The sequence below is a fragment of the Neisseria sp. P0014.S009 genome, from assembly GCF_051958155.1.
Taxonomy (GTDB): domain Bacteria; phylum Pseudomonadota; class Gammaproteobacteria; order Burkholderiales; family Neisseriaceae; genus Neisseria; species Neisseria flavescens_C.
This window is the reverse complement of the sequence record NZ_JBQCVS010000007.1, coordinates 1-57,671: the sequence shown is the minus strand read 5'-3', so window position 1 is coordinate 57,671 and position 57,671 is coordinate 1. Positions and strand designations below refer to the sequence as shown.

Below are 57,671 nucleotides of genomic sequence, written 5' to 3'. Positions count from 1 at the left end.
TGAAACTGTCGCCCAATACGACTGCGTGGTTCTGACCACCGATCACGACAAATTCGACTATGACATGATCACCGAACATGCCAAGCTGATTGTCGATACACGTGGCAAATTCCCAGTGAAAAATCCTAAAGTCATCAAAGCATAATCTTGCTTCAGACGCATCCGGCTGCCTCCGGTTTCCCCAACCGGGACGGCGGCCGGTTTCCCAAGGCCATTTGTTTTTCAGACGGCCTTGGCAAACCAGCAACGGTAACAACACATACCTTACGAAAAACGCTCAGCTCGAACTTCTGGCCGTCTGAAAACAAATAATATGAACGCGAAAAAAATCCTCGGCTACGCATTGGGCCCGCTAGGAAGCGCCGCCTTTGGCCTGCTTTCCCTGCCACTCATCTCATGGTACTTCCCTGCGGAAGACATCGGCCGTATCGTACTCTTGCAGACCATTGCCGGACTGAGCATTCTGCTCTTGGGCTTGGGACTGGACCAATCCTATATTCGCGACTATTACGCCGTTAAAGACAAGGCCGCGCTGTTCAAATCCGTTTTTTTATCGCCATTGATTCTGACGGTGGCGGTTGTGGTTTTAGTGTTACTGATAAACGCATCATGGCCGTCTGAAATCATTTTTGACATCCCCAGTGCAAATTTGGGGATTCTCTTTCTGATTTTCTTGGCCACCACGCTGATTACCCGTTTTTTAGCTCTGATTTTGCGGATGAAAGAGCAGGCATTGGCTTTTTCCGTCAGCCAGCTTGCGCCGAAATTCTTGATTTTGGTGTTGGTTTTTGCCGTGATTGCTTCCGGCTTGCCTACCAATACTACTTCGCTGGTTTTTGCCTACACCGCCGCCCAAGTACTGACCGTTGTACTGTTGATATATCAGCTGCGCCAAGACTTGCAAGCCGTTTCCCATGCAAAATGGTCGTCCGAGCTGCATCGGGACGGCCTGCGCTACGGCCTGCCGCTGGCATTCGGCAACTTGGCCTATTGGGGCCTGACTTCGATTGACCGCTTTGTCCTCAAAAACATCTCTGGCTTGGACGAGTTGGGCATTTATTCGATGGCGGTCAGCTTTGGTGCCGTCGCCCTGATTTTCCAAAGCGTGTTTTCCACCATTTGGGCGCCTTTGGTGTTCAAATGGGTAGAAGAAAACACCAATCTGGACAAAATCGGCGACATCACGCTTTCCATGACCGTCCTCATCAGCGCAATGATTTGCCTCATCGGGATTTTCTCGCCGATGGCGACCTGGATACTGCCGGAAAAATACACGCAGGTTCAATTTATCCTGCTCTCGTGTATGCTTTTCCCCCTGTTTTATACGCTGACCGAAGTCAGCGGCATCGGTTTGAACGTCGTCCGATCGACTTGGCTGATTACCGTCATCAACATCGTTGCCTTTATCGCCAATACTGCCCTGCTCTATCTGCTGGTGCCTAAATTCGGTGCAAAAGGTGCGGCTATGGCCAGCGCAACGGCTTTTTGGCTGTTTTTTATCTTTAAAACCGAATTCTCTTCACGCCTGTGGCAGCCTTTGCCGCGCCTGAAGATTTATACCAACTCAACGCTCTGCCTGATAATCTGCCTTGCCTACACTTGGCTAGGTACGCGCGACAACTATATTTGGTTTGCGCTGGCATGGGCAGTCGGACTGGGTTTCCTGTTCCTAAAATACAAACACGCATTATTTGCCGCGACCGAAAAAATCAAAGCCAAATTAAACCGTTCGGCAAAATAGCCAACCTGAGATTCACGTCTCTACGATAACAACAGAACGACTATGAAAATAAAACGTCTGAACTTATACACTTACATTCTATACATCATGCTCGCAGCCTATATGCTGGGGCCCGCGCTGTCCTTTAAGGTCGGCGTGCCGCGTATCGACAACCCGTTGACCCTGATATTTGTACTGCTTGGTTTTGTCGTATTTTTTCTGGAAAGCAAGCATATTCCGCGCAAGATTTTTGCCATGCTCTGCGCCCTGACTGCCATGTGCATCTGGCCTGCCATCCACATGGGCATTACGTCGCTGACGCCGACTCAATACATGGACATCTTGTTTTTTATGGCGGTGCCGGTTTTTTTCTACTTGTTTTACCAAGTGCTTATGCGCGCTGAAGATCCATTGGGCGTTATTCAGAAGTTTTTATTGGTCTTTGCCCTTTATGTTGCCATTCCACCATTTGTGGAATTGATTACCGGCATTCAGTTTGTCAGTGCCAGTGATGAACTGGCCATTAAAGAAGGTTCGCTCAAAGGGCTGTTTTTCAATCCCAACAACCTTGCTGCCACTGCCGTTTGCCTCGCACCCGCCATCCTATTTTTCTTTCAACTGCAAGGACGCAAACACAAAGAGAAACTACTGGGCTGGGGATTATATTTACTACTAGGTATGGCCATTTTTGTTTGCGTATCACGCACAGCTATTGCCTGCTACCTTTTGATTTCACTAATTTATATAGCTTATCGTAAAAATGGTTTTATTACCGTTATTGCCACAGGACTGCTCGCGTTAACATTATCGATGATTCCATCCCGTGTCATCGCGGAATTTTTGCTGTCGCTTAACGGCAACCCTTTTCTTGAACGTTTTTCCAGCCGCGTGTACCTTTTTCTGTTCGATTTAGACAGCGACAACTCTGTGTCCTACCGTCAGGAGATTTACAACTACTTCTGGAACAATCCGCCCCTGCTGCTGACCGGCTACGGTCCTAAAAACTTCCGCGAATATTTCGGCGGCCATTTGAGCGACAGCTTGGGCTTTGAAAACCCGCACAGCTTCATCATCGAACTGTATCTGGGTTTCGGCATAATTTCCCTGCTCGGCTTTATTGCATTTGTAGCGTTTTATTTCCTCTACACTGCCTCAAGCCGTGCACTAACCAACAAATCACGCGTACTGGCTTGGGTTGCCTTGGGCATTTTCTTGTTAGCAGGTTTTATTCCGTCCACCATTTTGCGTATGCCCTTCATCTGGCTACCCTGCCTGCTGATTTACATTTACAGCACATTTGTCGCATCCAAATTACAAAATCAGGCCGCTTACACATATAGCTATACCCCATCTAAAACAAAGGGAATATCATGAAAATCACCCTGACTACCTCCATGTCTGGCCTCGGTGGCACTGAAAACGCCACTTTCCGCCTCGGTCGCCTGCTCAAACAACGCGGACACGATATCGTATTGGCCTCTTCAGACGGCCCTTTGATTCAGGAAGCGCAAGCATTGGGCATCCGTTGGCAGCCGATTGATTTTTACCAAGGTGGTCTTTTGGGTTACGTCAAAGGCATGTTTGCCTATATGAAACTGCTGAAAAAAGAGAAGCCCGATGTGATTCACTGCCAAATGGCGCGTATCGTTCCAGCCTGTGCCATTGCAGCCAAGCTCGCTTCGCCGAAAACCAAAGTGTTCTACCACGCGCGCGGCCTTGATCCGGAAACTTATCCGAAAATCGCCAAGCTTTTCGACAAGCTGGGCGTGTACATCATCGGCAACTGCAAACACGAACGTAAAAAACTCATCCGTTACGGTTTCCCTGCCAACCGCATCACCTACACCTACAATGCCCTGCACAAAGTAGATTTCGTTCCTGAAAAAACAGTCAAAGACTATGTCCAACTGGGCACGCTTTCCCGTTTGGACACCGTCCGCGCTGTGCATCTGATGTTGGATATTTTGAAGAAAATGGTTGACCGCGGTATGCCTGTACGCCTCAACGTTGCAGGTATCGGCGAAGAAATGGACAACCTCAAAGCCCAAGCCAAACGTTTAGGCATTGAAGACAAAGTCACCTTCCTCGGCGGCGTCCGCGACTTGACCGGCTACTTCAAAGAAGTCGATATTTTGGTGAACACGCCGCATTGCGTAGGCGACCACGGAGCAGGTGTCGGCAACAATATTTTGGAAGCCGGCCTTTACGACACGCCTGTCGTGACCTACAACATGGCGGGCATTTCGGAAATGGTCATTACCGGCCAAACCGGCTACTGCATTCCTTTCGGCGACGACGAAGCATTTATCGAAGCCGTCGATACACTCATCAAGCATCCAGAGTTGCGTGGTCAAATGGGTAAAGCCCTGCACAAACACGTCGAAACCTTATGCTCCGATGACGAAATCTACCGCACCACCATGGCTGCGTACAAAATGTAAGGCCGTCTGAAACATGAACATTACCATCGTCGCCCCTTATTGCTCATTGCCGTCCGAGCCGCATTTCAACCGCTTCTGGTATCTTGCCGAGCTGTTGTCGCAGTCGCATGACGTGTTGCTGATTACCAGCAACTTCAAGCACTACGACAAATCTTTCAGACGGCCCGAAGATGCCGAGGCCGCCTCACAAGGCCGTCTGAAAGTCATGCTGTTGGAAGAAAGCGGATACAGCAAAAACGTGTCTTTAGGACGCTTGGCCAGCCATCACCACTTCGTCAAACATTTTGAAAAATGGTTGGAAAACTGCCGTCCGGGCGAACAAGACGTCGTCTTTTCCGCCTATCCGCTGATTGCCACCAACCTACTGTTGGGCAAACACAAAGCCCGTTTGGGTTACAAACTGATTGTCGATGTGCAGGACGTATGGCCGGAGTCTTTTTCCTCGGTCGTACCTTTTTTGAAAAAAGTACCGCACAACCTGCTGCCCTTTGCTTCACGCGCCAACCAAGCCTACCGCTACGCAGACGCGCTGGTTGCCGTATCGCAGACTTATCTCGACCGTGCCAAAGAAGCCAATCCGACCGTACCCGGTGAAGTCGTCTATATCGGTGCTGACTTTCCGAAACTCGATGCCGCGCCTGCCAAAGATTTTGGTGACGACAAAACCCGCTTTTTCTACTTGGGCACGCTCAGTTACAGCTATGACATGGAAACCGTGTGCAAAGGCGTTCTCAAGCTGTTGGACGCCGGCGAAAACGTCGAGTTGCACATCATGGGTGGCGGCCCTGATTTGGACAGGCTCAAACAATACGCCTGCGACAACATCAAGTTTTACGGCTACATTCCCTATGCCGAAATGATGTCGGTTGCCAAGGGCTGCGACATTGCCATCAACGCCATCCAGTCCTATTCAATGGCATCGATTACCAACAAACTCTCCGACTATATGGCTTTGCAAAAACCGATTCTGAACAGCCAGGTCAACAACGAAGTTGCCGAAGTCCTTACCCTGCTGCCGCATGCGAACTACCGTTCCGGCGATGTGGACGGTTTCGTTCAAGCCGCCAAAGATATTTTGAAGCGCAAAAGCGATCCTGTTCAGTCCGAAGAAATCGTCCGCCGTTTCAAGCGCGACGTTGCCTATCAAAAAATCGTCAACCTGATTGAAAGATTAGCTCATGAATAAATTTTTCAAACGCCTGTTTGACATTGTTGCCTCCGCTTCAGGACTGATTATCCTGTCGCCTGTGTTTTTGATTTTGGTGTACCTCATCCGCAAAAACCTAGGCTCGCCCGTATTCTTCATCCAAGAGCGGCCGGGCAAAGATGGCAAGCCGTTTAAAATGATTAAATTCCGCTCCATGCGCGATGCACTCGATAAAGACGGCAACCCACTACCGGACAGCGAACGCCTGACCGATTTCGGCAAAAAATTACGTGCCACCAGTTTGGACGAACTTCCTGAATTATGGAATGTCTTAAAAGGTGAGATGAGTCTGGTTGGCCCTCGTCCGCTGCTGATGCACTACCTGCCGTTGTACAACGACTTTCAAAACCGCCGCCACGAAATGAAACCAGGCGTGACCGGTTGGGCTCAAGTCAATGGCCGCAATGCCATTTCATGGGATGAAAAATTCGCCCACGATGTTTGGTACATCGACAACTTTAGCTTTTGGCTGGATATAAAAATTTTGTTCCTGACAGTTAAAAAAGTCTTCGTCAAAGAAGGCATCTCAGCCGAAGGGGAAGCCACCATGCCTTATTTCACGGGTAACAAAACTGATGAAAAAAAATAATATACTGATTCTGTCGGCAGGTCGCCGTGTCGAATTGGTGCAGGACTTTCAAACCGAAGCCGCACGTTTTTCAGACGGTATCGGCGTTTTTGCCACTGACCTCAACCCCCACATGTCTTCTGCCTGCCATGTTGCCGACCGCGCTTTCAGCGTGCCGCGCATCGATGTAGCCGAATACATTGACAGCATTTTCGAGCTGGCCAAACAACACGACATCGGTCTGATTGTGCCAACCATCGATACCGAGCTGCTCAAACTGGCCGAAGTACGTGACCGTTTTGAAGCTGAAGGAATACATATTGTCATTTCCGATGCAAAGTTGATTACCCTATGCCGCGACAAGCGCCTGACCTCAGGCCTATTTGCACAATACAGCATCCGTTCCCCTGAAATTTACGAACGGGACCACCTGGTTTTCCCATGTTTTACCAAGCCTTATGACGGCAGCCGTGCCATCGGTGCGAAAAAAATCAACACACCGGCTGATTTGACTGTCGACATTACCGAAGACCCGAAAATGATGTTCACCCAATACATCGATATCGAGAATACTTTCTCCGAATTTACCGTCGATATGTATTACGACCGTCAAGGCCGTCTGAAATGCGCCATTCCTCGCGAACGTTTGGAAGTGCGCACCGGCGAAGTCAGCAAAGGCGCAACCCGACGCAATGCCCTGTATGAGGAGCTGATTGAAAAAATGGCCGTATTGGAAGGCGCACGCGGCTGCATTACCGCGCAATTCTTCGTCAGCAAAACCGACAGCACAACCTACGGTGTGGAAATTAACCCGCGCTTCGGCGGCGGTTTCCCACTGACTTACGCAGCAGGCGGCAACTATCCGGGCTGGCTGATTCAAGAATATATCGGCGGCCAAGACGTCCTGTTCTCCGACGACTGGGAAAACAATTTAATCATGCTTCGTTACGATGCTAAGGTTTTGGTAAGAGAACATGATTAAGCCGGAAGAATCCGTTATCGTCTTCGATCTTGACGATACGCTTTACTCTGAGTACGACTACAAATGCTCCGGAATACAGGCAGTTGTAGGGATAATTACGTCGCTTTACCCGCAATACGATGCTGACGTACTAAATGAAATTGCAGACAATAAAAGTAAAGACTGGCTCGACAATTTGTGTCATCATTGCAAATTAAACAAACTAGAGAAACAATCACTTTTGTGGCAATATCGACTACATAGGCCTGTTATCCGACCCTATGTCGAACCGTCTTTTTTACGGAAGCTGATGCGCCCCTTTGCCGCACGCGCCCTGATTACAGACGGCCGCAGTCTGACACAGCGTTTGAAAATACAGGCCTTGGGTTTGACCGATTTGTTTGACGACATTTTGATTTCAGAAGCCATGCAATCGGAAAAACCCGACGATAAGCGTTTTGTCTTCCTGCAAAACAAATATCCGGCTGCAAAACGTTTCATCTACATCGGCGACAACATCAAAAAAGATTTTGTCGCACCCAACAAACTGGGTTGGCTCTCCATAGGCATCATGCCTAAGCCGCACAATATTCATCAAGCCGAGCCCGAGCAATACGGTCGTGAATACCAGCCCACCCTTTGGATAAACACCCTGGAAGAACTGACTACACTGACAACTTCCGCCACCGAAAAAGCAAATGCATAAGGGACATTTCTCCATGAAAATCTTATTTATGGGTCGTAAACAGGTTTCCGCCAACCTGCTTCGTTTTTTGACCAAACAAGACCATATCGAAATCGTCGGCGTCTTGACCGACAGCCATCTGCAAGGCTCGCCGACCACGGCCGCCGCACAGGAATTGGGCTTGCCCCTGTACACCTTCGATACGGCTTTGGAAGCAATGCGAGAAGGCCGTCTGAAATACGATTTGGGCTTGTCCGTCCTTTACTGGCGCAAGCTGCGTGATGAATTCCTGAGCATTCCGACTTTAGGCACGATCAACTTCCACCCTGCACTGTTGCCCGAATACAAAGGCACAGGCGGCTACAACCTGGCCATCATGGACGAACTGAACGAATGGGGCAATACCGCCCACTACGTCGATGCTTCCATCGATACCGGCGAAATCATCGAAGTGGACCGCTTCCCCATCAATGCCGAAACAGAAACCGCCCAATCGCTTGAACGCAAAACCATGCAGGCCTTGGAAGATTTCGCACGACGCATCATCACCCGCGCCATCGAGTCGAAAACCAAATTGCCGACCACGCCAAACATCGGTGGCCGCTACGTCAGCCGTGACGAGATGGAAGCCATGAAACAAATCCGCGACGGCGACAATATCGAGAAAAAAATCCGCGCCTTCTGGTTCCCTCCTTACGACGGCGCATACGTCGAAATCAACGGTCAGAAATACACCCTGATCAACCGCCAACTGCTGGAAGAAATCGCCCCCAAAGGCTCAACCAGTCTTTTTGCAGGAAAAACAAATGCTTAATACATCACTCTCCCCATGGCCAAGCTTTACTCAAGAAGAAGCCGATGCCGTTTCCAAAGTCCTGCTGTCCAACAAAGTCAACTACTGGACAGGTACGGAATGTCGCGAATTTGAAAAAGAATTTGCTGCTTTTGTCGGCACACAATACGCCGTCGCCCTTTCCAACGGTACGTTGGCTTTGGACGTAGCCCTCAAAGCAATGGGCATAGGCCAAGGCGATGATGTGATTGTCACTTCGCGCACTTTCTTGGCTTCCGCATCCTGCATCGTGACTGCCGGCGCAAATCCGGTGTTCGCCGATGTCGATTTGAACAGCCAAAATATCAGCGCCGAAACCATCAAAGCCGCTTTGACGCCAAACACTAAAGCCATCATCGTGGTTCACCTTGCCGGCATGCCTGCCGAAATGGACGACATCATGGCTTTGGCCAAAGAACATAACTTGTGGGTTATCGAAGACTGCGCCCAAGCGCACGGTGCGAAATACAAAGGCAAATCCGTCGGCTCTATCGGCCACGTCGGTGCTTGGTCGTTCTGCCAAGACAAAATCATGACCACCGGCGGCGAAGGCGGCATGGTAACCACCAACGACAAAGAGCTGTGGAGCAAAATGTGGTCGTACAAAGACCACGGCAAAAGCTACGATGCCGTGTACCACCGCGAACACGCACCCGGCTTCCGCTGGTTGCACGAAAGCTTCGGCACCAACTGGCGCATGATGGAAATGCAGGCTGTCATCGGCCGCATCCAGCTCAAACGTATGCCCGAATGGACTGCCCGCCGTCAAGCGCACGCCGCCAAACTGGCTGAAAGCTTGGGCAAATTTGCCAGCATCCGTTTGGTCGAAGTGGCCGACTACATCGAACACGCGCAATACAAGTTCTACGTTTTCGTCAAACCTGAACACCTGAAAGACGGCTGGACACGCGACCGCATCGTCAACGAACTGACCGCGCGCAAAGTCCCATGCTATCAAGGCAGCTGCTCAGAGGTGTATTTAGAAAAAGCCTTCGATGACACGCCTTGGCGTCCGAAAGAGCGTTTGAAAAACGCTGTCGAGTTGGGCGACACCAGCCTGATGTTCTTGGTGCACCCAACCCTGACCGATGAAGAAATTGCGTTCTGCAAAGAAAACATCGAAGCCGTATTGACTGAAGCCACGGCATAATCATTTTCAGACGGCCTGCAACTTTAGGCCGTCTGAAAAAATAAAACAGCCTGCTTCAAACAATCCGTACCAAGCCACATTACAACACTCAGACACAAGAAATATAAAATGAACTTGGAAACCCTGCTGGCTCTGCCGCGCAACCTTAAAAAAGCCTTCTTCGTCATCCACGATATCTTGATGATATTCGTGGCGTTTTGGTTTGCCCAAAGCCTCAAAGTGCAATATTCCGACGAATGGTTGAGTATCGCCAACTGGCTGGCTTTTGGTAGCACCGCTGTGCTGACCATCATCCTTTTCATCCGTATCGGCCTCTATCGCGCCGTCACGCGCTTCGTCAGCATCCGCGTCCTGACTGCCGCCGCATTCGGCAGTATTATTTCAGCGGTCTTGTTCTGCCTGACCACCCTGATTTTTGAACAAAAACTACACCTTGCCCTGCCCATCGTCTATTTCTTAGTTTTGGTGGTCGGCGTAACCAGCTCGCGCATGATCCTGCGTGCGATTCTGACCGACCATCACCGCAAACAGATGACCCCTGTCATCATCTACGGCGCAGGCCAATCCGGCCGCCAATTACTGGAAGCCATCAAACAGGTTAACGAATACTCGGCCATCGCCTTTGTCGATGACAACCCGAAAATCCAACGCACCGTCATCTATGACCTTGCCGTCCACAACCCCAATGAAATCCCGATGCTGATCAGCCGTTACGGCGTCCGCAAAATTCTGCTGGCGATTCCAAGTTCTACACCGGAAGAACGCAAAGACATCATCCGCCGCCTCGAAGCATACAAATGCGAAGTCCTGACCATTCCGGGCATGAAAGATTTGGTCGACGGCAAAATCAACGTCAGCTCATTGAAAAAAATCTCTGTGGTCGATTTGCTCGGCCGCGCCCCTGTGGCACCGCGCCCTGAATTAATGAGCGCCGACATCAGCGACAAAGTCGTGATGGTGACCGGCGCAGGCGGTTCTATCGGCTCCGAACTTTGCCGTCAGATTCTCAACTGCCGTCCGACCAAGCTGCTGTTGTTTGAATTGTCCGAATTTGCCCTGTACAGCATAGACAAAGAATTGCGCGAAACCCAAGCCGCGCAAGGCAGCCAAGTCGAAGTCGTGCCGCTTTTGGGTTCGGTTCAAAACAAAGAACGCCTTAGCAGCATCATGAAGGCCTATCACGTTGACACCGTTTATCATGCCGCAGCCTATAAACACGTCCCTATGGTTGAGTTCAACACCATCGAAGGCATTCAAAACAACGTGTTCGGCACACTCTGCTGCGCGCAGGCTGCCGTAGATGCGGGCGTTTCCACCTTTGTTTTGATTTCCACCGACAAAGCCGTCCGTCCGACCAACACCATGGGCGCCAGCAAACGCATGGCCGAACTTTGCCTGCAAGCGCTTGCCGCCGAGCCGGAGCAAAAAACACGCTTCTGCATGGTGCGTTTCGGCAATGTATTGGGTTCGTCCGGCTCCGTTGTCCCTGTATTTGAAAAACAAATTGCCGAAGGCGGCCCGATTACCCTGACCCACCAAGACATTACCCGCTACTTCATGACCATTCCCGAAGCGGCGCAATTGGTTATCCAAGCCGGCGCAATGGGTAAAGGCGGCGACGTATTCGTCCTCGACATGGGCGAATCCGTCAAAATCATCGACCTTGCCCGTCAAATGATTGTCCTCAGCGGCCTCAAAGTCAAAGACGAGCAACACCCCCACGGCGACATCGAAATCAAGATTACCGGCCTGCGCCCGGGCGAGAAACTTTATGAAGAACTGCTCATCGGCGACGAGGTACAAAAAACCACTCATCCCCGTATTATGACCGCCAGTGAAGTAATGCTTCCATGGACGCAATTATCTGACATACTGTCGGAACTCCATACTGCCTGCCTAAAAAGCGACCAAGACAGCCTGCGCCAGCTTCTGCTGCGTGCACCGACAGGCTTCGTACCTAAAGACGGTATCTGCGACTTGGTTTGGCAACAAAACAATAATGCCGTCTGAACATTTTCAGACGGCCCGGACACCATCCTGCAAGGACTACTACATGAAAAAAACGCTCTCCCTGCTTATTCTATTCGCACTGACTGCCTGTAACAGCACGACAGTCATTCCTGGTTCAACCATCAAAACCAGAACCAAAACCATTGTTTACACCGATACCGACACCGCAGCCGACACCAACCTCGACAGCCGCGTTGCCGTTTACCCCATCACGCCCAATCTGATTGAAAAAATGCGCAAGCCGCCTGTACTTTCCCAAGCCAACCAAGGTTTGGAGCAAAGAAAAAGTGCTTACCGCTACCGCATCGGCAGCGGCGACGTCCTCAATATCATGGTTTGGGCGCACTCCGACCTCAACTCCCCTATCCAGCAAAGCAACCCGCAAACCAACCAAGTCAGCCGCGGTGCCTGGGTAGATGAGGGCGGTTATATTACTTATCCATTGGCAGGCAAAATTCAAGCTAAAGGCAAAACTTTGGACGAATTGCAAAACACCCTGACCAGCCTTCTGAAACGCTACATTAAAAATCCTCAAGTAGCGATCAATGTTACCGAATTCCGTTCGCAACGTATTTCAGTATCCGGTGCCATCAACCAAGCAGGTCAGCTGCCGATTACCAATATCCCGATGACCATTTTGGATGCCATCAACCAAGCAGGCGGCGTCACCCAAAGTGCTGACACCCAACACATCAAATGGACGCACAACGGCGTCGACCGCACCCTCTCCCTGCAAGACATGCTGCAATACGGCGATATGTCACAAAACCACCTCCTCAGCCATGGCGACATCGTTTACGTTCCTAACAGCAGCAACAATAAAATCTACATCATGGGTGAAGTCGGCAAACAAGCCACCCTGCCGATCGGCAATCACGGCCTCAACCTGACCCAAGCGCTCGGCGAAGTCGGCGGCATGAACCAAAACTATGCTGATGCAACCGGCGTATTCGTGATCCGCCGCGCACCAGAAGATGCGGCCAAACCTATCCACATCTATCAGCTTAACCTGAAAGATGCGACTTCTTACGCGCTGGGCAGCGAATTCAAACTGCGTTCGGAAGATACCGTTTACGTTACCGCCGCCCCGGTTACCCGTTGGAACCGCGTAATGTCACAAATTACCAACTCCATCAGCAACGTCAACACCCTCGACAATACATTTAAATAAACAGTGGTTCCTGCTGTCAGACCCTTGTTTGACAGCAGGATACAAAATTACGCACAATCCAAACCAATTACATAAACGGCATACAAAAGCCGTACACACCGCACAAACGGAAAAGCAGTATCTTATAGTCTGACTCACGCTTTTTTCAGACCATAAACCGAAAACAATATCATGTACCACAACATACTCATCGTCTGCCTAGGCAACATCTGCCGCTCCCCTACAGCAGAGCGGATCATGCAGAAAAAACTACCCGGCCATCAAATCAGCAGCGCCGGCATAAAAGCACTGGCAGGGAAGGATGCCGATTTCCAAGCCATTAAAACCGCACTCAAACACGGCGTTATCGTTGCAGGCCATACGGCACGCCAGCTGACCGCCCAAATGTGCGAGCAGGCCGATTTGATTCTTGTGATGGAGCCCAGTCAAATCGATATGGTGGCCGACATCCATTCGCCGGCACGCAGCAAAACCATGCTGTTTGCCCAATGGTTACCTAAAAAAACCGTACCTGACCCATACAAACAAAGCAGCGAAATGTTTGAAGCCGTTTTTGAACAGCTCAATGCTGCCGCAGACACTTGGAAAACCAAACTAAACGGAAAAACTCAACCGGTATAAAACCGGCATGAACAAGAAAGCAAGCAATGAAAAAAACGACCTACATACCTTACAGCGCAGACAACGACGACATCGACTTCGGCCAACAGCTGCGCGTAATTTGGACAAATAAATACAAAATCCTCGCTGCCCTGCTTGCAGGCGGCGTTCTTGGCGCAGCCTTCAGCTTGGCATCCACTCCGCAATACCGTGCCGATGCCATGCTGGAAATTGAAACGCGACAAAACCAAATCCTGACCGAAATCAACAGCATCTTCAACAACCAAACCACGCCGTCTGAAGCAGAAGTCGAGCTGGTTCAATCACGCTTGGTGCTGGGTAAAACCGTCGATGACCTTCAGCTTGACCAAGAAGTCAAAGCCAAATACACACCCGTTATCGGCAGCCTGATGCACAATATCAGCGGCGACCCCGATCCTAAATTGACCGTCGGCAGCTTTACCGTACAAGACGAATGGTTCAACAAAACCTTCACGCTGACCGCCAAAAGCAACAAGGCCTATACCCTTACCCTGCCTGACAAACGCGTCGTCGAAGGCAAGGTCGGCGTGCCTCTGAAAATCAACAATCACACCATCCTCAAAATCGATCAAATATTGGCCAATCCGGGTCAAGAATTTGCGTTGACCAAGTTCTCCCGCATCAGTGCGATCGAAAATATCCAAAACAAACTGGCGGTCATCAGCAAAGGTAAAACCAGCCCCATCATCAACCTTGCCTTTACCGGCACCGACCCTAAACGTACCAGCGTCATCCTCAACAGCATTGCCGACAACTACGTTGCGCAAAACCGTGAACGCGACGTCCAAGTCGCATCCAGCGGTTTGGCCTTCATCAGCGAAGAATTGCCACGCTTGAAAGAAACCTTGCAAGACGCTGAAAACAAACTCAATGCCTACCGCCAACAATCAGGCTCCCTCGACATTCCGCTCGAGTCCAAAGGCGCATTGGAAAGCCTGACCGGCATCGAAACCCAAATTACCCTGCTCAAAACCGAAGAAGCAGGCTTAGCCGAGCTGTACACGCCGGAACACCCTTCCTATAAAGCCGTATTGGACAAACTTGCCGTTCTCGAGCGCGCTAAAAACAAAATTAATCAACAAATCGCCGAGTTGCCGAATACCCAACAAGAAGTTATCCGCCTGACCCGCGACGTAGAAACCAACCAAGCAACCTACGTCCAACTGTTGAGCAAACAACAAGAACTCAACATCATGAAAGCCAGTGCACAAGGTAATGTCCGCATCGTCGATTATGCCTATGTCCCTGAAAACCCTGTTGCCCCTCGCAAAGCCGTCATCACGCTCCTGAGCGCACTTGCCGCAGGCTCATTGACCGCTTTGTGGCTGATGATTCGTAACCGCATGAAAAACGGCATTACTTCATCCGAAGAAATCGAAAACCTCAATTTGGAAGTCGTCGCTCTTGTTCCGCACTCCAAAACCCAGCAAAAACGCGACTTCTTCAAAAGCAAATTCAAGAAAACCGGTGGCCGTTCCAACTATCTGCTGGCCAGTGAAGACCGCGCCGATACTGCCGTAGAAGCCATCCGCGCCCTGCGCACCAATATCTACTTCTCCATGCTGGACGCGCCCAACAACGTCCTCATGATTACCGGTGCCGCGCCTGAGGCAGGTAAATCCTTTATCTCCGCCAACCTCGCCACCGTAATGGCGCAGTCAGGCAAACGCGTTCTGCTTATCGATACCGATATGCGCAAAGGCTACCTCGACCGACTCTTCGGCCTTACCCCCGAGTTCGGCTTGTCTGACATCCTCAACGGCAAAGCGGCTCCGGCCAAAGCCGTACAAGAGACCAGCATTGAAAACCTCCACCTCATCAGCAGCGGCAGCTATCCTAGCAATCCGTCCGAGCTTTTGATGGACAACCGTTTCAACGAGTTGCTCGCCCACGCGCGCCAACGCTACGACTATGTCATCTTGGACACGCCGCCCGTATTGGCCGTGACCGACGCCGTCATCATCGGCCAACATGCAGGCACCGTCCTGATGATCAGCCGTTATGCGCACACGCGTGCACGAGAGCTTGAGGCCAGCGTCGAACGCCTCAAACAAAACCACATCAACATCAAAGGTGTCGTCCTCAACGGCATGAAGCGCGAAGCCAACAACAGCTACGACTACTACGCCTACGATGCCTACCATTCCGGTAACAATAAATCATAAACCGAAGCAGGCCGTCTGAACTTTCAGACGGCCTAAGGCTTTTTAAACGGCACAAAATATTTTTCACAAACGCCGCCCTTGCACCCCAAAGCCGTTTGTTTTAAAGTAAGCCCCGTTCCCATATGGAAGAGAAACATGAAAATTACCGTCATCGGCGCAGGTTCGTGGGGTACAGCTCTCGCGTTGCACTTTGCGCACCACAACAATGAAGTTGCCCTTTGGACACGCAATCCCGACCAAATCCGCACCCTGCAAGCAGATCGCGAAAACAAACGCGGCCTGCCCGGCTTCCCTTTCCCTGAGTCCCTGACCGTTCACGCCGATTTGGGCGAAGCGCTGAAAGACAGCCAACTTGCCCTGATCGTTACCTCCGTAGCCGGCCTCAGAAGCAGCGCCGAGCTGCTCAAACAGCATAACGCCGCCGATATTCCCGTTCTTGCAGCCTGCAAAGGTTTTGAACAAGATACCGGCCTTTTGACTTTCCAAGTACTGAAAGAAGTCCTGCCTAACAATAAAAAAATCGGCGTTCTCTCAGGTCCGAGCTTTGCCCAAGAACTTGCAGCCCAACTGCCTTGCGCCGTCGTGTTTGCTTCCGAAAACAAAGACTGGGTGGAGGAAACCACTGCCCAACTGAACACCAACGTAATGCGTCTGTACGGCAGCACCGACGTCATCGGCGTCGCTGTGGGCGGTGCCGTTAAAAACGTCATGGCGATTGCCACTGGCCTTTCAGACGGCCTCGAATACGGCCTCAACGCACGCGCAGCCTTAGTAACACGCGGCCTTGCCGAAATCACCCGCCTTGCCATCGCCATGGGCGCACAACCCAAAACCATGATGGGTTTGGCAGGCATCGGCGACCTTATCCTGACCTGTACCGGCGCACTCTCGCGCAACCGCCGCGTCGGCCTCGGCCTCGCAGAAGGCAAAGAGTTGCATCAAGTGCTTGTCGAAATCGGCCACGTTTCCGAAGGCGTCAGCACCATTGAAGAAGTCTTCAATACCGCCGCCAAATACCAAATCGATATGCCCATCACTCAAACCCTGCTGCAACTCATCCGCAAAGAAATGACCCCGCAGCAAGTCGTTGAACGACTGATGGAACGAAGCGCACGCTTCGAATAAACTGTCGCGCCGTCTGCCATTCAGACGGCCTGACGCACAATATGGCGGCCATCAGGCCGTCTGAAGGGAAACACATGAACCAATCACTGAACAATCTGGAAATCAACGTTTACCAACTTGTCCAAAAATTTGAAACGCTGGTTTCAGAAAACCGCCGTCTCAACGAAGAAATCGACAGACTCAAACTCGAGCAAGAGCAACAAAAACGCCAACACGACGCTGCCATTGACGAACTCAGCGAAGCCTTGCTGGTTCAAGTCGGCAAACTCAAAGAAGACCTGCAAAGCAAAATTGACAACCTGACCGTCGAAAAAGAAAACTACCGCAACACACTGGCCCAAAGTGCAGACCAAATCCGCAGCCTCATTGCCCGATTGCCCCAAGAAACACAACAATAAAAGGATGCCCCGTGAGTATCGAACAAGTCAATCTCGACATCATGAATGTCAACTTCACCATCAACACGCCGAGTGAAGAAAAAGCCACCCTCCTACAAGCCGTTGAAATGCTCAACAAAAAAAGTGACGCGATTAAAGAAAGCGGCCGCATCGTCGGCACGGACAAAATCGTCGTCATGGCAGCCCTCAACGTCGTACACGACCTCTTGAAAACCACCCTCAACGACGATTTGGCAATCGGTGAATTTGAGCGTAAAATAACCGACATGAACAACGCGTGCCAAAAAGCACTAGCGCGCTTGGAGCAAAACTAATTTCCCCTTTTCCCTGCGGTGTTCGCGAAGGCATATATTCCTTTGAACCAATACGTTCGCTTTAGGTTGCCGGGAGTTGTAGTGGGCGCGAGCGTCCGTTTATCGGACGCACCCGAAACTACCCGAGGTGACCGCCTTGTCAGCAAGGTTCAAGCGGATTCAGCCTAAACGGCACTCGTGGGGATTCCCTAAAAAAAGCCATACCGACAGGTGTGGCTTTTCCCTTTCTAAGTAAAGACTTTCGTAAAGATTTCCGGCCGTCTGAAAAAACCACATATTCATGCATCAAACACACTCAATTAAGATTGACAAAAGCCAATCTCCTCTTTAAAATCCATAACTTTCTATATATATCTGGATTCCAACCATGAAAACCTTCTCTGCAAAACCCCATGAGGTGAAGCGCGAATGGTTCGTCATTGACGCAGAAGACAAAGTTCTGGGTCGTGTCGCAGCCGAAGTCGCACACCGTCTGCGCGGCAAACACAAACCCGAATACACCCCTCACGTTGATACTGGCGACTACATCATCGTCATCAACGCAGACAAACTGCGCGTGACCGGTGCTAAATTCGAAGACAAAAAATACTTCCGTCACTCTGGTTTCCCAGGCGGCATCTACGAGCGTACTTTCCGCGAAATGCAAGAGCAATTCCCAGGCCGCGCTTTGGAACAAGCCGTAAAAGGCATGCTGCCTAAAGGTCCTCTGGGCTACGCTATGATCAAAAAACTGAAAGTGTACGCCGGCGCCGAACATGGCCACGCTGCACAACAACCTAAAGTTTTGGAACTGAAATAATAAGGACACGACATGAACGGTAAATACTACTACGGCACAGGCCGCCGCAAAAGTTCAGTGGCTCGTGTATTCTTGACTAAAGGTACCGGCCAAATCATCGTAAACGGCCGTCCCGTTGACGAATTCTTCGCACGTGAAACCAGCCGCATGGTTGTACGTCAACCTCTGGTTCTGACTGAAAATGCCGAATCTTTCGACATCAAAGTTAACGTAACCGGTGGTGGCGAAACCGGTCAATCCGGCGCTATCCGTCACGGTATTACCCGCGCCCTGATCGACTTCGATGCAGCCCTGAAACCAGCCCTGTCTCAAGCAGGCTTCGTTACTCGCGATGCTCGTGAAGTTGAACGTAAAAAACCAGGTTTGCGCAAAGCACGTCGCGCAAAACAATTCTCCAAACGTTAATACGTTTTCAGAATCGAATCAAAAAGCCTTGCTCTGCAAGGCTTTTTTCATATATAAAACAATAATCCAATATCCCCGCAATATATGATGAAAACCCTGCTCCACTATGCCAAATCATTGCTTCAGGCTGTGATTATCTTCATCTTCTTATCCCTGATTGTCGACTGGGTGCGCAAGCCTGACCAACCCTTGCAGTCGGCAGCACAAACCATCACTTTAACCGATGGGCAAACCACTTCCCTCCAATCCTTCAGCCAAAATCGGGTTGCCGTTGTTTATTTTTGGGGCAGCTGGTGTCGTATTTGTTCATACACATCATCAACCATAGAAAAGCTGCACCAAGACAATATCCCAACACTGGGCGTAGCCTTACGCTCCGGAAGTGACGCGGACATTGCCCACCATATGCAACAAAACAATCTATCCTTTCCAAACTTCAACGATTCAGACGGCCTGATGGCTCAAAAATGGAACATAGCCGTCACTCCGACCATTATCATATTAAAAGATGGCAAAATGATTCATCACACATCCGGACTTTCCAGTTATATCGGCTTAAAAATCAGAATTTACTTGGCAAATATCTTCAGCTAAATTCATTGAAAATCCACTAAAAATAGAGAATCTAAAGAATAATTTCACCTGAATATATTCAACCAATTCCATTTCATAAATAAATAAACTATCTCTTTCCCAATAACATATGATTTTGTTGAGATTATAAAGAAAATAGACTAAGATATAACCATAAGAACAATTGGAAACATTATTATCAAAACAAACTGTTAGAGATCTTCATCTAATATTGTGGCAGTGATGCTTTTGTTCCCATGACCCGGCTGCCGACGGTAGCCTTAAAACAGCAATATTCGCCTTTATCAATCTACCTCACGCTTCAACGGTTTGATTTTTGATAACACCGGAGACTTAGTAATGCCCAACCAATCTAAACATGCATCTATCAATATCGGTCTGATTCAGGCACGGGAAGCATTGATGACCCAATTCCGCCCTATTCTGAACCAAGCCAATATTACTGACCAGCAATGGCGTATCATCCGGCTCTTAGCGGAAAACGGCACACTCGACTTTCAAGATTTGGCCAATCAGGCCTGCATCCTCCGTCCCAGCCTGACCGGCATTCTGACCCGCTTGGAAAAAGCAGGTTTGGCCGTGCGCCTGAAGCCTTCCAACGACCAACGCCGTGTTTACTTGAAACTGACGCCCGAAGGCGAGAAACTCTATGAGTCCACTGGCGCATTGGTTGACGAGCGCTATGACGCAATTGAAAAAGTCCTTACCAAAGAAAAAATGGCACAACTCAAAGAACTCTTGGCAGAGCTGGCAAAAATCGAACAGGCATTAAAATAAAGCGAGCCGGATGACAGATTCAACACACACATTCAAGAGTTCTTTCCGAGATGCCATGGCCTCCTGTGCCGCCGGTGTGCACGTTATCACGACAGACGGCGAAGCGGGACGCTATGGCATTACCATGACTGCCGTAACTGCCGTTACCGATGAGCCGCCGACGGTCATGCTGTGCATCAACCGCCAATCCGCCATCATTCCCATCCTGCAAGGCAACCGTGATTTGTGTATCAACACACTCAACGACGGCCAGCAGGATGTCGCCGAACACTTTGCCGGACTGACCGACCTCTCGCCCGAAGAACGCTTCGAATACCATATTTGGCACAGGGGGCAAACCGGACAGCTCGAAGTCGAAGGCGCGCTGGCGCACCTGCACGGCAGCATTGTCGATCAACGCGAAATCGGCACGCATTACGTCTTTTTCGTTCAGATCAACGAAATCCGCAATACCGACACACAGGCACCGGCATTGCTGTATTTCCGTAGGCAATTCAAATCTTTGGCATAAATAAAGGTCTCAGGCCGTCTGAAACATCGGTTTCATTTTTTCAGACGGCCTGAGACCTTTTCTGTTTCACACATTATAGGCACACCCATGAAAGCAATGATACTGGCCGCCGGTCGCGGCGAACGCATGCGCCCCCTGACCGACCACACGCCCAAACCCTTACTCGAAGTAGCAGGCACGCCGCTTATCGGCTGGCACTTACGCCGCCTGCAACAGGCCGGTTTCACTGAAATCGTCATCAACCATGCCTGGCTTGGCCAACAAATCGAAGATACCTTGAAAGACGGTTCAGACTACGGAGTGCGCATTGCCTATTCTCCAGAGCGCGCCGGAGGCCTGGAAACCGCCGGTGGCATTGCCACTGCCCTGCCTCTTTTGGGCGACGAACCATTTTTGGTCGTCAATGGCGATGTATTGACCGACATTGATTTCCAAGCTGCACGACTGGCTGCCCAGCGTATGCAGGAACACAACCTTCTCGCCCATTTATGGCTGGTGGACAATCCGCCCCATCATCCCGAAGGCGACTTCGGCCTGCTTTCAGACGGCCTGGTATCCGCTTCATCCACAGACGGCCAAGCCCTGACTTTCAGCGGTGTGGGCGTTTATCATCCCGCACTTTTCAAAGATACCCCGGCGCATCAGGCTGCCAAACTTGCCCCTCTGTTGCGTCAGGCCATGAGCCAAAACCAAATCAGCGGCGAACACCACAACGGCCTTTGGTTGGATGTCGGCACAGTCGAACGCCTGCAAGAAGCCGATCGTATCGCCCAAAGCTGGTAAAACAAAAGAGACGTATCCGATACATCCCTTGCAATATCAAAGGCCGTCTGAAAATATTGGGCAACCCATTTTTCAGACGGCCTCAATCTATCATCAAGCTTTAGCCAATTTCTTTTCTTTCTTCATTCCCAACAAGCCATTGACGATCATCACGCACAATCCCGACCAAATCAGGCCATAGCCGATCAATGCGCCTTTTTGTACCGGCTCGCCCAGCCACACAATCGACACGATAAAGAGCAATACAGGCTCCAAATAGCTCAACATGCCGAACACCGCCACCGGCAGCAACTGATTTGCCTTCAAATTCAAATGCATGGATATTGCACTATTGAAGCCCAGCAACACGATAAAAAAGATTAAAACCGGTTTGGCCGCAATCATCGCCGGCGTATCCGTTGCCAGCAAAATATACGCCAACGCAAACGGCGTAATCATCATCAAATCAAAGGTCAGCCCGATTAAGGAAGGCACGCCCAGCTTGCGACGTAGCAGATAATAAAACGGATAAGTACCGAACACCCATACAGTCGTCCACGAAAACGCGCCCGACCGCACCAATTCACATGCCACGCCTGCACACGCCAAGATTACCGCCACCCTCTGTAACCGGTTCAAACGCTCTTTAAACCAAATCCGTCCGCCCAGCATCATTGCCAAAGGAAACAGGAAATAACCCATGGCAATGTTTACCCCTTCCCCATTGACCGGCCCCCAGACAAACAGCCACAACTGGCTGGCAAATATCGGCGTCGGCAATACAATCAGCAGCCATCGTTTCCAATCCCGGCCGACGCCATAAGCAAAACGCGTTGCCGCCTGCCAACCGTTGACCATCGTCATCAGCACGCACAAAGCCGACAGCATGGCGACTATGCGCCAGGCAAACACCTCCGTCCCCGTCATCGGCCGCATCCACATACCATACAGAAACAGCATGGAAAACAACAAATTGGACGCTATCGCAGCCAGCAAACCTTTGGATAAATTCGTCATTTCAGACGGCCTTTTGCAATCAATCAAAGTTAATATTGTAGAAAAAACGGATGAAAAAATTACTCATCTTTTTGAATGAAGTTTTACCGCAAACATCCGTTTCATTAAAGGCCGTCTGAAAACCCTGTCTTCAGGTTTTCAGACGGCCTTTCATTGCATCGAAGCAGTCTAATACATCAGCCCTGCTTCACAATATCCGACAGCGGCCAGCGCGGCTTGACATTGAATGCGCCGACAGCCTGACGCTCGGCAAGACGCATCGCGCCGGCAAAGGCAATCATTGCGCCGTTGTCGGTGCAATATGCCATCAGCGGGAAATAAACATTGATTTTTTCTTCCTGCGGCTTTGGTTTGCCTTTTTCAGACGGCATTTTAACGGTTAAGCGCGAAAATTCATCACGCAGTTTCCAGTTTGCACCCACACCGCCGGCAACCACCAAAGTTCTAAAGCCAGTATCCAACAACGCTTTTTTGGCTTTGGCCGCTAATACGTCAACCACCGCATCTTGGAAAGCGCGGCAAATATCGTTACGTGTTTGTTCCGGAATTTCATCGCTGCCGGTTTCGGCGCGGACTTTTTCGACAGCGGTTAAAACAGCGGTTTTCAAACCGGAAAAGCTCATCTGCAAATCGTGCGAATGGAGCATGGGGCGTGGGAATGTGAAGGCATCAGGCGTGCCGAGTTTGGCCAACTCGGATAATTTGGCACCGCCGGGATAAGGCAGGCCCAAAAGCTTGGCCGTTTTGTCGAACGCCTCGCCTGCCGCATCATCCACGCTTTCACCCAGCAAGGTGTAATCACCGATACCGCGTACAGCCATAAATTGCGTATGTCCGCCCGACACCAGCAAAGCGACAAATGGAAATTCAGGCTTATCGTCTGCCAATAAAGGCGAGAGCAAATGGCCTTCAAGATGGTGAACGGGGATAACGGGCTTGCCGATGGCAAATGCCAAGGCGTTGGCGAAGCCTGAACCGGCCAGCAATGCACCTCCCAAACCCGGGCCTTGCGTAAAGGCAACTGCGTCAATATCGGCATAGCCTACGCCTGCTTCCTTCAAGCAACCTTGCGTCAACGGCACGACACGGCGGATATGGTCGCGGCTGGCCAATTCGGGGACAACGCCGCCGTATTCGGCGTGCATCGCCATTTGTGTGTGCAAATGATGCGCCAGCAGGCCGCGCTCGGTATCGTAGAGCGCAACGCCAGTTTCGTCGCAAGATGATTCAATTCCTAATACCAACATGGTTTGAGGCCGTCTGAAAAAATGATTAAAAACGATTCAGACGGCGTTTTCTCCGAAAACGGAAAAAGGCCGTCTGAAATAAAGTGTGGGATAAGCTGCTTACAAAGTGCCGTAAGAATGCAGGCCGCTTAAGAACATATTCACGCCGATAAAGGCAAAGGCGGTAATGACCAGGCCGATAACCGCCCACCAAGCCAACACTTTGCCGCGCCAGCCTGCCACCAGCCGCAAATGCAACCAGATAGCGTAATTCAGCCAAACGATGAATGCCCAAGTTTCTTTCGGGTCCCAGCTCCAATAGCGGCCCCACGCATCGGCCGCCCACAATGCGCCGAGAATGGTGGCAATCGTGAAGAACAAGAAACCGACGGCAATCGCTTTGTACATAACTTCTTCAATGACTTGCGAGTGCGGCAGCCATGATTTTTTGCCCGCATCTTCTTTTCGGAGTGCCAGCAATTCGGCAATACCCAGCATGGCGGCGATACAGAATGCGCCGTAGCCGATAAAGTTGGCCGGAACGTGGATTTTCATCCACCAAGACTGCAAAGCAGGAATCAGCGGCTGAATGGCATGAGCCTCGCGTGAAACGCTGTACCATAAGACAAATCCGACCACAATTGCCATAAAGCTGAAGACAAAGCCACCCAGTTTTTGTACGGCAAAACGGCCTTCGTAATAGAGGTACATCAGTGCCGTAATGACCAAGAACAAGATGAATACTTCGTAAAGGTTGGAAACCGGAATATGGCCGGCATCGGGACGCAGCAGATAGCTTTCATGCCAGCGCACCAGCAAACCGACAAAGCCCGCCATCGCGGAAACCCACGCAAACACGGTACCCATTCCCAAAAGTGTATTGGACGGCACATTTTTGCGCACCGCCGCTATTGCGCCGACGATATAGGCAAACAAGGCAAAGAACACAAACGCGCATTGCCACATAATCGCCGACTGGCTGCTTAACAGGTATTTGAGCAGGAAGCCGTCTGCGTGTTTGATGTCGCCGCCATACAAATCAACGGCTAAATACGCCAAGCACACGCCCAAAGGGATAAACCAGCGCATCGGTTTGAAAAACCAACCCAGAAAAACGGCAATACCGGCACTCGCCCACAAAATCACCATTTCGTAGATGTCCATGTTCAGACCGGCTTGGGTTTGGGCAATAAACGCACCGATGGCAATCAGCAGTGCGAATGCCCAGTCGAAGAGGTTGAGGTTTCGGATAAATGATTTGTGTGTCAGAAGCTCATGCTCGGGCAAGGCCTGATGTTCGTTATTCATGGTTCAAATCCTTGGCAAGCTGCTGCAATTGCCGTGTGTGTTGCGGAAATTCTTTCTGCAAGTCGCGTTCGTTGCGGCTGGAAGACATGGCAAAACGGATACGGCCGTCTGAAAACAGTAGCCAAGCGCGTTTTTCACGAATATAGAACATAAACACCGTACCCAACACCAGCAATACCGAACCCAGATATACCAAGAATGCGCCCGGCGAACGGGTCATCTGCAATCCGGAAGAGCGCACTTCGGAATAGCTGTCCAATTGCAGCAGCATCGGCGCGGGATATTCGGTCAAACCGGTGTACGCGTCCATTGCATGCAGCAGGAATCGGTTGCGTTTTTCATCTTGCGGCCAAGCCGGCAGGTTGTATGTACTGATCGTGTCTTCCAAAGCGGCATTCATCACGCCATAGAGCATCTCGTAGAAATAGCCCTGCATTTTTTCCTGCTGATCTTTGGGAATGTTGGTGGTAACAAACTCGTCCAAAGCCAAATAGCCGCCTTTGGCAAAAATCGACAAAGTATTTTCCGCCGCCGCCATGAATTGCTCGTGGATTTCGGCGGGTGCGCCTTTGACAGCGTTGGCAACGGTTTTACGGCGTGCCGCGTCGTCTTTCAAATATTGGCGCAAAGCCATAAAGGTATCGATTTTACCGTTTTTATCCATTGGAATGCGCAACCAGCGGTATTGCTGCGCCAAGCCGCTGCGTGTGCCGGTAATGAAGAAATAGTCTTCATCTTGTTTTACCGGCAACATATAGTTTTTATATTCGACCGCCTGCCCTGCTTTGTCGCGGATGCGGTAAACGATAGATGGGCCAATATTGGTGTATTTTTTGCCTTCCTGACGGACGGAGCGAACATCATTGATGGCGGATTTCAGGTTTTGCTCTTTTTCAGACGGCTCGCTCATGTCTTCGACGTTCATCGAAGTAAACTGGTCGAATTCCAATTTATAAGAAGCCTTGCCCAAATCCAGCGGAAACTCGCGCATGGAAGTTGCTTTGAGCTTGACCGGAGTACGGTCGGCATCAGCCAGATTCCACGCTTTAAACGTCAAGTCCGAGCCGCCGTCGGCGAAACTTGCCTGATAAACCGTAATACCGTGCAACGTCAAAGGATGGTTGACGCGGATGGTATGTTCGCTGACTTTGCCGGTCGCCTTGTCCGTTACTTCCAAGTCGCTGGCAAAATCACGCGGCATACCAGTATCGTAAAAGTCGATATGGAATTTCTTTAATTTGACCGAAAACGGCAGGTCTTGCACCAGCATGCCGTTATCCGCATTCAGAAATACCACGTCCGCGCTCTGACCTTCCGAAATATTGACATTGCCCCTAAACGACAAATTAGACGTACCCAACACGCTTTCGGGCTTAAAGTCTTTGGCGTAAACCGCCGTATTGTCCGGCACGACCCGGCCGGTAAGCATACCGATTTTCAGCAGGATATTGCTGTCTATCAAACCGCCCAAACAAATCACAATCAGCGCAGCATGGGCAAAAATATAGCCCCATTTGTTCATCGCGCCTTTTTTCGCCGCCACCAAAACCGAACCGTCTTCACGCGTAACGGTTTTGCAACCGTAGCCCTGCACTTCCAAATATCGTTGTGCGACTTCGGGCGTCACCTGTCCGTCTAAAACGATGGAATGGCGCATTGCCGCCAGCGATTTTTCCTTCGCGTTTTCACGGAAGGATCGAATCTCGCGCAAAAACGGCGGAACATTGCGAATCAGGCACAATCCGGTGGAAATCACCAAAAACATCATGATGACAACGAACCACGCCGAGGCATACACGTCGTACAGGCCCAACAAGCCGAAAATCTGCGACCAAAACGGGCCGAATTTAACCAAATAATCGACTTGTGGCTGGTTTTGCTGCAAGACCGTACCGATAATCGAAGCCACGCCCAACAGGCTGAGCAGGGCAACGGCAAAACGCATGGAGCTGAAAAAGGCAAACCATGGTCTACGGATAAGTGGGACGGATGATGAAGATTTACTCATGTCTCAAATGTCGGCTTGGGGCAACCCGATTGATGGAACGGACTGCTATGACGTGTGATGCGAAAGGAAGAATATTGCATATTGTAGTCAAAATCTTGCTGTCGCTATTTGAAAAAACCAATCAGGCTTATCGGCCTATATTGGCTAAGGCCGTCTGAAGGGTTTTCAGACGGCCTGTATCAATAAACTCGTTTCAGAACGAAATTTAGTGCAAACCTTGAATGAAGTTGGCTACTGCGTTCAACTCTTCTTCGCTCAGGCGGTTGGCAATATCGGCCATGATAGCGTTTTTACGTTGGCCGGATTGGTAAGCTTTCATTTGCTCGACAACGTAAGCTTTGTGTTGGCCGCCCAAACGAGGATAGGCTTGGATTTCAGTACCGCCGCCCGGGATACCTGCGCCGCTAGGGCCGTGGCAAGACATACATGCCGGCAGTTTTTTAGCGCTCAGGCCGCCGCGATAGATTTTCGCGCCCAGCTCTGGGTTTTCTTTAGGATTGGCTTCGCCCGGTTTGCCTTGTTGTTTGGCATAGTAGGCGGCAGCGTCGCGGATGTCTTGTTCGGACAAGTTCATCACCATCGGTTTCATCACGCCGGCAGCACCGTGGGTACGGGTACCGTCTTTGATGGCCATGGTTTGACCGTAGGTGTAGGCCGCAGCCTGACCTGCCAGTTTAGGATAAGTTGCGATACCGCTGTTACCATCGGCTGCGTGACACGCCGCACAGATAGTAGTCGCTACCTGTTTGCCTTTTTCAGCATCTGCTTTAGGGGCAGCGGAAACCGCACCGGCAGCCAATACCAAGGCCAATAAAGTCAATCGTTTCATGGAGTGCTCCTGATTACAGCATTGCGTACCGCGTCAATGCCTTTTTTATACTCAAATACCGGGGAATTTTCCCGATTAAAACCGATAATTCTATAAACGTGCTATTCTATACCAAGTTTACATTAAATTACTACTCAAATTACCAAACTGCTGCAACATAAATGCCCGATACAAATTATGATGTTGCAGTTTTGTTTCCATGCAAGGAAATACTGATGAACCTTTTTCAAAACGCCAAATTCTTTACAACGGTCAACCATTTGAAAGACCTGCCCGACACGCCGGCCGAGATTGCCTTTGTTGGCCGAAGCAATGCCGGCAAATCTAGCGCCATCAATACTTTAACTAATCATGTGCGCCTTGCCTATGTTTCCAAAACACCGGGCCGCACCCAACACATCAATTTCTTTGAACTGGAAAACGGCAATTTCATGGTCGATTTGCCCGGCTACGGCTACGCGCAAGTACCGGAGGCCATCCGTGCGCACTGGGTCAAACTCTTGGGCGACTACCTGCAACAACGCCGCCAACTGATCGGCCTGATTTTGATTATGGACTCGCGCCATCCGCTCAAGGCTTTAGACATTCAGATGCTGGACTTCTTCCACATCACCGGCCGTCCTGTGCATATCCTGCTGTCAAAAGCAGACAAGCTGTCTAAAAACGACCAGATTAAAACTTTGGCAGCGGTAAAAAAATCACTCAAACCCTACACTGAGCGTCAAAAAATCAGCGTTCAACTGTTCTCCAGCCTGAAAAAACAAGGCATGGACGAAGTCAATCAGGTGGTCGGTTCATGGTTTGACGCGCATCGCGAAGAAATCAAGAATCTTGCAGGCGAAGCATCGCCTGAATGATTGTAAAACAAGGCGGAATAAGATAAGTTGACCAACCGCAAATCTTATTCCGTCATTTGTTTTTCTATAATGCCGTTTTCTATCTGACTTTCAAAGGGTATGTATACGCATACTTTTTTTATTGCGTTTTTTTATTTTCTTATCGCAAACTAAAAACAACGACGCATCAGTGAAAAATCTTAAAAAGCATGGTCTTATTCAACTAAACCTTTTTCAGACGGCCTTTACCTCATCTTCGCCATCTACCCACCCTGCTTCTTTCAATTTCCGCTGTTGCGCGTCATAGCGTGCTTTTTCCACCCAATACATTGTCTGAATACAGGCATCGCCGCACTCGCTGCTGCAACACTCCCACGACTCGGGGCGGACAGGTTCGTCTAAAAGCGGCTCGCCCAAGATAGCTTCGGCTTTATTCTTCAGGGTCGTATCCATCGGCGATTTCCAAGCGCGCACCGTCAAACTCAATCACTTCGCCGCCGCGTATTTTGGCGGTTTTACGGGTTTCGGTTTCGCCGTTGCGCAACACCAGCCCTTCGGCAATAAACGCTTTTGCCTGTCCGCCACTTTCGGCAAGACCGGCCAGTTTCAACAGGTCGCATAAAGCGATGTATTCGTTGTCTTCAAGATAGACTGTTGCTTCCATCATTTAATCCTTTTCAATAATGGCGATATTTTAACATGGCCGTCTGAAAGAAAGCCCCATTCTGTTTTATTTGCTTTATCCAACCCCATTACATTTGGTTTTCAGACGGCCTTTAGCTGCCAACCCTGCTACAATACACCTTTTATTGTTCACGCCGATTTTGCCATGACCGAGCCGACCTACATCCCCCTGCGCCTGCATACCGAATTCTCGATTACCGACGGTATGGTGCGGATTAAAAAACTGATTGCCAAAGCGCAGGAATACGGTTTGCCTGCTTTGGGCATCAGCGATTTGATGAACGAATTCGGCTTGGTGAAATTCTATAAAGCCTGCCGCGGCGCAGGGATTAAGCCGATCGGTGCAGCGGACGTGTGGATAGGCAATCCGAATGCACCTGACAAGCCGTTTCGCGCCATGCTGATTATCCGCAACGATGCGGGCTATCTACGCTTGAGCGAGCTTTTGACGGAGGCCTATGTCGGCAAAGACCGCAATATCCATCATGCGGAACTCAATCCCGAATGGCTGGAAAACGGCGACAACCGCGGCTTGATTTGTTTGAGCGGCGCGCATTACGGCGAAGTGGGCGTGAATCTCTTAAACGGTAATGAAGACGCAGCGCGTGCGGCGGCGTTGAAATATGCGGCATGGTTTCCTGATGCGTTTTATTTAGAGCTGCAACGCCTGCCCGAACGCCCCGAATGGGAAGCCTGCGTTTCGGGCAGCGTGAAGCTGGCGGAGGAACTGGGTTTGCCGGTAGTGGCAACGCATCCGACCCAGTTTATGAGCAGCGACGATTTCAATGCACACGAGGCGCGGGTATGTATCGCAGGCGGCTGGGTATTGACGGATAAAAAACGTCCGCGCGATTTCACGCCGAGCCAGTTTTTCATTCCGCCGGAAACCATGGCCGAACGTTTCGCCGATTTGCCCGAAGCCTTGGAAAACACGGTGGAAATTGCCAAACGCTGCAATCTGCACATCACATTGGGCAAAAACTTCCTGCCGCTCTTCCCTACTCCGGACGGCCTGTCGCTGGACGATTATTTGGTGAAGCTGTCCAACGAGGGTTTGCAGGAACGCATGATTCAGCTTTATCCCGACGAGGCGGAACGGGCGGCGAAAATGCCTGAATATCAGGAACGTTTGGATTTTGAGCTGAACATCATTATCCAGATGAAATTCCCCGGCTATTTCCTTATCGTACAAGACTTTATCAACTGGGCGAAAACACACGGCTGTCCGGTAGGGCCGGGCCGTGGTTCGGGTGCAGGCTCGCTGGTGGCGTATTCATTGAAGATTACCGACCTTGATCCGCTCAAATACGCCCTGCTGTTCGAGCGTTTCTTAAACCCCGAACGCGTTTCCATGCCTGACTTCGACGTGGACTTCTGTCAGGCAAACCGCGGCCGCGTGATTGAATATGTGCGCGAGAAATACGGCGCGGAAGCGGTCAGCCAGATTGTGACTTTCGGCACGATGTCGTCCAAAGCAGTAATCCGCGACGTGGGGCGCGTGCTGGAGCTGCCGTTTATGCTGTGCGACAAACTGTCCAAGCTGATTCCGTTGGAAGCCAACAAACCCCTGAGTTTGGAAAAAGCCATGGAGGCCGAGCCGCAGATTCAGGAATTAATCGAAGCAGAAGAAGCGGACGAACTCATTACGCTGGCGAAAAAACTGGAAGACCTGACGCGCGGTTTGGGTATGCACGCGGGCGGCGTGTTGATTGCGCCGGGCAAGATTTCCGATTACAGCCCCGTGTATCAGGCGGACGAATCCGCCTCGCCCGTATCCATGTACGACAAAGGCGACGTGGAAGACGTGGGTCTGGTGAAATTCGACTTTTTGGGTCTGCGCAACCTGACCATTATCGAAATGGCGCAGAACAACATCAAAAACACCACCGGCGATATTGTCGATGTCGGCAAAATCCCGCTTGATGACCAAGCCGCCTACCAAATCTTCCGCGATGCAAACACCACCGCCGTCTTCCAGTTCGAGTCGACCGGCATGAAAAAAATGCTGAAAACGGCGCACACCACCAAGTTTGAAGAACTCATCGCCTTCGTGTCGCTCTACCGACCCGGCCCGATGGACAACATCCCCGACTTCGTCGCGCGTATGAAAGGCCAAGAATTCCAATATATCCACCCGCTGCTCGAAGGCATCCTTGCGCCGACCTACGGGATTATGGTGTATCAGGAACAAGTGATGCAGGCGGCGCAGATTATCGGCGGCTACTCGCTCGGCGGCGCGGACTTGCTGCGCCGCGCCATGGGTAAGAAAAAGCCCGAAGAAATGGTGAAACACCGAGAAATCTTCGCCGAAGGCGCGGCAAAACAAGGCATTTCGCGCGAAAAATCCGACGAAATCTTCAACTACATGGAAAAATTCGCCGGCTACGGTTTCAACAAATCCCACGCCGCCGCCTACGCCCTGATTTCCTACCAGACCGCATGGCTCAAGGCGCACTACCCCGCCGAATTTATGGCGGCGACCATGTCGTCTGAATTGGACAACACCGACCAGCTCAAGCATTTCTACGACGACTGCCGCGCCAACGGTATCGAGTTCCTGCCGCCCGACATCAACGAATCCGACTACCGCTTCACGCCGTATCCGAACATGAAAATCCGCTACGCACTCGGCGCGATTAAAGGCACGGGCGAAGCCGCCGTCGAATCCATCATCGCCGCTCGGCAAAGCGGCGGCAAGTTTACCGGCCTGTTGGACTTCTGTGAGCGCGTCGGCAAAGAACACATGAACCGCCGCACCCTCGAAGCCCTGATACGCGGCGGCGCGTTCGACAGCATCGAACCCAACCGCGCCATGCTCTTGGCGAACATCGACCTCGCCATGAACAACGCCGACCAAAAAGCCGCCAACGCCAATCAGGGCGGGCTGTTTGACATGATGGAAGACGCCATCGATCCGGTGCAGCTCATCGATGCGCCCATGTGGAGCGAATCAGAAAAACTCGCCGAAGAAAAAACCGTCATCGGCTTTTATCTGTCCGGCCACCCCTTCGGCCCGTATGCCCAAGAAGTCCGCCAAATCGCCCCGACCAAATTAGGCCGTCTGAAACCGCAAGACAGCGTGCGCCTCGCCGGGTTCGTGACCGCCGTGCGCACCATGATGGGCAAACGCGGCAAAATCGCCTTCGTCAGCCTTGAAGATTTGAGCGGGCTGGTGGAAATCATGGTCAGCGGCCACACGCTGGAAAACTGCGCCGACTACCTCAAATCCGACCAAGTGCTGATTATCGAATCCAAAGTCAGCCGCGACGACTACGGCGGCGGCGACGGACTGCGCATCATGGCAAACCAAGTCATGACCCTGCAAATGGCGCGCGAACGCTACGCCCGCAGCCTCAGCCTCGCCCTCACCCCCGGCCACGACATCGCACACCTCGCCGCCATCCTTACCGCCCACCGCCTGCCCGACACGTCGCACATCCCACTGCAACTGTCGTACAGCAACGGCAAAGCATCAGGCAAATTGAAAATTGCACCCAAATGGATGGTAACGCCAAGCACCGCCTTGTTTGACGAACTGGAAACATTGCTCGGCAGCAGGGCAGTTCGTGTGAATTGGTAAAACTAAAGGCCGTCTGAAACAACGACGGAAAGCTGCTGCTTAAACTGCATCGCCAATAAGATGCAAAGCTGTACCTTTGTTTTTCAGACGACGTTTTTGATAAACCATTCAAAGACGTCGTCTGAAAATACAAAACAACACCGCATTACAACTCAATCATCACTTACATATCATGAGCACATACCCCGAAGATCCCGACAGCTTCATCCTGTACGATGAAAGGCCCGATCCCTTCGACAACCGCAGAGTCAGCCGTACACGTTTTGCCGCAGTAAACCTGCCTATTTTGCTGGGCATAGGTGTAGTGTCCGCACTATTGCTGTGGATAAACCAATCATGCTTGGAACAATGCAGCCTCAGCCGACAGGTCGGAGGCGCCGTGTATGTCTTTGCCATCGCCCTTTACGGCCTACTGCACTATCAAAGCACTTGGCTGGAAAAGCGGTGCAATGATGCCGAAAAAGGGCATTATCCGGCAATATGGATGTTCAGAATCAGCATCGTACTTGCCGCCATCAGCCTGATATTTCCGGTATTTACATGGCCTATGGTAGCGAGCGGACTGCTTCAATTCATCTACGGCATGATATTGCCGTCCAACCCTCTGCCCAATCTTATGGGTTACCCAAAAGCCAACTCAACAACCCTGCAAATCTGAAGGAAAGATAACCCACAACAAAGGGGAGCGACAATGCCGAAACAATGCCAAGCACCCAGTAAATACATTGGTTCAGTACAGTTTTTGAGGAGGTAAGCCGCAGCAGTTTGAAATACAAGGAGAACCAGGCGGATGACAAGGCAATAATCAGTAAAAAGCTGACGAGGGAGAAGGAACCGGAGAAAGCGTATTCCAGCATTGTCCCTATCGCGGCATAAAGCATGCCTGCGCCTAGCGCCCATTTCCAGATGGGATAAAGCCTATCGGGGAAATTCAGTGTTCCGGAGGCTTGGAGCCTGCCGAATACCAATACAAATATGATGTCAAACATAATAATGGCTGTTTTAGTGTAGGGTACGACAATATATATGAAAAAGGGGGTGAAAATACACCCCCTTTTCCTACAGATGCCCCATATCAAAGGCCGTCTGAAAAACAGTTTTATTTAACGATTTCAACCGGACCGTGGTCGTCGCAGTGATCGCCGTGTTGGTGATGCAGACGGCCGTTGACGATGTAGTCGACGTGATCGCCGTGCGGTACGGCTTCGTGGCCGCAACCTTCGCCGTGAACGTGGCCGTGGCAGGTGTCAACCGGGTGGCAGCCGTCAGGGTTGGTTTCATTGACGCTCAGTGCATGCTCGTCGTAGTGGCCGTTGTGCTCATGGTGCAGGTGGCCGTCGTGTAGATAATCGACGTGGCCTTCATGTTTGATGGCAGTGTGGCCGCAGTTTGCGCCGTGGACGTGGTCATGATGTTCGTGGGTTTTACAGGTCATTTTTTCTCTCCTAATGTTCAGTGAATAGCAATCTTTCGCGATTGATTTTTTATCTTATCTTTTTTTGATGCAAACGTAAAAAATTTTACAGTTATTAATATATTGTTACGATATATCATCTATTGATATATCAGACTATTTTGTTTTTCAGACGGCCTTTTATTCATCATTCATTTATTTTCAGCGAGAACTTAAAACCCTTCCGATAATTCAAAATATCGAATTTTTCAGCCGTAACGGGTAACATGGAAACAAAGAGATGGGTTCTTCAAACAAACAGGTACTGCAATGGGAAAACAAGCCAGACTTTATATGGTTCGCAGCACGCAAGGTGCGCTTTATGATGTATTTTTTGAACGCGGTGTGGTGGCGTTGGCCTGGCCTATGCTGGCCGAAGCGGCGGCCAAGGGTTTTGGCCGTGAGGAACTGACGGATATTTACCGTTCAGCCGTGCCGGATGTGAAGTTGAGAACAGCGCAATCGGGTGCGGCTCAGATGTGGCGGTTTGTCAACGAATTGGCCGATGGAGATGCCGTATTGACCTACTCGCCTGCCCTGCGCCGTTATCGGGTCGGCAGGATTACGGGCGGCGCGGTACATTGTCCGCAATGGGACGATGAAAAAATGTCGCTGGTGCGGCCGGTTGAGTGGCTGGGCGAAGTGTGCCGTGATGATTTGAGTGCGGCGGCGCAACGGGCTTTAGGCAGTGTGGCAACTTTGTTTGCGGTATCGGAATCGTGTGCGGCAGAAATTTTTGAACGCGTGGGTTTTCAGACGACCTAAAAAGGGAAAGGAAACAGGATTATGTGGAACACCATGCATGAATGGCTGAACGCTTTGCCTGTCAGTGAAGAAATCATTAAATCGGCATTGATGTCGGTATTGATGATTGTGGCCGTCATTGCCGGGCGCAGCATTTTGCTCTCGGCGCATTTTCGCAGCCATCCGGATTTGAGCATTGAAAACAAACGCCGCTCGCTGGTGTTCAGCCGCAACGTGACCATGCTGCTGATCCTGCTCGGGCTGGCGATGATTTGGGCGGCGCAGATTCAAACTTTGGCCTTGTCGATGTTTGCAGTTGCCGCGGCGATTGTAGTGGCAACCAAAGAGCTGATTATGTGTTTGTCCGGCAGCATCCTGCGCTCGGTAACCAAACAATACTCCATCGGCGACTACATCGAAATCAACGGCCTGCGTGGACGGGTGGTCGATATCAATATGCTGAACACCCTGATGATGCAAATCGGCCCCAACCCTTTAATCGGCCAGCTTTCCGGCAAAACGCTCTCGTTTCCCAACAGCCTGCTTCTGAGCCACACCGTGCGCCGCGACAATATTTTGGGCAATTATGTGATTCATACGGTGGAAATCCCCGTGCCGATTCATTTGGATTCGGACGAAATCATAGGCCGTCTGAAAGCCGTTCTTGAGCCGTTGTGCGCGGCCTATGTTCCCGTTATCCAACAATATTTGGAAAACGTTCAAGCACAAAAACTCTTTATTACCCCCGCCGCCCAGCCGCGCGTGTCCCGCGTGCCGCATGATGACAAGGTGTACCACATCATCGTACGCTTCGCCTCCCCCGTTTCCAAACGGCTAGAAATACAACAGGCCGTCTTAGACGAATTTTTGCGCACGCAATACCGACTGATCAACCAAACAAAATAGTACGGTTTGTTTATTGATACAATCAAATCCCTTACAATAATGAAGTTCACAATCAACAATAAGGAAAAGTCATGTTGCCCGAATCAGCCCTTGCCGAAATGTATCCCGTCATTATGACCCCCAGCCATGACGGCAAATATTTCCACAACTACACCCTCTCACTTCTGAACATCGTCCACACCAACGCCTCGCACGGCCTGCCGCTTCAAGTGATGATGCAGCGCGGCGAAAGCCTGATTACGCGCGCACGCAACAACTGCGTGGCCACATTCTTAGAAAACAAAGAATGGACGCATTTATTCTGGATTGACTCCGACATCGGCTTCTCTCCCGACTCATTCTACCGCCTGCTCTTGGCAGACAAAGACGTTGTGGCAGGCATTTACCCGCTCAAACGCGAGAATTGGCCTGAAGAAGGCGTTCCGGCCGGCACGACCCAAGCCGACTTCGAGCGCATGTACACTTCTTATACCGTCAACACCAACGAAAAAGACGAAAACGGTGAAATCGTCCTGAAAGTCGATGAAGACGGCTTTATGAAAGTCCATGACGCGCCAACCGGCTTTATGGTTATCAAGCGCAGCGTATTTGAAAAAATGATGGCAGCCTACCCCGAGTTGAACTACATCTCCGACAGTGACTACAACAGAGAAGACAAAGGCCTGCACTACCGCTTCTTCGACTGCATGGTTGATCCGGAAAGCAAACGCTACCTGTCCGAAGATTACACCTTCTGCCACCTCTGGCATCAAATCGGCGGCGAAGTGTACGTCGATGTACAATCCAACCTGACCCACCAAGGTGCAAAAGTGTATCGCGGCTCGTTTGCCGAATCCCTGCAAACCAATGTTGCCAATGCAGTATTTGCCCCGAAAGGCACACCGATGCGCCTCGAGCTGGCTGCGCCATTGCACGCCAATCCGCGCGGCGCAGAATAAGATTGGCCGACAAGTAGGCAGGACACTTTAATTCTGCCTGTCTGCCACCATATAACGCCTATCGTTTTCTTTTCAGACGGCCACAAGGCCGTCTGAATCCATCTTATTCAGGAGAAACCATATGAGCGACAACGTCCTGCTCCACTTGGGCGAAGAACCCCGTTTCGACCAAATCAAAACCGAAGACATCAAACCCGCCCTGCAAACCGCCATTGCCGAAGCGCGCGAACAAATCGCCGCCATCAAAGCGCAAACGTACACCGACTGGGCAAACACCGTCGAAAAACTGACCGACATTACCGAACGAGTCGGCCGCATTTGGAGCGTGGTTTCCCATCTCAACTCCGTCGTCGATACGCCCGAGCTGCGTGCCGTATACAACGAATTGATGCCTGAAATCACCATTTTCTTCACCGAAATCGGTCAAGACATCGAGTTGTACAACCGCTTCAAAATCATCAAAAATTCTGCCGAATTTGACACCCTCTCCCCGGCGCAGCAAACCAAGCTCAACCACGACTTGCGCGACTTCGTCCTCAGCGGTGCCGAATTACCGCCCGAACAGCAGGCAGAATTGGCGCAACTGCAAACCGAAGGCGCGCAACTGGGTGCCAAATTCGCACAAAACATCCAAGACGCGACCGACGCTTTCGGCATTTACTTTGACGATGCCGCGCCGCTTGCCGGCATCCCCGAAGACTCCATCGCCATGTTTGCCGCCGCCGCGCAAAGCGAAGGCAAAACAGGCTACAAAATCGGCCTGCAGATTCCGCACTACCTCGCCGTTATCCAATACGCTGACAACCGCGAACTGCGCGAACAAATCTACCGCGCCTACGTTACCCGCGCCAGCGAATTGTCTGACGAAGGCAAATTCGACAACACGGCAAACGTCGAACAAACGCTTGCAAACGCGCTGAAAACCGCCAAACTGCTCGGCTTCAAAAACTACGCCGAGCTGTCGCTGGCAACCAAAATGGCGGATACGCCCGAACAGGTTCTGAATTTCCTGCACGACCTTGCCCGCCGCGCCAAACCATTTGCCGAAAAAGACTTTGCCGAAATCAAAGCCTTTGCACGCGAGAGCCTGAATATCGAAGATCCGCAATCTTGGGATTTGAGCTACGCCGCCGAAAAACTGCGCCAAGCCAAATACGCCTTCAGCGAAACCGAAGTGAAAAAATACTTCCCTATCAGCAAAGTATTGGCAGGCCTGTTTGCCCAAATCAAAAAACTCTACGGCATTGAGCTGGCTGAAAAAACCGTCCCCGTTTGGCACAAAGACGTGCGCTATTTCGAGCTGAAACAAGACGGCCAAACCATCGGCGGCGTTTACATGGACTTGTACGCACGCGAAGGCAAACGCGGCGGCGCATGGATGGATGGCTACAAAAGCCGCCGCCGTTTCGCCGACGGTACGCTGCAACTGCCGACTGCTTACCTCGTCTGCAACTTCACCCCGCCGGTTGGCGACAAAGAAGCGCGTTTGAGCCACGACGAAATCATCACCCTCTTCCATGAAACCGGCCACGGCCTGCACCACTTGTTGACCCAAGTTGACGAAGTGGGCGTATCCGGCATCAACGGCGTCGAATGGGACGCGGTCGAGCTGCCCAGCCAATTCATGGAAAACTTCGTTTGGGAATACGACGTATTGGCGCAAATGTCCTCGCACGAAGAAACCGGCGCGGTATTGCCGAAAGAGCTGTTCGACAAAATGCACGCGGCTAAAAACTTCCAACGCGGTATGTTCCTCGTCCGTCAAATGGAATTTGCCCTCTTCGACATGGAAATCTACCATCAGGAAGATGAAGGCCGTCTGAAAGAATGGCCGCAAATCTTGGACAAAGTGCGTCAAGAAGTCGCCGTGACCCAACCGCCGGCATACAACCGCTTCGCCTTGAGCTTCAGCCACATCTTCGCCGGCGGCTACTCCGCAGGCTATTACAGCTACGCATGGGCGGAAGTTTTGAGTGCAGACGCTTACGCCGCTTTTGAAGAAAGCGACGATGTTGCCGAAACCGGCCGCCGCTTCTGGAAAGAAATACTGGCCGTCGGCGGTTCGCGCAGCGCAGCAGAATCCTTCAAAGCCTTCCGCGGCCGCGAACCAAGCCTGGATGCCCTGCTCCGCCACAGCGGTTTCGACAACGCAGTTTGATTTGAAAATCCGCCGTTTTAATTGCTGATTCAACGCTAAAGGCCATCTGAAATGTTTCAGACGGCCTTTCGGTTGGCACAATTAATGAGGAACAATAAATACGTCCAATCTCTAACAATTTTTTCGGAAGAAACTGAAGTCCGTATTTCAAACCCCAATCTCCCCCTGCCCATCGCTAAAATTAGTTTTTGCCCTTTTTATCGCCTGCTGCCAAACGCATATTGATAAATTCCATCATCAAATCTTTTTTCGTCCAGAAAAAGGTTTTCATTTTTTCCAAAGAATAGATTTTCCGAATCATCGCCGGCAATCCTGCATGAACGATGGCCGCGACTTCGCCATTGGTTGTTTCGTTGTCCATGGCGGCTTTGAGGTTTAGATTGCGCGTATTCAGGTAGTTGCTAAGCTCTTTTCTGACGCTGTTGCTGATTTCGAATTGTTTCATGTTTTCCGTCCATAATGTTTTTATAATTAAATAGCATAGAATTCTAACAAGTTTTTTGCATTGTGCATATCCCAACTTGCATATTATTGCAGAATTTACAATTTGGCTTTTGGGTAAAATCATGCCTGCAACACATTGTTGCGGCGCACCCTGTCGGATTGTTTTGACTATTTTGTTTCGGCTTGGGCCGCATTGCGGATAAAATAACGGTTTTAGGTGTTGAGGCCGTCTGAAATGTATTTGTGGTTTAAGCTGTTGCACATATTTTTTGTGATTTCTTGGTTTGCAGGACTGTTTTATCTGCCGCGGATTTATGTGAATCTGGCGCAATTGGAACCCGGCAGCGCGGAATATGTACGGCTGACGGATATGTCGCGGCGGCTGTACCGCTTTATGTCGCCTTTGGGCTGGGGAACGCTGATATTCGGCGCGGCCATCGGCTTTGTCAACAATTGGTGGGGCAACGGCTGGCTAGCGGTTAAATTATTGTGCGGCCTGCTGCTCTTGGCCTACCAGCTTTATTGCGGCCTGTTGCTGCGCCGTTTTCAAAACGGCAGCAATGTGTACTCGCACCGCTGGTATCGGGTATTCAACGAACTCCCCGTTTTGATGATGGTGGCCGCGCTTTATATGGTGGTTTTCAAGCCGTTTTGATCTTCAGACGGCCTGTTTGATAAATAAGGAAAGAATTCATGACGGTTGAAATCGAACGCCGCTTTTTGCTGGCGGATGACAGTTGGCGCGAAGCGGCAGGCGAGCCGCTGGTATTGCAACAGGGCTATTTGAGCGTGGAAAAAGAGCGCACCATCCGCGTGCGGATTATCGGTTCGCAAGCCTGGCTGACCCTGAAAGGCTATATTTCCGATATGACGCGCAGCGAGTTTGAATACGAAATCCCGCTGGCTCACGCGCAGGCGATGATGGCGGATATGTGCCCGTTTAAAATGGAAAAATACCGCTATCGGGTCGAATTTGAAGGCTTTGTGTATGAAATAGACGAATATTTCGGCGACAATGCGCCATTGATTGTGGCGGAAATCGAATTGCCGTCTGAAGATACCGAGTTCCCCAAACCGTCTTGGTTGGGCAAGGAAATCACGTCAGACGGTAAGTTCACCAATGCGTATTTGAGCAAACATCCGTATTCGTCTTGGACGGAATAACGAGTACAACCCACATACAAAAAAGGCATGTATCGCACATGCCTTTTTTCTTTTCAGACGGCCTGATTTGCCTTACCGATATTTGAATTAAGCTGCTTTCGACATACTGTTTCAAATATCGGGCAAGCCCGTGTGTTTTATCCGTGGAACCTTACGCCGGACGGCAGGCAACCATGTAGTTGACCTCGGTCGAGTCACACAAAGAATAACGGCCGCTCAACAAATTGTAGGTCATGCCCTTGCTGCCGACGGTATCCAATCCGGCTTGGCGGCACATACGTGCGAGTTCTGCCGGCGTGATGAATTTTTTCCAGTCATGCGTGCCTTTGGGAACGAATTTCAACAGATATTCCGCACCGACAATCAGATGCAGATAAGATTTGGGATTGCGGTTGATGGTGGAGAAAAACACCATGCCGTCTGGTTTGACCAGTTTCGCACAGGCTTGAACGATGGCGGCCGGATCAGGAACGTGTTCCATCATTTCCATACACGTTACCACGTCAAAACTGTGCGGCTGCTCGGCGGCGAGATCTTCGACACGGATGCAGCGGTAATCGATATTGGCAACATGTTGAGCGGCCGCATGGGCAGCGGCGGTTTGCAGGGATTTTTCTGCCATATCGATGCCGGTCACGTGTTCTGCGCCACGTTTGGCCATGCTTTCCGACAAAATACCGCCGCCGCAGCCTACATCCAGCACGCGTTTGCCTGCCAATCCGGCATAGCCGTCGATATAGTCGAGGCGCAAGGGGTTGATGTCATGCAGGGGCTTGAATTCGCCATTTTTATCCCACCATTTGTCGGCGATTTGGCTGAACTTGGCGATTTCGCCGGCATCTACGTTGTCGTGTTGATTGCTCATGGTTATGCTCCTGCATAAAATAATTCGCCTGATTTTAGCCGATTGTGCTTCAAAATAAAATGTTTCAGACGGCCTTTGCCCGTTTATCGGCCCTATTTCAACTTTCATCCGCCTGCCCATAAAAAACGCACCTTGTGGTAAGGTGCGTTTCAATCGGTGCGATTTAGAATTTAGCGCCAGATTCGTTGGCCATGTAGTCAACTGCGGCTTTCACTTCGTCGTCGCTTAAGCTGCCGTTGCCGCCTTTGGCAGGCATGGAATTGAAGCCTTCGAGGGCGTGTTTGTGCAAGGTGTCTTTGCCTTGTTTAATGCGAGGCGCCCAGTCTTCTTTTTTGCCTACGGCAGGAGCGCCGGGAATCAAGCCGCCGTGGCATGCTTTACAGTTCGCTTCAAAAACGGCTTTGCCGTCCACTTTGGCGGATTCGGCAGGCTTGGCTTCAGCGGCAGGCGCTTCGGCTTTCTCTTCGGGTTTGGCGGCTTCTTCAGGTTTCGCAGCTTCCTCCGCTTTGCTGGCGGCGGCTTCAACCTTATCGGCAGCTTCTTGAGCGGCAGATGCAGTCGCATCGGCAGCAGAAGCGGCTTCGTTTTTCACTTCAGATGCAACGGCTTGAGCAGTCTCTTGTGTCTCCTGTTTAGCCTCTTGGGAACAAGCTGTCAAACCAGCCATCATCATTATGGCAATCAGTAATTTGTTCATGTTCTGTCTTTCCTTAATTTTATTTAAATCACTGTTTTATATAAACAGCTTAAAAATTCTAGCACAGAAACTAATCCGTTCGAACTAGACTATAATAAATATTGGCATAAATCAGATTTTGTCACAAAAACAGGAAAAACATATTGACACCACACCTCTACTCAGATAGAAATCCACGCCCATTTGTCATTTGGCGTGATAATTTTCATTTTATTGTTCAATCAGTTATACTCTTAAATCTTAATGTTTCTTTTTAAATTCAATTTTTTACAAACTTTCCAGATAATACCATAAGCATTAAACCGCCTCTTATCCTAAAAAGGCCGTCTGAACCCCAATCAGGTTTCAGACGGCCTTTTTGAATCATGTTAATAAACATTTGCCGTTTGCCTATGCGAAAGACGCCAGCAGATTTACTTGTTTATGTAGTTATCCATATCCCGACTACAATTTAATCCATTGCCGCCATTAGTCTTTTGCCAATGTTTCAGCTTCCGCCCACAATCCCCGCTTCTGCTCTGCCGTCAATTTCTTAATGCCGATTTCCCGTTTTAACGCTTCACTTTTGCTCAGGCCGTCTGAAACAATGCGCATCTCGACAGGCTTGTTCAACCGCGTGTATTTCGCGCCTTTTCCTGACAAGTGCGCCGCAAATCGTTCTTGCGGACGGTTGCTGATGCCGCAATAAAACGCGCCGTTTTCGCACAAAATCAGGTAAACGCTCCAATTGTCCGCGTTCATAAATCCCCCTCTTTGGCAAAACTCTCGGTAAAAATGCGCACGGCAGCCTCGGTTTTGGCAGACTGCACACGATAAGGCGTTACCAAATAAAGGCTGACCGGTGGTAATGTCCATTCAGGCAAAACCGCTTTCAGACGGCCTTGTACAATTTTCTCCCTCACTTCGCCGCCCACTTGTAAAGACAAACCGAAACCACTTTCGGTCAGACTACACACGGCGGCAAGATGCGTACAGGCAATGCTGTCGGCGATATCGAGAAAATAGCTTTCGCCGCCATGTTGCAAGGTCGTGCGGACAGGTAAAAAATGCAGCCAGCGGTGTGCATGAAGCTGAGAGGGATGGGTAATGGGCGGATACCGGTCGAGATAATCGGGTGCGGCGCAAATGATGTACGGCCAAGTCGCGAGATGGCGCGCAACCAAGTTGGGATCGTCCAAAGCCCGGTCGCCGCCGCGTATGGCGATGTCAGTCTGATTGTGTTGCAGGTCGTCCAAAGTATCGCTGAAATTAAGGACAGGACGGATTTTTGGGAACTCGGTTTGCAATCGCGAAAAGGCCGTCTGAAAAGCGCGGGAGCCGATGACCGTAGAAGTCAGGGAAATGCGCAATTCGCCGACGGGTTCGGTTTTCAGATTATCGATAACGGTACGCGTATCGGCAAGGGTGGCAGCGAGACGGCGGCAGTATTCGCCCAAAGCGCGGCCTGCATCGGTAGGCGCAAGGCTGCGCGTACTGCGGTTTAACAGCTTGATGCCGTGCAGGGTTTCGAGGCGGTTGATGTGCTGGCTGACGGCAGACGGCGTCATGCCCAGCGCGGCCGCAGTGGCGTTCATACTGCCGTGTTCGAGGACGGTAGCGAAAACAAGCAGGGGTTTAATGTCTTGCATTTCGACTAATTATGTAGTTCAGCTTCACAATAATAACAGTAAATCAGGGATTATCAAGCGTTTCAGACGGCCTTACAATGCACTCATCTAATCAATCACATCCCAACAAGGAGTAAAACATGAAAATCGCAGTGATTGGTGCAACAGCTTATGTCGGCAACGCAAGCAAAGTTTTCCAAGTGCAAAATATTGTCGTCGTCTCCACATACGAATAAAATCTGTCGGCAATTTATATCAAAATTACAAAAATATTTTGAACAAAGTGAAGGAACTGTACCAGAGTAGTAAGGAGCCCATCCTGAAAAGATGTAGATCATAAATTGCATATTGTGAGCAACAATCCGCTCCGCTACCGATCTTTTCTCACGCAAGCGCTGATGGTTAAGATGATCTGAAAGCATCTCTCTAATTTTTCAGACGGCCTCAATTTTCCCTGTACTCTATTTCAAGGAGTTTTCATGACACCTCAAACTGTCTTAGATTTCTGGTTTACCGAAGAAAACCACCCTTTCCAATTTGCCCGCAACAATGGATTCGATGCCCAAATTCGCGCTCAATTTTTCGATATCTGGCAGCAGGCAGCTCGCGGCGAACTTTCACACTGGCGCGATACTCTGCAAGGCAGGCTCGCCGAAATCATTATTCTTGACCAATTCTCGCGCAATCTGTTCCGCGACAGCCCTCAAGCGTTTGCCCAAGATACTGCTGCACTCATTCTTGCCCAAGAAGCCGTTCGCCAACCCGGCTTCGCCGACCTCCTTCCGCATGAACGCCATTTCATGCTGATGCCGTTGATGCACAGCGAAAGCCAAGTTATCCATGAACAAGCCGTACCGCTGTTTGAACGCTATACCAATGAAAACGCATTGGCCTTTGAAATCAAACACAAAGTCATCATCGACCACTTCGGACGCTATCCGCACCGTAACGCCGTATTGGGGCGTAAAACCACGGAAGAAGAAGCAGAATTTCTGAAGCAGGAAGGTTCATCATTTTAATTCCATCAAAGTCAAAGGCCGTCTGAAACCGAAATCAAGGTTTTCAGACGGCCTGCATCATCGTGAAATCACTATATAATACCGTCTATTAAATTCCAGATACGAGCCAACCATGTCCGCAACCCAACCCACCATCGCCGCCATCGCCACCGCACCCGGACGCGGCGGCGTCGGTGTGATCCGTCTTTCCGGCAAAAACCTGCTGCCTTTGGCGCAAACCCTCAGCGGCGGCAAAACGCCCAAACCGCGTACCGCGCTTTACACCGACTTTCTCGGCGGCGACGGACAGCCGATAGACAACGGCATCCTGCTCTACTTCGCCGCCCCCGCCAGCTTTACCGGCGAAGACGTGATTGAATTGCAGGGACACGGCGGCCCCGTCGTGATGGATATGCTGCTTTCGCGCTGCCTCGAACTGGGCACTCGTATGGCGGAGCCGGGCGAATTTACCAAACGCGCCTTCCTCAACAACAAACTCGACCTTGCCCAAGCCGAAAGCGTCGCCGACCTCATCGACGCCTCCAGCAAGTCCGCCGCACGCATGGCGTTGCGTTCGCTCAAAGGCGCGTTTTCCCAACACATACACGAGCTGGTGGACGACCTTATTACTTTGCGGATGCTGGTCGAAGCCACGTTAGACTTCCCCGAAGAAGACATCGACTTTCTCGAAGCCGCCGACGCGCGCGGCAAGCTCCAAGCCCTGCAAGGCCGTCTGAAAACCGTCCTCGCCAGCGCGGAACAAGGCGCAATTTTGCGCGAAGGCATGAACGTCGTCCTCGTCGGCGCGCCCAACGTCGGCAAATCCAGCCTGCTCAATGCCTTGGCTGGCGACGACATCGCCATTGTAACCGACATCGCCGGTACCACCCGCGACACCGTGCGCGAACAAATCACCCTCGACGGCGTGCCCGTCCACATCATCGACACCGCCGGCCTGCGCGAAACCGACGACGTGGTCGAACAAATCGGTATCGAGCGCAGCCGCAAAGCCGTTTCCGAAGCCGATGTCGCCCTGATTCTGATTGACCCGCGCGAAGGCGTGAACGCCAAAACCCAAGCCATTTTGAACAGCCTGCCCGAAGGTTTGAAAAAAATCGAAATCCACAACAAAGCCGACCTGACCGGCGAACCCGTCGCCGTCCGTTCAGACGGCCTCGCTCAAACCGGCGCGGAAAGCGTCATTAGCCTGTCAGCCAAAACCGGCGCCGGCCTCGATTTGCTCAAACACGCGCTGTTGCAGGAAGTCGGCTGGCAGGGCGAAAGTGAAAGCCTGTTCCTCGCCCGCAGCCGCCACCTCAACGCTTTGCACGAAGCCGAAGCCGAGCTGGAAAATGCCGCCCTCTGCAACAACAACCAAATCGAGCTTTTCGCCGAACACCTGCGCCTCGCCCAAAACGCCTGCAGCGAAATCACCGGCGAATTTACCGCCGACGATTTGCTGGGCGTGATTTTCTCGCGCTTCTGTATCGGCAAATAAAACGGTTTGCCATCAAATACAAAGGCCGTCTGAATGTTCAGACGGCCTTTTTTATCACCAAAACAAGCTTAATTTCACTTGCGTTTATTTATTGGCAGCTTCTGCCATATTTTTTGCGATTTTGGTCGCACCAACTGTCAAACCGGACATGCCGATCAAAGAAGCTGCGGCCAATTTAATTAATGTTTTCATTTTAACTCTTTTCTGTGTATTTAAGGGTGTGTTGTGTATTTTTTATTTGGCGGCATCAGCCATATTGTGGGCGATATTGGTTGCGCCGACGGTCAGGCCGGACATACCGATTAAAGAGGCTGCTGCCAGTTTGATTAAAGTTTTCATTGTTTATCTCACTTTCTTGTCTGTCGGCCGAAAAACGGCCTAAGTTGCGTTTTCTGAAGTATTGTAATTAATTCGTTTATGATTGAATTATTTGTGTACTACCGTTTCGATATTACGGGAGATGCCGATGGCAGAAGCTGATATTCCGGACATACCGATTAAAGAAGCGGCAGCAAGCGTTATTAAATTTCCCATTTTAAGTAGTCCTTTTTCATAGATACAAAATGTTATTTAACAACATACACATTTTTTCGTCGGCATCTGCGCTGCAAACAGGACGAATCATACCGTGTTAATTGTTAATTAATACAACTTTTCTGTAAAGAAAAAATACTAAAAACATACATAACAAAGATTTTAGTTAATTTATATTTTGTTTTGAAAATGACACCGATGTCTTTCTCAATGACACCGATGTCTTAATTACATACACACTACAAACGTATCTTGTTGCGCCCATAAAATCCCTCCTTTTTTGTTGTAAAATCGCACTCTAAATTAAATATATTTTTAAATTCAAAATGTTATAGATCTATCTTTTTCACAACCTAAATGTTCAATTAGTCAAAACCAATACCTTTGATAGCTTCTTTTAAAGAAAACACACGTTTCTAGTACATATCCGACCATAAAATGCGCTGCAAATATATGATATAGTGAAACATTCTGCGTATTGACTATTTCCAGCATGAACAACACCCTAATCCTGACCGGCGCGGCCGCATTTTTTATCGGCGCGCTGTTTGCTTGGCTGATAACACGCTACCAAGCCCAAAGCCGACACTTTATTGTTTTGCAAGAATTGGCCGAAAGTCGCCGCCTACATGAGTTTGCCGAACAGGTGCAGGCTCAAACTGCGGCGGATTTGGCGCAAAGCCGCCATACCGTGCAGGAATTGCAAGACGAATTGCAGGAGACAGGCAACCGCTTTGCCGCAGCCGAAAAACAGATTGCCTATCTGCAAGATTGCGAGGCCGAAGCCGAAGCTTTAAAACACGAATGTGCAAAATGGCAGCAAAGTGCGCAAAACCTGCAAATCAACAACGAACGCCTAAACACTCAGCTGGTTCAAGAACAAGCATTGAGTGCAGATAAAAATACGCTTTTGCAACAACAGGAAGCGGAAAAAGGCCGTCTGAAACAAGACTACGACACGCTTTTGGAGCAAAACCATGCGCTGCAAGTCCAAAACGAACGCCTCTCCACACAACTGACGCAAGAAAAAGCCAATATCGACGACAAAAACAGCCTTTTACAACAGCAAGAAACCGAAAAAGGCCGTCTGAAACAAGAATACGCCGCCCTTTTAGAGCAAAACCACGCGCTTCAAGTCCAAAACGAGCGCCTCAACACCCAATCGGAAAAAGACCGTCAGGCTGCCGAAGAAAAACTAGCTCTATTGGCGGACGCGCGTAAAAACCTGAGCGACCAGTTCCAAAACCTCGCCAACACTATTTTGGAAGAGAAAAGCCGCCGCTTTACCGAACAAAACCACGACCATCTCCAGCAACTGCTCAATCCGCTCAACGAACGCATCCACGGCTTCAGCGAGCTGGTTCAGCAGACTTATGAAAAAGAAGCCAAAGAGCGCTTGACCATCGAAAACGAGCTCAAACGCCTGCAAACACTCAACACCCAGCTCCACCACGATGCCAAAGCGCTGACCACTGCGCTGACCGGCACGCAAAACAAAACCCAAGGCAACTGGGGCGAGATGATTTTGGAAAGCGTATTGGAAAATTCCGGTCTGCAAAAAGGCCGCGAATACATCGTTCAAGCTTCCAGCGTCCGCCACGAAGCAGACGGCACCCAGCGCCGCCTCCAGCCCGACGTCCTCATCAATCTGCCCGACAACAAACAAATCGTCATCGACTCCAAAGTATCGCTGACCGCCTACGTCCGCTATACGCAAAGCACCGGCGCAGAAGCAGAACGCGAGCTTGCCAACCACGTCGCTAGCATCCGCGCCCATATCAAAAGCTTGGCAGCAAAAGACTACACCGACCTTGAGGGTGTCAAGACGCTGGATTTCATCTTTATGTTCGTCCCTGTCGAACCGGCCTACCTCCTCGCCCTGCAACACGATCCGAACCTCTTCCAAGAGTGTTTCGACAAACGCATCATGCTGACCGGCCCCAGCACCCTGCTCGCCACCCTGCGCACCGTTGCCAACATCTGGCGCAACGAGCAGCAAAACCAAAACGCGCTGGCCATTGCCGAGGCAGGCAGCAAACTCTATGACAAATTTGTCGGCTTTGTCGAAAGCATGGATGGCATCAATAAAGCGCTTAGTCAGGCTCAATCCCAGTTTCAGACGGCCTATGGCCGCTTGGTTTCCGGTAGGGGCAACCTCATCAGCAGCACCGAAAAACTACGCAAATTGGGCATCAAAGCCAGCAAACAGCTGCAACGCGATTTATTAGAAAAAGCTATGTCGGAAAACGAAGACCACGCCGCCTTACCGACCGCACAAGACCAAGAAAATGACTGACAAAATTTAAAACATTGCAAATAAAGGGAATTTAACCAATGAGCAACATCACCATCGTCCTTGCCGCCGATACCGGCTACGCCGAGCAGGTTCATACCCTAATGAAGTCCGTCTGTACGCACAATACAGGTGTCAATTTCTACCTTATGCACAACACCTTCAGGAAGGAATGGATCAACTATACCAACCAAAAACTCGCCGCCAGCGGCAGCCGTCTGAATGATGTCAAAATCGAAATGGACTTCAGCCAATATCGCCGCCTGTCCCATATTTCGGATGCCGCATTTTTCCGCCTGATGATGCAGCACCTGCCCGTCGACCGCGCCCTTTATCTCGACAGCGATATGGTGGTTACCCAATCCCTGCACGATTTATTCAACCTCGATATGCGCGGCTATCCCGTCGCCGCCGTACAAGATTCCTATCTCGCCCGTACCGATTGGAACCATCCGACCGGCCTGCATACCACGCCCTATTTCAATTCCGGTATGCTGCTGGCTGATTTGGGTCAATGGCGCAAACACAATATCGCAGCGCAACTGCTGCAAACCGCCGCCACCATTGATAAAACCGTCCCCTACGGCGACCAATGCTTTCTAAACACCGTATTTCAAGAAAACTGGCTGCAATTGGAAGAATCTTGGAATTACCAAACCGGCGCCAGAAGATTTTTCCAAACATACGACCTTGACGAAATGTTCCCTCTGCCGGATACCACCCCGCCCATCATCCACTACACCTCACGCGCCAAACCGTGGTTGTGCGATTACGGCAAGATTCCTTTTGAAGAAATCTATTGGCAATACTATTGCGCCGACTGGCCGGAAACGTAGTCTCAGACAGGGAATACTCTTCCCTTGCCTCAATTGACCTTAAAACAACCCATCATCAAAAACAAAGGCCGTCTGAAATCGTTTCAGACGGCCTTTAAGCCATAAAAAAACAGGCAGAACATTCTACCTGTTTTGTGTTCAAACCCGACCATAAAGCAGGCTTTGCACCCACCCTCAGTCAGCGTTATCGTTATCCGATTAGATACCGCGCAACAATTCGTTCACGCTGGTTTTCGCACGGGTTTGCGCGTCCACACGTTTGACGATAACCGCGCAGTAGAGGCTGTGGCTGCCGTCTTTGGAAGGCATGCTGCCGGATACAACAACCGAACCTGCCGGTACGCGGCCTTGATAGATTTCGCCGGTAGTACGGTCAAGGATTTTGGTGGATTGACCGATGAATACGCCCATAGAAATCACGCTGCCTTCTTCGACAATCACGCCCTCAACGATTTCAGAACGCGCACCGATAAAGCAGTTGTCTTCAATAATGGTCGGGCTGGCTTGCAGAGGCTCGAGTACGCCGCCGATGCCGACGCCGCCGCTCAAGTGCACGTTTTTACCGATTTGCGCGCAAGAGCCGACAGTCGCCCAAGTATCGACCATCGCACCTTCGTCAACGTATGCGCCGATGTTGACATAAGAAGGCATCAACACGACATTTTTCGCCACAAAGCTGCCGCGGCGGGCAATCGCACCCGGAACTGCACGGAAACCTGCGCTGCGGAATTCGTCTTCAGACCAATCGGCAAATTTAGTCGGCACTTTGTCGAAGTATTTGTTCACACCGTCGTTGAGGATTTCATTGTCCTGAATGCGGAAAGACAGCAATACGGCTTTTTTCGCCCATTCGTTGACTTTCCATTCGCCCACACCCAAACGCTCGGCAACGCGCAGTTTGCCGGAGTCGAGTTGATGAATGGTTTCCAAAACCGCTTCACGCACTTCGGGAGTAACGGTATTCGGATTGATTTCGGCACGGTTTTCAAAAGCCGTTTCAATGATGTTTTGCAAAGACATGTTGATTCCTTCAAGAGATCAGGGCCGTCTGAAACCTATTCAGGCCACCCTATTACAAATATTTAACTCGTTATTTTGCCATGTAAAAGCGATTTCGTCAGCTATTAACATGATGAGCGCCGAGCATTACACGACCGGATTTCGGTTAAGCCAAGATTTTCAGACGGCCTATCCAAGAAAGTTGAATCGCATTTATTTTCTAACTAATTTTCCAGCTACGATATACAGACTATCGCTTCTGCCGACACGCCGTGCCGATAAATCAATCTTTGCCACCAATCTTTTGCAGCAGATTTTCAGCCACCACGCCGCATTCGATATTCCGCTTTAACGGTTTCGCATTCAAATCCTTCAAGGCCGTCTGAAAGTCGGCAAAATCCATCAACTGTGAACCGAAACGGCGCATATGTTCGGTATCCTGCTGACAGTCTATCAGCGCAACGCCCAAATCCGCCAAAAACGGGACGGCGCAGGCAAACGCAATCTTGGACGCATCGGGACGCAAGGCAAACATCGATTCGCCATAAAACACGCAGCCGATTTGCACGCCGTAAAACCCGCCTGCCAACTGCATTTCGCCTTGCTCATCCGGCAGCCAGCATTCAAACGAATGCGCATGCCCCTGATGGTGCAGCTTCAAATAGGCCGTCTGAAACGCAGGTTCTATCCACGTTCCGTCCTGTTCCGGACGCGGCACATTGGCGCAATGGGCAATCACTTTTTCAAAACAGCGGTTGACCGTTACCCGATACGGCTTGTGACGCAAAGTTTTGGCGAGCGAACGGCCTATATGCAGGCTTTCCGGCACAATCACGGCCCGCGGCGCAACCGCATACCAGAAAAACCAACCGTCGCGGCTAAACCACGGAAAAATCCCCTGCACATACGCCGACAGCAGCCGCCCCGTATCCAAATCACCGCTGACACCAACCAAGCCGTCGCATTCTGCCAAAGCGTAAGACGGGTCGGGGAAACAATAATCCTGTGGCGCAAGAAAAGGAATCTTCATCGTAAAGCCCATAAAGTTTCAGACGGCCTCAGGCTGAAAATGCCCAAGGCCGTCTGAAAAATCAACATACAAACTGATTAACGTTTGGTTTTGGTTTGGCATTCGCCACATACGCCGTACATATACAGCGCGTGATCGACAATGCGGTAGCCGTTTTCTTCGGCAATTTTGTCTTGCAGCGCTTCGATTTCCGGATTGTGGAATTCGGTTACTTCGCCGCATTTCACGCAGACGATGTGGTCGTGGTGATCGCCTTTGTCCAATTCGTAAACCGCTTTGCCGGTTTCAAAATGGTGGCGTTGCAAAATGCCGGCCTGTTCAAATTGGGTCAGCACACGGTAAATCGTCGCCACGCCGATTTCCACACCCTCTTCCAACAGGATACGGTACACATCTTCCGCACTCAAATGCTCCTCGGCATGAGTCTCGAACAAGTCCAAAATTTTCAAACGTGGACCCGTAACTTTCAAACCGCTGTCTTTCAATTGCGCAATGTTGCTGAATTTTTCCATAATATTCAATATCCCTGTAAGGTAATAACCGTTATAATACGCACTTTCCGCCCGTTTGCCCACTATTGGACCGTTAAAGGGCGACAATCTGCCGCCGGTCTTGCAATTGAAAATCGGCGAAAAGAAAAATTAAGAAGATGATTATCGTTTGCTTTTTAAAAATATTCAAGCGATGATAAACATCTTTCCCGAAATGACACAGAAAGGTAAGCCCGTGAATAAAGCCTTATGCCTTGCCATCGCCGCTATTTTAGGTCTGGCCTCATGCAGTGCCGAGCGCGTATCCAACTTTCCATCCTACAAACTCAAAATCATTCAAGGTAACGAGCTCAATCCCCGCGCCGTGGTTTCCCTGCGCCAAGGTATGACCCGCGACCAAGTCCAACTGCTGCTCGGCACGCCGCTCCTGCGCGACGCCTTCCATGCCGACCGCTGGGATTACACTTTCAACACCAGCCGCAACGGCATCATCAAAGAACAAAGCAACCTGACCCTGTACTTTGAAAACGACGTCCTTGCACGAGCCGAAGGCGATGCCATTCAGAAATCCATCGAAGCGGTTCAAGCTGGACAAAACGTCGTTCCAACTACCGAAACCAACGCGAAATAAGGAAGCCCCATGAGCGCATTGAAAATCGCCATTGCCGGCGTCAACGGCCGCATGGGTCGTGTTTTGGTTGAAGCGGTCAACAACCATCCCGATGCCGTCCTCTCCGGCGCACTCGAGCATTCCGGTTCGGAAGTATTGGGTTTGGATGCAGGCTTCGCCTCCGGCCTCAAAACCGGCGTTGCCATTTCAGACGACGTGGATGCCGTACTGGCTCAAAGCGATGTCCTCATCGACTTTACCCGCCCCGAGCCAACCCTGAAACACCTACAAAAATGCGTGGAAAAAGGCGTCAACATCATCATCGGCACGACCGGTTTTGATGATGCAGGCAAAGCCGCCATCCAAGCCGCAGGCGAAAAAATAGGCGTTGTTTTCGCCGCCAACTTCAGCGTCGGCGTCAACCTGACCTTCCATATCCTCGACACCGTCGCCCGCGTGTTAAACGAAGGCTACGACATCGAAATCATCGAAGGCCACCACCGCCACAAAGTCGATGCCCCAAGCGGTACCGCATTGCGTATGGGCGAAGTCATTGCCGACGCCCTCGGCCGCGACCTCAAAGAATGCGCCGTTTACGGCCGCGAAGGCCATACCGGCCCGCGCGATCCGTCCACCATCGGTTTTGCCACCGTCCGCGCAGGCGACATCGTCGGCGACCACACCGCCCTCTTCGCCACCGACGGCGAGCGCGTGGAAATCACCCACAAGGCCAGCAGCCGCATGACCTTTGCCGCCGGTGCCGTACGCGCCGCAGTTTGGGCAAACGGCAAAAAAGGCCTGTACGATATGCAAGACGTACTGGGTTTGAAAAACCGATAAACCCGCATCATCAGGTTTCATACCTTACAAGGCCGTCTGAAAGCACAACGTCGATTTTCAGACGGCCTTATTAACAAAGAAAGCCCCACCATGTCCTATCAACAAATCACCATCAACGTCAACGATGCCGTCGCCGAACGCCTTGCCGACGCGCTGATGGAACACGGCGCATTGTCCGCCGCCATTGAAGATGCCTACGCCGGTACAGAAAACGAGCAGGCCATTTTCGGCGAGCCGGGCATGCCGACCGAACAAATCTGGCAACAAAGCAAAGTCATCGCCCTTTTCGGCGAAAGCGACGATGCCGCTTCCATTATCGAAGCCGCCGCGCAGGAATGCGGTTTGAACGATTTGAAATACACCGGCGAAATCCTTGAAGATCAAGACTGGGTACGCCTGACCCAAGCGCAATTCGACCCGATTCAAATTTCCGACCGCCTGTGGATTACCCCGTCTTGGCACGAAGCACCCAACGGCAACGCCGTCAACCTGCAACTCGACCCGGGCCTTGCCTTCGGCACAGGCAGCCACCCGACCACACGCCTCTGCCTCAAATGGCTGGACACGCAGCTCAAAGGCGGTGAAAGCGTATTGGACTACGGCTGCGGCTCAGGCATTTTGGCCATTGCCGCCCTCAAACTCGGCGCAGGCTCCGCCATCGGCGTAGACATTGACGAACAAGCCATCCGCGCCAGCAAAGACAATGCCGCACAAAACAACGTCGACGCGCAGTTCTACCTGCCGGACGGCCTGCCGCAAGGTCAATTTGATGTCGTTGTCGCCAACATTCTGGCCAACCCGCTGCGTATGCTCGGCGAAATGCTTGCCGCGCGTACCAAACAAGGCGGCCGTATTGTCTTGTCCGGCCTTTTGGACGAACAAGTCGAAGAACTCAGCGGCATTTACAGTCAATGGTTCAACATCGAGCCTGCCGAAATCGAAGAAGGCTGGGCGCGATTGAGCGGCGTCAAACGCTAAACCTGTTTTCCGATACAAAGGCCGTCTGAAATTTAATCTTTCAGACGGCCTTTTTGCACTTAAAACGCTGAATATTCCAGCAAAATCAGGTATAATTGCCTATTATTTTGACCTTTCGGAACACATCCGCCGCGCCCGTTTGACATTTCATTGTGCGTACGGAAAAATTCCTTGAAATTCAGCAAGAAAAGACCATGACTGACCAAAAACACGAAGAATACGGCGCCGACAGCATACAAGTGCTAGAAGGCTTGGAAGCGGTACGCAAACGCCCCGGTATGTATATCGGCGACACGCAGGACGGCAGCGGCCTGCACCACATGGTGTTCGAGGTGCTCGACAACGCCATTGACGAAGCGCTCGCCGGACATTGCGACAAAATCACCGTAACCATCCATGCCGACAATTCCGTCAGCGTGGCCGACAACGGCCGCGGCATGCCGACCGGCATCCACCCGAAAGAAGGCCGCTCCGCCGCCGAAGTCATCATGACCGTCTTGCACGCGGGCGGCAAATTCGACAACAACAGCTACAAAATCTCCGGCGGCCTGCACGGCGTGGGCGTCTCCGTCGTCAACGCGCTGTCCGACTGGGTAACGCTGACCATCTACCGCGACGGCAAAGAACACTTCGTCCGCTTCGTACGCGGCGAAACCGAAGAGCCGTTGAAGGTTGTCGGCGATTCCGACAAAAAAGGCACGACCGTACGCTTCCTCGCCAGCAGCGAAACCTTCGGCAACGTCGAATACAGCTTCGACACCCTTGCCAAACGTATCCGCGAACTCTCCTTCCTGAATAACGGCGTAGACATCGAGCTGATCGACGAACGCGACGGCAGACATGAAAGCTTCGCCCTCTCTGGCGGCGTGGCCGGCTTCGTGCAATACATGAACCGTAAAAAAACGCCGTTGCACGAAAAAATCTTCTACGCGTTCGGCGAAAAAGACGGCATGAGCGTCGAATGCGCGATGCAATGGAACGACAGCTACCAAGAAAGCGTGCAATGTTTTACCAACAACATTCCGCAACGTGATGGCGGTACTCACCTGACCGCATTACGCCAAGTGATGACTCGTACCATCAACAACTATATCGAAGCCAACGAAGTGGCTAAAAAAGCCAAAGTGGAAACCGCCGGCGACGATATGCGCGAAGGCCTGACCTGCGTTTTGTCCGTCAAACTGCCCGATCCGAAATTCTCATCGCAAACCAAAGACAAACTGGTTTCCAGCGAAATCGGCCCCGTTGTCAATGAAGTCATCAACCAAGCCCTGACCGACTTCCTTGAAGAAAACCCGACCGAAGCCAAAATTATCACCAGCAAAATCGTCGATGCCGCCCGCGCGCGCGAAGCCGCACGAAAAGCCCGCGAAATTACCCGCCGCAAAGGCGTGATGGACGGCTTGGGCCTGCCGGGTAAACTTGCCGACTGCCAAGAAAAAGACCCTGCCCTGTCCGAACTCTACCTCGTCGAGGGCGACTCCGCAGGCGGTTCCGCCATGCAGGGCCGCGACCGCAAATTTCAAGCGATTTTGCCGCTCAAAGGTAAGATTTTGAACGTCGAAAAAGCACGTTTTGAAAAAATGCTGGCCAGCCAAGAAGTCGCCACGCTGATTACCGCTTTGGGCGCAGGCATCGGCAAAGAAGAATTCAATGCCGAAAAACTGCGCTACCACCGCATCATCATCATGACCGATGCCGACGTGGACGGCGCGCACATCCGCACCCTGCTCCTGACCTTCTTCTACCGCCAAATGCCCGAGCTGGTCGAACGCGGCTACATCTACATCGCCCAGCCGCCTTTGTACAAAGCCAAATACGGCAAACAAGAGCGCTATCTCAAAGACGAATTGGAAAAAGACCAATGGCTACTCGGTTTGGCCTTGGAAAAAGCCAAAATCGTTTCAGACGGCCGTACCATCGAAGGCGAAGAGCTTGCCAATACCGCCAAACAATTCCTGTTGGCCAAAACCGTCATCGAGCAAGAAAGCCGCATCATTGACGAACTCGTCCTGCATGCCATGCTGCACGCTTCACCGGTCGATCTCAGCACGGCAGAAAGTGCAGACCGCGCCGTTGCCGAATTGAGCGGCCTCTTGGACGAAAAAGAAGTCGCACTCGAACGCATCGAAGGCCACGAAGGACACCAGTTCATCAAAATCACACGCAAACTGCACGGCAATGTGATGGTGAGCTACCTCGAGCCTAAGTTCCTCAACAGCAAAGCCTACCAAACCCTTACCCAAACCGCCGCCGCACTCAAAGGCATGGTCGGCAAAGGGGCAAAGCTCTGCAAAGGCGACAACGAATACGACATTGACAGCTTTGAAGGCGCTTTGGACATCTTAATGAGCGTTGCCCAAAAAGGCATGTCCATCCAACGATACAAAGGCTTGGGCGAGATGAACCCGGAACAACTTTGGGAAACCACGATGGATCCTACCGTCCGCCGCCTCCTGAAAGTCCGCATCGAAGACGCCATCGCCGCCGACGAAGTGTTCGTAACCCTGATGGGCGACGAAGTCGAACCGCGCCGCGCCTTCATCGAAAACAACGCCCTGCTGGCGCAAAACATCGACGCCTAAGCATGAGAAGATAAAAGGCCGTCTGAAAAACGATTTTCAGACGGCCTGAGACCTTTGCAAAATTCCTTTTCCCCGATGGCCGAAACCTAAATAAAGATTTTCGGCTGTTTTTATTTCAAATATCCATTGATTCTACTCAAATACCCCCTTAATCCCCCCTTGGATACCTGATTAATCAGGTATCCGGCCGCCTTTTAGGCAGCAACAGGCACACTTAGCCTGTTAGCCGCTTTCAAAAGGTTCAAACACATTGCCTTCAGATGGCTTTGCGCACTCAC

The 57,671-nt window shown here is 50.9% G+C and carries 57 protein-coding genes, 1 other RNA gene and 1 pseudogene (1 of these 59 running past the window's edge); 42 read left to right on the top strand and 17 right to left on the bottom strand.

Annotation, left to right across the window (positions count from 1 at the left end):
• The 24 genes from ACTHS4_RS06920 to murU form a co-directional block, all read left to right on the top strand.
• Positions 1-145 carry the final stretch of a nucleotide sugar dehydrogenase gene (locus ACTHS4_RS06920; protein WP_070460459.1) on the top strand. Its footprint begins 1,163 nt before the window's first position, so only the last 145 of its 1,308 coding nucleotides appear in the window; its start codon lies off the left edge, out of view; its stop codon occupies positions 143-145.
• 168 nt (positions 146-313) lie between these two features.
• Positions 314-1,741, top strand: coding sequence for an oligosaccharide flippase family protein (locus ACTHS4_RS06915; RefSeq protein ID WP_070825869.1), 1,428 nt, complete (start codon positions 314-316; stop codon positions 1,739-1,741).
• Between the two features lie 42 nt (positions 1,742-1,783).
• Positions 1,784-3,094: an O-antigen ligase family protein gene (locus ACTHS4_RS06910; protein WP_070825867.1), complete on the top strand. Its 1,311-nt coding sequence runs from the start codon at positions 1,784-1,786 to the stop codon at positions 3,092-3,094.
• Complete coding sequence (locus tag ACTHS4_RS06905; RefSeq protein WP_070825865.1) at positions 3,091-4,161, top strand: glycosyltransferase family 4 protein; 1,071 nt, start codon at positions 3,091-3,093, stop codon at positions 4,159-4,161. The genes ACTHS4_RS06910 and ACTHS4_RS06905 overlap by 4 nt, the downstream gene beginning before the upstream one ends.
• A gap of 13 nt (positions 4,162-4,174) precedes the next feature.
• Positions 4,175-5,347: a glycosyltransferase gene (locus ACTHS4_RS06900; RefSeq protein ID WP_440365639.1), complete on the top strand. Its 1,173-nt coding sequence runs from the start codon at positions 4,175-4,177 to the stop codon at positions 5,345-5,347.
• Positions 5,340-5,957, top strand: a complete 618-nt coding sequence (locus tag ACTHS4_RS06895) for a sugar transferase (RefSeq protein ID WP_070814983.1) — start codon at positions 5,340-5,342, stop codon at positions 5,955-5,957. The genes ACTHS4_RS06900 and ACTHS4_RS06895 overlap by 8 nt, the downstream gene beginning before the upstream one ends.
• Positions 5,944-6,918, top strand: a complete 975-nt coding sequence (locus ACTHS4_RS06890) for an ATP-grasp domain-containing protein (RefSeq protein ID WP_070825863.1) — start codon at positions 5,944-5,946, stop codon at positions 6,916-6,918. The genes ACTHS4_RS06895 and ACTHS4_RS06890 overlap by 14 nt, the downstream gene beginning before the upstream one ends.
• Complete coding sequence (locus ACTHS4_RS06885) at positions 6,911-7,603, top strand: HAD family hydrolase (protein ID WP_070825861.1); 693 nt, start codon at positions 6,911-6,913, stop codon at positions 7,601-7,603. The genes ACTHS4_RS06890 and ACTHS4_RS06885 overlap by 8 nt, the downstream gene beginning before the upstream one ends.
• A gap of 13 nt (positions 7,604-7,616) precedes the next feature.
• Entirely contained in the window at positions 7,617-8,396 is a 780-nt protein-coding gene (locus ACTHS4_RS06880) for a methionyl-tRNA formyltransferase (protein WP_070825860.1), read from the top strand.
• Entirely contained in the window at positions 8,389-9,564 is a 1,176-nt protein-coding gene (locus tag ACTHS4_RS06875; RefSeq protein ID WP_440365638.1) for a DegT/DnrJ/EryC1/StrS family aminotransferase, read from the top strand. The genes ACTHS4_RS06880 and ACTHS4_RS06875 overlap by 8 nt, the downstream gene beginning before the upstream one ends.
• Positions 9,565-9,672: 108 nt before the next feature.
• Entirely contained in the window at positions 9,673-11,574 is a 1,902-nt protein-coding gene (locus ACTHS4_RS06870) for a polysaccharide biosynthesis protein (RefSeq protein WP_440365637.1), read from the top strand.
• Between the two features lie 43 nt (positions 11,575-11,617).
• A complete protein-coding gene (locus ACTHS4_RS06865; protein ID WP_371460272.1) occupies positions 11,618-12,745 on the top strand; it encodes a polysaccharide export protein in 1,128 nt (375 codons plus the stop codon).
• Between the two features lie 171 nt (positions 12,746-12,916).
• On the top strand, positions 12,917-13,366 hold the full coding sequence (locus ACTHS4_RS06860; RefSeq protein WP_070584690.1) for a low molecular weight protein-tyrosine-phosphatase: 450 nt from the start codon (positions 12,917-12,919) through the stop codon (positions 13,364-13,366).
• A 26-nt stretch (positions 13,367-13,392) separates the two neighbouring features.
• Positions 13,393-15,552 carry a polysaccharide biosynthesis tyrosine autokinase gene (locus tag ACTHS4_RS06855; RefSeq protein WP_371460274.1) on the top strand — a complete coding sequence of 720 codons (2,160 nt, stop codon included), beginning with the start codon at positions 13,393-13,395 and terminating at the stop codon, positions 15,550-15,552.
• Between the two features lie 135 nt (positions 15,553-15,687).
• Entirely contained in the window at positions 15,688-16,677 is a 990-nt protein-coding gene (locus tag ACTHS4_RS06850) for an NAD(P)H-dependent glycerol-3-phosphate dehydrogenase (protein ID WP_004520880.1), read from the top strand.
• A 74-nt stretch (positions 16,678-16,751) separates the two neighbouring features.
• Positions 16,752-17,075, top strand: a complete 324-nt coding sequence (locus ACTHS4_RS06845; RefSeq protein WP_371460275.1) for a hypothetical protein — start codon at positions 16,752-16,754, stop codon at positions 17,073-17,075.
• 11 nt (positions 17,076-17,086) lie between these two features.
• On the top strand, positions 17,087-17,389 hold the full coding sequence (locus ACTHS4_RS06840) for a cell division protein ZapA (RefSeq protein ID WP_003681511.1): 303 nt from the start codon (positions 17,087-17,089) through the stop codon (positions 17,387-17,389).
• A gap of 7 nt (positions 17,390-17,396) precedes the next feature.
• Positions 17,397-17,577, top strand: a non-coding RNA gene (gene ssrS / locus ACTHS4_RS06835) — 6S RNA.
• A 179-nt stretch (positions 17,578-17,756) separates the two neighbouring features.
• A complete protein-coding gene (rplM, locus tag ACTHS4_RS06830) occupies positions 17,757-18,188 on the top strand; it encodes a 50S ribosomal protein L13 (RefSeq protein ID WP_003684605.1) in 432 nt (143 codons plus the stop codon).
• A gap of 12 nt (positions 18,189-18,200) precedes the next feature.
• Positions 18,201-18,593: a 30S ribosomal protein S9 gene (gene rpsI / locus ACTHS4_RS06825; protein WP_003681515.1), complete on the top strand. Its 393-nt coding sequence runs from the start codon at positions 18,201-18,203 to the stop codon at positions 18,591-18,593.
• A gap of 84 nt (positions 18,594-18,677) precedes the next feature.
• A complete protein-coding gene (locus tag ACTHS4_RS06820) occupies positions 18,678-19,187 on the top strand; it encodes a protein disulfide oxidoreductase (protein WP_199900800.1) in 510 nt (169 codons plus the stop codon).
• 339 nt (positions 19,188-19,526) lie between these two features.
• A complete protein-coding gene (gene hpaR / locus ACTHS4_RS06815) occupies positions 19,527-19,964 on the top strand; it encodes a homoprotocatechuate degradation operon regulator HpaR (RefSeq protein WP_004520883.1) in 438 nt (145 codons plus the stop codon).
• A gap of 10 nt (positions 19,965-19,974) precedes the next feature.
• Positions 19,975-20,475, top strand: coding sequence for a 4-hydroxyphenylacetate 3-monooxygenase, reductase component (gene hpaC, locus ACTHS4_RS06810; protein ID WP_070825857.1), 501 nt, complete (start codon positions 19,975-19,977; stop codon positions 20,473-20,475).
• Between the two features lie 87 nt (positions 20,476-20,562).
• Positions 20,563-21,258 (top strand): N-acetylmuramate alpha-1-phosphate uridylyltransferase MurU, encoded by a 696-nt coding sequence (gene murU, locus ACTHS4_RS06805; RefSeq protein ID WP_070825855.1) that lies wholly within the window; start codon positions 20,563-20,565, stop codon positions 21,256-21,258.
• Between the two features lie 93 nt (positions 21,259-21,351).
• Here the strand turns inward: murU and rarD are convergent, their stop codons facing one another.
• From rarD to ACTHS4_RS06780, 5 genes are all read right to left on the bottom strand, one after another.
• Positions 21,352-22,254 carry an EamA family transporter RarD gene (gene rarD / locus ACTHS4_RS06800; RefSeq protein WP_070825854.1) on the bottom strand — a complete coding sequence of 301 codons (903 nt, stop codon included), beginning with the start codon at positions 22,252-22,254 and terminating at the stop codon, positions 21,352-21,354.
• Positions 22,255-22,430: 176 nt separating this feature from the next.
• Positions 22,431-23,501 (bottom strand): tRNA (adenosine(37)-N6)-threonylcarbamoyltransferase complex transferase subunit TsaD, encoded by a 1,071-nt coding sequence (tsaD, locus tag ACTHS4_RS06795; protein ID WP_070825853.1) that lies wholly within the window; start codon positions 23,499-23,501, stop codon positions 22,431-22,433.
• 99 nt (positions 23,502-23,600) lie between these two features.
• Positions 23,601-24,788: a c-type cytochrome biogenesis protein CcsB gene (gene ccsB / locus ACTHS4_RS06790; RefSeq protein WP_440365636.1), complete on the bottom strand. Its 1,188-nt coding sequence runs from the start codon at positions 24,786-24,788 to the stop codon at positions 23,601-23,603.
• The gene (locus ACTHS4_RS06785) at positions 24,781-26,733 is read right to left on the bottom strand and encodes a cytochrome c biogenesis protein ResB (protein ID WP_440365652.1); all 1,953 of its coding nucleotides are present in this window, start codon (positions 26,731-26,733) and stop codon (positions 24,781-24,783) included. The genes ccsB and ACTHS4_RS06785 overlap by 8 nt, the downstream gene beginning before the upstream one ends.
• Before the next feature lie 268 nt (positions 26,734-27,001).
• Positions 27,002-27,625, bottom strand: a complete 624-nt coding sequence (locus ACTHS4_RS06780) for a c-type cytochrome (RefSeq protein ID WP_003684518.1) — start codon at positions 27,623-27,625, stop codon at positions 27,002-27,004.
• A gap of 215 nt (positions 27,626-27,840) precedes the next feature.
• Here ACTHS4_RS06780 and yihA point away from each other — a divergent pair, with 215 nt between their 5' ends.
• Positions 27,841-28,482, top strand: coding sequence for a ribosome biogenesis GTP-binding protein YihA/YsxC (yihA, locus tag ACTHS4_RS06775; RefSeq protein WP_070503975.1), 642 nt, complete (start codon positions 27,841-27,843; stop codon positions 28,480-28,482).
• 213 nt (positions 28,483-28,695) lie between these two features.
• On the opposite strand, the gene ACTHS4_RS06770 is transcribed toward yihA, so the two are convergent.
• Positions 28,696-28,914, bottom strand: coding sequence for a hypothetical protein (locus ACTHS4_RS06770; protein ID WP_440365635.1), 219 nt, complete (start codon positions 28,912-28,914; stop codon positions 28,696-28,698).
• The gene (locus ACTHS4_RS06765) at positions 28,892-29,125 is read right to left on the bottom strand and encodes an RNA-binding S4 domain-containing protein (RefSeq protein WP_002221492.1); all 234 of its coding nucleotides are present in this window, start codon (positions 29,123-29,125) and stop codon (positions 28,892-28,894) included. Before ACTHS4_RS06765 ends, ACTHS4_RS06770 begins: the two co-directional genes overlap by 23 nt.
• A 165-nt stretch (positions 29,126-29,290) precedes the next feature.
• On the opposite strand from ACTHS4_RS06765, the gene dnaE reads away from it, so the two are divergent.
• A complete protein-coding gene (gene dnaE / locus ACTHS4_RS06760; protein WP_440365634.1) occupies positions 29,291-32,725 on the top strand; it encodes a DNA polymerase III subunit alpha in 3,435 nt (1,144 codons plus the stop codon).
• Between the two features lie 172 nt (positions 32,726-32,897).
• Entirely contained in the window at positions 32,898-33,383 is a 486-nt protein-coding gene (locus tag ACTHS4_RS06755) for a cytosine permease (RefSeq protein WP_254347053.1), read from the top strand.
• On the opposite strand, the gene ACTHS4_RS06750 is transcribed toward ACTHS4_RS06755, so the two are convergent.
• Positions 33,340-33,714 (bottom strand): hypothetical protein, encoded by a 375-nt coding sequence (locus ACTHS4_RS06750; RefSeq protein WP_440365633.1) that lies wholly within the window; start codon positions 33,712-33,714, stop codon positions 33,340-33,342. The genes ACTHS4_RS06755 and ACTHS4_RS06750 overlap by 44 nt on opposite strands.
• Before the next feature lie 110 nt (positions 33,715-33,824).
• Positions 33,825-34,160, bottom strand: coding sequence for a hypothetical protein (locus ACTHS4_RS06745; RefSeq protein WP_003684489.1), 336 nt, complete (start codon positions 34,158-34,160; stop codon positions 33,825-33,827).
• Positions 34,161-34,448: 288 nt separating this feature from the next.
• On the opposite strand from ACTHS4_RS06745, the gene ACTHS4_RS06740 reads away from it, so the two are divergent.
• The 4 genes from ACTHS4_RS06740 to ACTHS4_RS06725 all read left to right on the top strand — a co-directional run bounded on the left by ACTHS4_RS06740 (position 34,449) and on the right by ACTHS4_RS06725 (position 38,924).
• Positions 34,449-34,943: a restriction endonuclease gene (locus tag ACTHS4_RS06740; RefSeq protein WP_440365632.1), complete on the top strand. Its 495-nt coding sequence runs from the start codon at positions 34,449-34,451 to the stop codon at positions 34,941-34,943.
• A gap of 21 nt (positions 34,944-34,964) precedes the next feature.
• Entirely contained in the window at positions 34,965-35,828 is an 864-nt protein-coding gene (locus ACTHS4_RS06735) for a mechanosensitive ion channel family protein (RefSeq protein ID WP_004520900.1), read from the top strand.
• A 71-nt stretch (positions 35,829-35,899) separates the two neighbouring features.
• Positions 35,900-36,766: a hypothetical protein gene (locus ACTHS4_RS06730; protein WP_440365631.1), complete on the top strand. Its 867-nt coding sequence runs from the start codon at positions 35,900-35,902 to the stop codon at positions 36,764-36,766.
• Positions 36,767-36,887: 121 nt separating this feature from the next.
• Complete coding sequence (locus tag ACTHS4_RS06725; protein ID WP_440365630.1) at positions 36,888-38,924, top strand: M3 family metallopeptidase; 2,037 nt, start codon at positions 36,888-36,890, stop codon at positions 38,922-38,924.
• Between the two features lie 181 nt (positions 38,925-39,105).
• Here the strand turns inward: ACTHS4_RS06725 and ACTHS4_RS06720 are convergent, their stop codons facing one another.
• Entirely contained in the window at positions 39,106-39,369 is a 264-nt protein-coding gene (locus tag ACTHS4_RS06720; RefSeq protein WP_036492715.1) for a hypothetical protein, read from the bottom strand.
• Positions 39,370-39,603: 234 nt separating this feature from the next.
• Here ACTHS4_RS06720 and ACTHS4_RS06715 point away from each other — a divergent pair, with 234 nt between their 5' ends.
• Positions 39,604-40,023, top strand: coding sequence for a CopD family protein (locus tag ACTHS4_RS06715; protein WP_036492713.1), 420 nt, complete (start codon positions 39,604-39,606; stop codon positions 40,021-40,023).
• Between the two features lie 38 nt (positions 40,024-40,061).
• Positions 40,062-40,532 (top strand): CYTH domain-containing protein, encoded by a 471-nt coding sequence (locus ACTHS4_RS06710; RefSeq protein WP_003749055.1) that lies wholly within the window; start codon positions 40,062-40,064, stop codon positions 40,530-40,532.
• 151 nt (positions 40,533-40,683) lie between these two features.
• Here ACTHS4_RS06710 and ubiG read toward each other — a convergent pair whose 3' ends face one another.
• The 4 genes from ubiG to ACTHS4_RS06690 form a co-directional block, all read right to left on the bottom strand.
• The gene (gene ubiG, locus ACTHS4_RS06705) at positions 40,684-41,397 is read right to left on the bottom strand and encodes a bifunctional 2-polyprenyl-6-hydroxyphenol methylase/3-demethylubiquinol 3-O-methyltransferase UbiG (protein ID WP_049333599.1); all 714 of its coding nucleotides are present in this window, start codon (positions 41,395-41,397) and stop codon (positions 40,684-40,686) included.
• Between the two features lie 163 nt (positions 41,398-41,560).
• A complete protein-coding gene (locus ACTHS4_RS06700; RefSeq protein ID WP_371460280.1) occupies positions 41,561-42,094 on the bottom strand; it encodes a c-type cytochrome in 534 nt (177 codons plus the stop codon).
• Between the two features lie 468 nt (positions 42,095-42,562).
• Positions 42,563-42,835, bottom strand: a complete 273-nt coding sequence (locus ACTHS4_RS06695; protein WP_440365629.1) for a GIY-YIG nuclease family protein — start codon at positions 42,833-42,835, stop codon at positions 42,563-42,565.
• Positions 42,832-43,722 (bottom strand): LysR family transcriptional regulator, encoded by an 891-nt coding sequence (locus ACTHS4_RS06690; RefSeq protein WP_371460283.1) that lies wholly within the window; start codon positions 43,720-43,722, stop codon positions 42,832-42,834. The genes ACTHS4_RS06695 and ACTHS4_RS06690 overlap by 4 nt, the downstream gene beginning before the upstream one ends.
• A 119-nt stretch (positions 43,723-43,841) precedes the next feature.
• Here ACTHS4_RS06690 and ACTHS4_RS06685 point away from each other — a divergent pair.
• From ACTHS4_RS06685 to ACTHS4_RS06665, 5 genes and pseudogenes are all read left to right on the top strand, one after another.
• Positions 43,842-43,925 (top strand): annotated as a pseudogene (locus ACTHS4_RS06685) (NAD(P)-dependent oxidoreductase); the annotation flags it as partial.
• A gap of 255 nt (positions 43,926-44,180) precedes the next feature.
• Entirely contained in the window at positions 44,181-44,720 is a 540-nt protein-coding gene (locus ACTHS4_RS06680; RefSeq protein ID WP_004520918.1) for a DUF924 family protein, read from the top strand.
• A gap of 112 nt (positions 44,721-44,832) precedes the next feature.
• A complete protein-coding gene (mnmE, locus tag ACTHS4_RS06675; protein WP_371460284.1) occupies positions 44,833-46,197 on the top strand; it encodes a tRNA uridine-5-carboxymethylaminomethyl(34) synthesis GTPase MnmE in 1,365 nt (454 codons plus the stop codon).
• A gap of 1,027 nt (positions 46,198-47,224) precedes the next feature.
• Positions 47,225-49,027, top strand: a complete 1,803-nt coding sequence (gene rmuC / locus ACTHS4_RS06670) for a DNA recombination protein RmuC (RefSeq protein ID WP_440365628.1) — start codon at positions 47,225-47,227, stop codon at positions 49,025-49,027.
• A 38-nt stretch (positions 49,028-49,065) separates the two neighbouring features.
• Positions 49,066-49,860 carry a glycosyltransferase family 8 protein gene (locus tag ACTHS4_RS06665; protein WP_070825831.1) on the top strand — a complete coding sequence of 265 codons (795 nt, stop codon included), beginning with the start codon at positions 49,066-49,068 and terminating at the stop codon, positions 49,858-49,860.
• 198 nt (positions 49,861-50,058) lie between these two features.
• On the opposite strand, the gene dapD is transcribed toward ACTHS4_RS06665, so the two are convergent.
• From dapD to fur, 3 genes are all read right to left on the bottom strand, one after another.
• The gene (gene dapD / locus ACTHS4_RS06660) at positions 50,059-50,880 is read right to left on the bottom strand and encodes a 2,3,4,5-tetrahydropyridine-2,6-dicarboxylate N-succinyltransferase (RefSeq protein WP_070825830.1); all 822 of its coding nucleotides are present in this window, start codon (positions 50,878-50,880) and stop codon (positions 50,059-50,061) included.
• A gap of 262 nt (positions 50,881-51,142) precedes the next feature.
• Positions 51,143-51,889, bottom strand: coding sequence for a leucyl/phenylalanyl-tRNA--protein transferase (aat, locus tag ACTHS4_RS06655; protein ID WP_070825908.1), 747 nt, complete (start codon positions 51,887-51,889; stop codon positions 51,143-51,145).
• Between the two features lie 77 nt (positions 51,890-51,966).
• Complete coding sequence (gene fur, locus ACTHS4_RS06650) at positions 51,967-52,464, bottom strand: ferric iron uptake transcriptional regulator (protein ID WP_003682812.1); 498 nt, start codon at positions 52,462-52,464, stop codon at positions 51,967-51,969.
• Between the two features lie 151 nt (positions 52,465-52,615).
• Between fur and ACTHS4_RS06645 the strand changes: the two genes are divergently transcribed.
• From ACTHS4_RS06645 to gyrB, 4 genes are all read left to right on the top strand, one after another.
• Positions 52,616-53,011, top strand: coding sequence for an outer membrane protein assembly factor BamE (locus ACTHS4_RS06645; protein WP_039862532.1), 396 nt, complete (start codon positions 52,616-52,618; stop codon positions 53,009-53,011).
• Positions 53,012-53,020: 9 nt separating this feature from the next.
• Positions 53,021-53,830 carry a 4-hydroxy-tetrahydrodipicolinate reductase gene (gene dapB / locus ACTHS4_RS06640; protein WP_003684215.1) on the top strand — a complete coding sequence of 270 codons (810 nt, stop codon included), beginning with the start codon at positions 53,021-53,023 and terminating at the stop codon, positions 53,828-53,830.
• Between the two features lie 90 nt (positions 53,831-53,920).
• Positions 53,921-54,808 carry a 50S ribosomal protein L11 methyltransferase gene (gene prmA, locus ACTHS4_RS06635; RefSeq protein ID WP_070825829.1) on the top strand — a complete coding sequence of 296 codons (888 nt, stop codon included), beginning with the start codon at positions 53,921-53,923 and terminating at the stop codon, positions 54,806-54,808.
• Positions 54,809-55,002: 194 nt separating this feature from the next.
• Complete coding sequence (gene gyrB / locus ACTHS4_RS06630) at positions 55,003-57,393, top strand: DNA topoisomerase (ATP-hydrolyzing) subunit B (RefSeq protein ID WP_070825907.1); 2,391 nt, start codon at positions 55,003-55,005, stop codon at positions 57,391-57,393.
• Positions 57,394-57,671 lie beyond the last annotated feature (278 nt).

Bases quoted from the DNA above. Each gene is read 5' to 3' on its own strand.
- ACTHS4_RS06915 (WP_070825869.1), top strand. From the start codon at position 314: ATGAACGCGAAAAAAATCCTCGGCTACGCATTGGGCCCGCTAGGAAGC.
- ACTHS4_RS06910 (WP_070825867.1), top strand. From the start codon at position 1,784: ATGAAAATAAAACGTCTGAACTTATACACTTACATTCTATACATCATG.
- ACTHS4_RS06905 (WP_070825865.1), top strand. From the start codon at position 3,091: ATGAAAATCACCCTGACTACCTCCATGTCTGGCCTCGGTGGCACTGAA.
- ACTHS4_RS06900 (WP_440365639.1), top strand. From the start codon at position 4,175: ATGAACATTACCATCGTCGCCCCTTATTGCTCATTGCCGTCCGAGCCG.
- ACTHS4_RS06895 (WP_070814983.1), top strand. From the start codon at position 5,340: ATGAATAAATTTTTCAAACGCCTGTTTGACATTGTTGCCTCCGCTTCA.
- ACTHS4_RS06890 (WP_070825863.1), top strand. From the start codon at position 5,944: ATGAAAAAAAATAATATACTGATTCTGTCGGCAGGTCGCCGTGTCGAA.
- ACTHS4_RS06885 (WP_070825861.1), top strand. From the start codon at position 6,911: ATGATTAAGCCGGAAGAATCCGTTATCGTCTTCGATCTTGACGATACG.
- ACTHS4_RS06880 (WP_070825860.1), top strand. From the start codon at position 7,617: ATGAAAATCTTATTTATGGGTCGTAAACAGGTTTCCGCCAACCTGCTT.
- ACTHS4_RS06875 (WP_440365638.1), top strand. From the start codon at position 8,389: ATGCTTAATACATCACTCTCCCCATGGCCAAGCTTTACTCAAGAAGAA.
- ACTHS4_RS06870 (WP_440365637.1), top strand. From the start codon at position 9,673: ATGAACTTGGAAACCCTGCTGGCTCTGCCGCGCAACCTTAAAAAAGCC.
- ACTHS4_RS06865 (WP_371460272.1), top strand. From the start codon at position 11,618: ATGAAAAAAACGCTCTCCCTGCTTATTCTATTCGCACTGACTGCCTGT.
- ACTHS4_RS06860 (WP_070584690.1), top strand. From the start codon at position 12,917: ATGTACCACAACATACTCATCGTCTGCCTAGGCAACATCTGCCGCTCC.
- ACTHS4_RS06855 (WP_371460274.1), top strand. From the start codon at position 13,393: ATGAAAAAAACGACCTACATACCTTACAGCGCAGACAACGACGACATC.
- ACTHS4_RS06850 (WP_004520880.1), top strand. From the start codon at position 15,688: ATGAAAATTACCGTCATCGGCGCAGGTTCGTGGGGTACAGCTCTCGCG.
- ACTHS4_RS06845 (WP_371460275.1), top strand. From the start codon at position 16,752: ATGAACCAATCACTGAACAATCTGGAAATCAACGTTTACCAACTTGTC.
- rplM (WP_003684605.1), top strand. From the start codon at position 17,757: ATGAAAACCTTCTCTGCAAAACCCCATGAGGTGAAGCGCGAATGGTTC.
- rpsI (WP_003681515.1), top strand. From the start codon at position 18,201: ATGAACGGTAAATACTACTACGGCACAGGCCGCCGCAAAAGTTCAGTG.
- ACTHS4_RS06820 (WP_199900800.1), top strand. From the start codon at position 18,678: ATGATGAAAACCCTGCTCCACTATGCCAAATCATTGCTTCAGGCTGTG.
- hpaR (WP_004520883.1), top strand. From the start codon at position 19,527: ATGCCCAACCAATCTAAACATGCATCTATCAATATCGGTCTGATTCAG.
- hpaC (WP_070825857.1), top strand. From the start codon at position 19,975: ATGACAGATTCAACACACACATTCAAGAGTTCTTTCCGAGATGCCATG.
- murU (WP_070825855.1), top strand. From the start codon at position 20,563: ATGAAAGCAATGATACTGGCCGCCGGTCGCGGCGAACGCATGCGCCCC.
- rarD (WP_070825854.1), bottom strand. From the start codon at position 22,254: ATGACGAATTTATCCAAAGGTTTGCTGGCTGCGATAGCGTCCAATTTG.
- tsaD (WP_070825853.1), bottom strand. From the start codon at position 23,501: ATGTTGGTATTAGGAATTGAATCATCTTGCGACGAAACTGGCGTTGCG.
- ccsB (WP_440365636.1), bottom strand. From the start codon at position 24,788: ATGAATAACGAACATCAGGCCTTGCCCGAGCATGAGCTTCTGACACAC.
- ACTHS4_RS06785 (WP_440365652.1), bottom strand. From the start codon at position 26,733: ATGCGTTTTGCCGTTGCCCTGCTCAGCCTGTTGGGCGTGGCTTCGATT.
- ACTHS4_RS06780 (WP_003684518.1), bottom strand. From the start codon at position 27,625: ATGAAACGATTGACTTTATTGGCCTTGGTATTGGCTGCCGGTGCGGTT.
- yihA (WP_070503975.1), top strand. From the start codon at position 27,841: ATGAACCTTTTTCAAAACGCCAAATTCTTTACAACGGTCAACCATTTG.
- ACTHS4_RS06770 (WP_440365635.1), bottom strand. From the start codon at position 28,914: ATGGATACGACCCTGAAGAATAAAGCCGAAGCTATCTTGGGCGAGCCG.
- ACTHS4_RS06765 (WP_002221492.1), bottom strand. From the start codon at position 29,125: ATGGAAGCAACAGTCTATCTTGAAGACAACGAATACATCGCTTTATGC.
- dnaE (WP_440365634.1), top strand. From the start codon at position 29,291: ATGACCGAGCCGACCTACATCCCCCTGCGCCTGCATACCGAATTCTCG.
- ACTHS4_RS06755 (WP_254347053.1), top strand. From the start codon at position 32,898: ATGAGCACATACCCCGAAGATCCCGACAGCTTCATCCTGTACGATGAA.
- ACTHS4_RS06750 (WP_440365633.1), bottom strand. From the start codon at position 33,714: ATGTTTGACATCATATTTGTATTGGTATTCGGCAGGCTCCAAGCCTCC.
- ACTHS4_RS06745 (WP_003684489.1), bottom strand. From the start codon at position 34,160: ATGACCTGTAAAACCCACGAACATCATGACCACGTCCACGGCGCAAAC.
- ACTHS4_RS06740 (WP_440365632.1), top strand. From the start codon at position 34,449: ATGGGAAAACAAGCCAGACTTTATATGGTTCGCAGCACGCAAGGTGCG.
- ACTHS4_RS06735 (WP_004520900.1), top strand. From the start codon at position 34,965: ATGTGGAACACCATGCATGAATGGCTGAACGCTTTGCCTGTCAGTGAA.
- ACTHS4_RS06730 (WP_440365631.1), top strand. From the start codon at position 35,900: ATGTTGCCCGAATCAGCCCTTGCCGAAATGTATCCCGTCATTATGACC.
- ACTHS4_RS06725 (WP_440365630.1), top strand. From the start codon at position 36,888: ATGAGCGACAACGTCCTGCTCCACTTGGGCGAAGAACCCCGTTTCGAC.
- ACTHS4_RS06720 (WP_036492715.1), bottom strand. From the start codon at position 39,369: ATGAAACAATTCGAAATCAGCAACAGCGTCAGAAAAGAGCTTAGCAAC.
- ACTHS4_RS06715 (WP_036492713.1), top strand. From the start codon at position 39,604: ATGTATTTGTGGTTTAAGCTGTTGCACATATTTTTTGTGATTTCTTGG.
- ACTHS4_RS06710 (WP_003749055.1), top strand. From the start codon at position 40,062: ATGACGGTTGAAATCGAACGCCGCTTTTTGCTGGCGGATGACAGTTGG.
- ubiG (WP_049333599.1), bottom strand. From the start codon at position 41,397: ATGAGCAATCAACACGACAACGTAGATGCCGGCGAAATCGCCAAGTTC.
- ACTHS4_RS06700 (WP_371460280.1), bottom strand. From the start codon at position 42,094: ATGAACAAATTACTGATTGCCATAATGATGATGGCTGGTTTGACAGCT.
- ACTHS4_RS06695 (WP_440365629.1), bottom strand. From the start codon at position 42,835: ATGAACGCGGACAATTGGAGCGTTTACCTGATTTTGTGCGAAAACGGC.
- ACTHS4_RS06690 (WP_371460283.1), bottom strand. From the start codon at position 43,722: ATGCAAGACATTAAACCCCTGCTTGTTTTCGCTACCGTCCTCGAACAC.
- ACTHS4_RS06680 (WP_004520918.1), top strand. From the start codon at position 44,181: ATGACACCTCAAACTGTCTTAGATTTCTGGTTTACCGAAGAAAACCAC.
- mnmE (WP_371460284.1), top strand. From the start codon at position 44,833: ATGTCCGCAACCCAACCCACCATCGCCGCCATCGCCACCGCACCCGGA.
- rmuC (WP_440365628.1), top strand. From the start codon at position 47,225: ATGAACAACACCCTAATCCTGACCGGCGCGGCCGCATTTTTTATCGGC.
- ACTHS4_RS06665 (WP_070825831.1), top strand. From the start codon at position 49,066: ATGAGCAACATCACCATCGTCCTTGCCGCCGATACCGGCTACGCCGAG.
- dapD (WP_070825830.1), bottom strand. From the start codon at position 50,880: ATGTCTTTGCAAAACATCATTGAAACGGCTTTTGAAAACCGTGCCGAA.
- aat (WP_070825908.1), bottom strand. From the start codon at position 51,889: ATGAAGATTCCTTTTCTTGCGCCACAGGATTATTGTTTCCCCGACCCG.
- dapB (WP_003684215.1), top strand. From the start codon at position 53,021: ATGAGCGCATTGAAAATCGCCATTGCCGGCGTCAACGGCCGCATGGGT.
- prmA (WP_070825829.1), top strand. From the start codon at position 53,921: ATGTCCTATCAACAAATCACCATCAACGTCAACGATGCCGTCGCCGAA.
- gyrB (WP_070825907.1), top strand. From the start codon at position 55,003: ATGACTGACCAAAAACACGAAGAATACGGCGCCGACAGCATACAAGTG.